A 57,671-nucleotide genomic window follows, 5' to 3' on the forward strand; every position below is an offset into this window, starting at 1 on the left:
CGCCGATGGTACTGCTATACCAAGTGGGAGAGTAGGTAGCCGCCTTCCTCAAAGCCCCCTTACATAACGTAAGGGGGCTTTTTTTTATGTCTGTAAATGATAGTATGATTTTCTTCTAATCTAAAGAAGTCATACTTATAAAATGAATATCGGTTTGGAAAGTATCTTTCAATTCATCAATCCTTAAATAGAACTTCGTTATAATTGGATGTTACCAAGTATTCATTTTTCAGCAAGACTAAATATTCAATAATTTCCTTTCTATAGTCAAATTCGGCCGATAGACAATCCTTGTAATTTTGGTCGTATACTTCAATAGCGATATACCAATTTCCTTTTCTTGTTTCATAGAGGTTGCCCATAACCGGATCCAATTCGGCAGTATGCAAAACCCCATCAATAGCAAGGGGTACCAAATTGACCGTTTTTGTTGGTATTTCTACTTCATAAAATGAAAATAGAAAGTCCTTGTCTTCAATGGTAAAGGGAACATCGAGCCAGACATCTACATCGTTTAAAGAATATTTTATATTGATATAATTGTAAAATTCATTCGCTTGCTTAGGGTCTTCAAAAATATACATTTGTCGTTTTGGAAGTTGTCTTTTAAACTTTTTACCTTTTGAAATCGTGTAATCCTCTATAGATGGAGCGATTCTTATTGGGATACACGAGTTGATTAAAAGCAAGGACATCACCACTAAATATTTTGACATATGCTCTTTTTGAGGGTATTTAGTCCAGTGGCGATTTTATAAAGGCCGTTAGACCTATCTTTTTTGAATCAAAAATTGAGCCAAGTACAGCAAAAAAAACCGCCTCATTTCAAGAACGAGACGGTTCCCTATACTGTTAGGATTTCTAAAACCCAAAATGAGCAATAAAAAATCCCCGCCTGAACGGACGAGCAGGTATTACGGCTTCAAACTACTTCAAATACAAGATGTTTTAGCTGTTTTTTAATTTAACCATAGCCATGCTATGCTAACATCAAGAAAACACCTGTTTTTATTGAATTTGAACCCTCATGACGTAGTCCAGATGCATAATATTTGGGTTAAACCCTTGGCAAATCACCATCGCCCTTTAATGGCAATGCCGATTCCCCCATCAAATATTTGTCGACATGGTGCGCCGCTTGTCTACCTTCTGAAATTGCCCAAACGATGAGGGACTGACCTCTTCGCTGGTCTCCTGCAACAAATATTCCAGGGACATTTGTTTTATAATCGATTTCAGAGGCTTTAATATTGGTTCTGTTGTCCATCTCCAAACCTAGTTGCTCGGCAATCGTGTTCTCAGAACCTGTAAAACCAAGTGCTAGCAATGCCAATTCACATTTCCATTCCCTTTCTGTGCCCTCAACCTCTTTTAATTGCGGTCTTTGTCCGGGTACGGTGACCCATTCTACTTCAGAAGTTATCAACCCTTTTAGGTTGCCTTTTTCATCGCCTATAAACTTTTTGGTCGATATACTAAAAAAACGCTCGGCCCCTTCCTTATGGGAGGAACTGGTCCTCAATCGCATCGGCCAGAATGGCCAAGGTTGGTCCTTGGGTCTATCGGGTGTGCCCATGGGCATAATCTCGAAATTGGAAACCGATTTGGCCCCCTGCCTAAACGAGGTCCCAATACAGTCTGAACCAGTGTCCCCACCACCAATAACGACGACATCCTTATCCGTTGCCAAAATCTCTTCACCCAAATCCTTGATGCCATCAACACGTCTGTTGTTTTGTCCCAAGAAGTCCATGGCCTGCACTACACCTTTTAAATCGGCTCCTTCAATGGGCAACCTTCTTCGTACGGTTGCGCCACCTGTTAGCACAATAGCGTCGAAATCATTTTTTAGGGAACCTGCTTTAATATCCTTACCAACATGCACGCCACATTTGAATTCGATTCCCTCTTCTTTCAATACCTCCAATCTTCGGTCTATTACATGCTTTTCCATTTTGAAATCTGGGATGCCATATCTCAGCAAACCACCCGGTTTTTCATCCCTTTCAAAAACAGTTACCTGATGACCTGCCCTGTTCAATTGCTGTGCAGCAGCCAAACCTGCGGGTCCGGAACCTACAACGGCCACTTTTTTACCTGTTCGCTCCAAAGGAGGCTTTGCTGTAATCCATCCTTTTTTAAATGCGGTCTCAGCAATGTTTTTTTCAATATTTTCAATGGTTACCGGATCTTCATTGATACCCAAAACGCATGCTTCTTCACAAGGTGCCGGGCACAATCTACCTGTAAACTCTGGGAAATTATTGGTGGAGTGTAGTATTTCACTCGCCTTTTCCCACTTACCACGATAAACTGCATCATTAAAATCTGGTATCAAATTTCCCAAAGGGCAACCGCTATGGCAAAACGGGATTCCACAATCCATACATCTGGCACCTTGGTCCTTAACATCTTTTTCCTCCATAGGCAGCGTAAACTCCCTATAGTTTTTGATACGCTCCTCCACAGGAGCATACGATTCTACCTTTCTATCGATTTCCAAAAATCCTGTTATCTTCCCCATTTCCCGATTTTATATTGTTTGTAAATTTTCTTTCTCCAAGCGGATCAATGCCTGTCTATATTCCTCTGGGAACACCTTGATGAATTTAGGTAGATAAGCTTCCCAATTTTCCAAAATACGTTGGGCCAATGGACTCATTGTGGAATTGTAATGGCTTGTAATCAAATCCTTCAATTGTTTGATGTCCTGGTCTTCTTCTACTTTTAAAAGATTGAGACCTTCCCCGCTACATCTGTTTCTAAATGTCTTTTTCTCGTCGAGTACGTATGCGATCCCGCCACTCATACCGGCACCAAAGTTTCTTCCAACTTCTCCCAAAATAACGGCAACTCCGCCGGTCATGTACTCACAACCATGGTCACCAATACCTTCCACAACAGCCTTTGCGCCGGAATTTCTAACGCAGAAACGCTCGCCCGCCTTACCATTGATATAGGCCCTACCGGCAGTAGCGCCATAAAGGGTCACATTCCCTGTGATGACATTTTCTTCCGGAACGATGGTGGAGCCTTCCGGAACCCGTACTACCAACTTCGCCCCCGAAAGCCCTTTTCCTAGATAATCGTTGGTGTTACCATTGACGATCATGGTCAAGCCTCTGGTGGCAAAGGCGCCAAAACTTTGACCTGCAGAACCTGTGAAGTTAAGCTTCAAAGTGTTGATCGGTAAACCTTCCGCACCATAAGTTTTGGATATTTCATTGCTAATAATTGCACCTACGGCCCTGTCCGTATTGCTAATGGGGTAATCCAAGGTCAATTTTTCCTTTCGGAACAAGGACGGATTTGCTTTTTCTATGATGTCGAATTCGATGGAATCGAATACATCGTGCTTTTGTTTTTCCGTATTATAGAATTTGGTTCCTTTTGGCACATCGACCTGATGCAATATAGGGGTCAGATCGATGCCATTGGCCTTGTAATGATCTATGGCCTTTTTTCGGTCTAGCTTATGCACCTGCCCTACCATTTCGTTAATGGTCCTAAAGCCAAGCTGCGCCATAATTTCCCGTAGTTCTTGGGCTATGAAATACATGTAGTTGACCACGTGTTCCGGTTTTCCTTCGAACTTTTTACGCAGTTCCGGATTCTGTGTTGCGATACCAACCGGGCAGGTATTCAAATGGCAAACGCGCATCATGATACAACCCGATGCGACCAAAGGTGCGGTGGCAAAGCCAAATTCCTCCGCCCCCAACAAACAGGCTACGGCAACATCGCGGCCTGTTTTCAACTGTCCGTCACATTCCAAGACAATTCTGTTCCTAAGGTCGTTTAGTACCAATGTCTGTTGTGCTTCGGCAATGCCAAGCTCCCATGGCAACCCGGCATGTTTCAAGGAAGTGAGGGGAGAGGCTCCCGTACCACCATCGAAACCGGATACCAAAATTACATCCGCTTTGGCTTTTGCAACCCCGGCGGCGACCGTTCCAACACCTACTTCCGATACCAATTTTACGTTGATCCTGGCCTTCCTGTTGGCCGATTTCAAATCATATATCAACTGAGACAAATCCTCAATGGAGTAAATATCGTGGTGCGGTGGTGGGGAGATCAGCCCTACATACGGTGTGGAATTTCGGGTTTTGGCAATGGCGGGATTTACCTTCGGCCCAGGTAATTGTCCGCCTTCCCCTGGTTTGGCCCCTTGGGCCATTTTAATCTGGATTTCCTTGGCATTGGTGAGATAGTTGGATGTTACCCCAAATCTGCCCGAAGCAACCTGCTTTATGGCACTGTTACGCCAATCCCCGGTGGCATTTTTGTAAAATCGCTCTTCATCTTCGCCTCCTTCACCGGAGTTACTTTTACCTCCAATTCGGTTCATCGCAATGGCCAAATTCTCATGGGCTTCCTTGCTTATGGAGCCGTAGGACATCGCCCCGGTCTTAAATCTTTTTACGATTTCCGTCCATGGTTCAACTTCGTCCAACGGAATTGGGTCATAGTTTGAAAACTCGAACAGTCCCCTGATCGTCATCAAGTTTTTGGCTTGCTCGTTCACCATTTGTGAGAACTCCTTATACGTTTCAGGTTCGTTGTTTCGGACGGATTTTTGGAGTTTGGCGATTGTCAAAGGGTTGAACATGTGTTTTTCGCCATTTCTCCTCCATCTGTATTCGCCTCCAATTTCCAGGTCCAAATTGGCATCGACTTCCTTGGTGGAGAATGCCTTCTGGTGGCGTTTTGCTACCTCTTTTTCTATTTGGTAAAGACCGATTCCCTGAATCCTTGTAGGCGTATTGGGGAAATATTTATCGACCACTTTTGTGTTGATACCTATACACTCGAAAAGTTGTGAGCCACGGTAGGAGTTCAAGGTAGAGATTCCTATTTTGTTCATGACCTTTAAGATACCTTTTCCAATGGCCTTGTTGTAATTCTTAATGGCCTCCTCAAAGGTAAATTCATGGATATCCTGTTCCTCGATTTGTTCCCCTATGATTTCGTTTACCAAGTATGGATTGATGGCACTCGCCCCAAACCCGAACAACAAGGCAAAGTGATGTACTTCCCTTGGTTCCGCTGATTCTATTATGATGCTAAGTTTTGAACGTTTGCCCAGTTTTTGTAGTCCGCTATTTATATAGGAACAAGCTAACAACGCCGGTATGGGCGCGTTCTCCTTGTTTACATTTCTATCGGATAAAATAATAATATTCGCCCCCTCGTCCGCAGCTTGCGAGGCTTGAGTCAATATGGACTGTAAGGCATCTTCCAAGCCATTATGTCCCTTTTCCACTGGATATAGCATGGAAATGGAAACCACCTTGTAATCCGGACTGGCGTCATAATTCTTGATCTTGTCCAAATCCTCTTTGGAAATAACCGGGTTCTGGATCTTTAACTTCCTGCAATGCAGTTCCGAAAATTCAAAGATATTATGGTCACTGCCTAAGGTTAGACTTATATCAGTAATCAGCTCTTCACGAATACCATCCAAAGGCGGATTGGTTACCTGGGCAAAGAGCTGCTGAAAATAATTGTAGATAAGTTGTGGCCTTTCTGACAACACGGCAATGGGAGTATCGGAACCCATGGACCCAATTGGTTCCTTACCCGTTTTTCCCATGGGAAGTATAATGGTGTTGATATCTTCCAAGGTGTATCCAAAAACCGATTTACGCTTTTCCAAAGAAGCTTCTCCCAAGAACAATGGGCAATCATTATAAGGTATATCCTTTAAATGGACCAGATTTTTGTCCAACCATTTTTTGTACGGATGTTTTTTGGCTATCTCCTCTTTGATTTCCTCGTCATTTACGATACGACCTTCCTCCATGTTCACCAAGAACATTTTTCCGGGCTCCAAACGGCCATGGAATTCCACATTTTCAGGTGCGATTTCAACGACGCCCGTTTCGGAAGACATCACCACATAATCGTCCTTTGTAACGGAGTATCTGGAAGGTCTAAGCCCATTTCTGTCAAGCAATGCGCCAATGTAGTTTCCATCCGTAAAGGGTATGGAGGCAGGGCCGTCCCATGGTTCCATCATACAGGAGTGGTATTCGTAGAATGCCTTTTTCGCTTCGGACATTTCCGTATTTTTTTCCCAAGCTTCTGGAACCAAAATCATCATGACCTCTGGTAATGAGCGTCCTGTCATCAGCAATAACTCAACGACCATATCCATAGTGGCGGAGTCCGATTTGCCCGGTAAAACGATAGGAAGTATGTTTTTAATTTCATCGCCGAACATTTCACTTTCCAGTAGCTCCTGTCTGGAGAACATCCTTGAAACGTTTCCTCTCAAGGTGTTTATCTCTCCATTGTGGCACATATACCTAAATGGTTGTGCCAAATCCCATGTTGGGAATGTGTTGGTAGAAAAGCGTTGGTGTACCAAGGCCAATCTTGTCACGACCCTTGGGTCCATGAGATCGGAATAATAAAGACTGATGTCCATGGGCATCAGAAGCCCCTTAAATATTATAATCTTGGTAGATAGGCTGGGTACGTAGAAAAACTTACTTTCGGAAAGTTTTGATTTTATAATGGCGTGTTCAGTGACCTTTCTGGCTATGAACAATTTCAAATTGAAATTGAAGTAGGATTGTTCCTTGTTCTCCTTTGCTATGAAAACTTGTTTTACAAAAGGTTCGGTTTCGGCAGCAATTCTTCCGGGTACTGAACGGTTTACCGGAACGTTTCTCCAGCCTAGTAATTTAAGCCCTTGTTTCTTTATGTTTTCCTCGAATACTTGAATGCAATACTCCCGCTGATTCTGTTTTTGTGGGAAAAACACGTTGCCAACAGCATACTCACCTTGTTCTGGAAGTTCAAAAGTGCAAACCTCCTTGAAGAAGACATGGGGTATATCTATCAATATACCTGCACCATCCCCTGTTTTGCCATCTGCACTTACAGCACCTCTATGCTCCAGCCGTTCCAGAATTTCAAGTGCCTTATGAATAATATCATTGGATTTTTTTCCTTTAAGGCTACAAATAAAACCGGCACCACAGTTGTCGTGCTCAAATTCTGGCAGATAAAGTCCTTGCTTCTTCAATCTCATAATTTATCGTATTTCTTCAAAAATATTATTTTATTTAAATTATAATCAGTGAATAAAAGGTAATCAAGTAAAATATTTAACGTTTTTAAATAAAGCTTAAAATATCTTTAAATCATAATTTTTGAGTAGGTCAAATTATCATATTGATAAATGTATGATAATATTAAGTAAGCCCATTGACTATATTGGGGGTCGTGGTCTTGAAATGAAGGTATATCACAATTTGACCCCTACTTATGTTATGGGTAACAGGTATGGGATTTGTTTTTTTTGCTAGCACCCTAATTTCTATAGGGTGTTACTAACTTGAAAAAGGTTTATTTTAAGATGGACCGTGAAATAACGATTTTTTGGATCTCAGATGTGCCCTCATAAATTTGTGTAATTTTGGCGTCACGCATTAGTCTCTCCACATGATAATCCTTAACAAATCCATTTCCTCCGTGAATCTGTACGGCTTCAACGGTGGTCTCCATGGCTACCTGTGAGGCATATAATTTGGCCATGGCACCCGAAAGGTCATAGTTCGCTCCATTGTCCTTTTCCTTTGCTGCTTGATAAACCAGCAATCTTGCCGCTTGTATTTGGGTATGCATATCCGCAAGTTTAAAGGCAATGGCTTGGTGATTGCTGATCTCTGTTCCAAACGCCTTTCTTTCCTTTGAATATTTCAAGGCCAATTCATACGCACCTGCGGCAATGCCTAAAGCTTGGGCGGCAATCCCTATTCTTCCCCCCGCCAAGGTTTTCATGGCAAATTTAAACCCGAATCCGTCCTCACCGATCCTATTTTCCTTTGGCACCTTTACATCATTAAAAAGTAAGGAATGTGTGTCGCTACCACGGATACCCAATTTGTTTTCCTTGGGGCCGATTTCAAAACCTTCCATTCCCTTTTCTACAATGAGCGCATTGATTCCCCGATGCTTTTTATCCTTATCCGTTTGGGCGATGACCAAATATACGCCTGCCGTTCCACCGTTGGTAATCCAATTCTTGGTACCGTTTAAAAGATAATGGTCTCCTTTATCAATGGCCGTGGTTTTCTGGGATGTGGCATCACTGCCCGCTTCGGGTTCGGATAAACAGAACGCCCCAATGATTTCCCCCGTTGCCAGTTTATGCAGATATTTTTCCTTTTGTTCCTCGGTCCCATAGGTTTCAAGACCCCAACAGACCAATGAATTGTTTACAGATACGATTACAGAGGAGGAGGCATCGACTTTGGATAGTTCCTCCATCACCAGTACATACGAGAGGGTATCCAATCCACTTCCTCCGTATTTTGGATCCACCATCATTCCCAAAAAGCCCAATTCTCCCATTTTTCTGACTTCCTCTTTCGGAAATTTTTGTTGCTCGTCCCTTTCGATAACTCCTGGAAGCAATTCGTTTTGTGCAAAATCACGCGCCGCTTGTTTAATCAGCTCCTGTTCTTCGGTAAGTTTAAAATCCATCGTACTTTTTTAAAAAGGTATATCAACAAATATAAGCCTATACCATTTAATTATTTAATCTGATATTGAATCAGTTCAATTCTTTGTTACGATATCTACCGACTTAATTCTACCGAGAGACATAATTTTGTTAAAAAATGCGATGTAATGGATTGACTTTCAAATGCCTTTAGGATAATCTATTTTTGGCTATGGTAGGATTGACAATTTTGGATATCTTTAGGGAATTTCAAAATTTATAATTCAGACTTATATTTGATACCTTACATAGGAGGAAACTAAAAACCAACAGCGCATGGAAACCATTATTATCATTGTTTTTTTAGCGGGATATCTCGCGATTACCCTGGAACATAATTTAAAAATCGATAAGCTGATTCCAGCTTTGGCCATGATGGCCATATTGTGGGCGCTCATCGCCTTGAACCATATGCCCGTTTTTGAAGTGAATGCGGAGCTAAGGGAATTGGAGCCGACACACTTGGATGAGATTTTGCTCCACCATTTAGGCAAGACGGCGGAAATTTTAGTTTTTCTTTTAGGAGCCATGACCATTGTTGAGATTATCGATTATTTTGACGGTTTTGCCACCATCAAAGGATACATTAGGACTAGGAGCAAAAGAAGGTTATTATGGTTGTTTTCTATTTTGGCCTTTATTCTATCTGCCATCATTGATAACCTTACCGCAACGATTGTACTGATTACCATTTTGCAAAAGGTCATCAACGATAGGAATACCAGACTTTGGTTTGCGGGTATGATAATCATCGCCGCCAATGCAGGGGGTGCGTGGTCCCCAATAGGTGATGTAACAACCACAATGTTATGGATAGCCAACAAGGTATCTGCTGGGCAGTTGGTAATACATGTATTGATTCCTTCCATAATTTGTATGGTAGTCCCCACACTTATCGCGGGAACAAATAGTGCTTTTAAAGGAAATATAGAAGGTAGTTTTGAAGAAGAGACGCCAAAATCGAAGTATGGTTCTACAATGTTGTATTTAGGTCTTGGAGCCATAGTTTTTGTACCCTTTTTCAAGACTATTACACATCTACCGCCATACGTTGGTATGATGCTTTCCTTGGCCGTGGTTGCGACGTTCGCAGAGATTTATAGTAACAAAAAATTTAGTATTACTTCTTTAGATGGGGAACACAGCGATACACAAGGACACCATAGCCCCGTGCATCACTCCTTATCAAAAATAGAATTGCCCAGTATTTTATTCTTCTTGGGAATCCTTTTGGCCGTTGCCGCCTTGGAATCCCTGGGAATGCTTTTCCATTATGCCGAAAGTTTGAATCAGGCTATTCCCAATACGGATATCGTGGTGATGTTGTTTGGTGTGGGATCTGCAGTAATTGATAATGTGCCTTTGGTTGCCGCTAGTATGGGAATGTTCGGGGAATCTATGGATAATCCTCTTTGGCATTTTATCGCATATTCTGCTGGTACAGGCGGAAGTATGTTAATAATTGGTTCTGCGGCAGGGGTTGTTGCCATGGGCATGGAAAAAATCGACTTTTTCTGGTATTTGAAAAAAATAGCATGGCTTGCTTTTGTTGGGTTTATCGCAGGTGCCGGAGTGTTCATTTTATTAAGAGATTTTGTCCTGCACGGATAATTTAATCTGCAATTCACCGTTATAATGGCAAATTTCATTTATAGAATACTATGTTGTTAATACAAGATTTGTCACAAGATCCGGCTATGGGCGAAGTGATTTCCGAAGAGAAAACACTTTCCGTAATGGACTTGGTTTTTAATGGCGGTACGGGTAGCGTCGTTATCATTACCGTATTGTTTTTGATGTTGGGCGTGGCCCTTTACATTTACTTTGAACGGCTTTTGGCCGTCAATGCCGCTTCCAAAATCGATAAGAATTTCATGAACCAAATACGGGATCATGTCACTTCCGGAAAATTGGAGGCTGCCAAAATTCTATGCGCCCAAACGGATTCTCCAGTGGCTAGATTGACCGAAAAAGGTATTTCCAGAATTGGAAAACCATTGGACGATATCAACACCGCAATTGAAAATGCGGGGACCCTTGAAGTCTATAAACTGGAAAAGAACGTGAGCGTTCTTGCTACCGTTGCCGGGGCGGCACCCATGATCGGATTCTTGGGAACTGTAATCGGTATGATCTTGGCTTTCCATGAAATGGCCAGTAGTGGTGGTCAAGCGGAAATGGGCTCTTTGGCTTCCGGTATCTACACCGCAATGACTACAACGGTTGCGGGTCTAATCGTGGGTATCATCGCCTATATGGGGTATAACCATTTGGTGAACAGAACGGATAAGGTTGTCCATAAAATGGAGGCCAATGCCGTAGAGTTTCTGGATCTTTTGAACGAACCACTTTAATATTTCAATATGAAATTAAAAGGAAGGAATAAAGTTAGTCCAGACTTTAGCATGTCGTCCATGACGGATATCGTATTTTTATTATTGATTTTCTTCATGTTAACGGCCAATTCACCAAATGCACTGGATTTATTGTTACCAAAGGCAAAAGGAAAGTCCACCAATACACAAAATGTATCCGTGAGTATTGATAAGAACTTACAGTACTTTGTCAACAACCAGAGAATTAACGGAGAGTACATTGAAATTGAATTAAAAAAAGCACTGGAAGGCCAAGAAAAGCCTACGATTATCCTAAGGGCAGAAGAGAGCGTTGCCATAAAAGAGGCGGTAAACGTAATGGATATTGCCAATAGGAATAATTACAAGGTCATTTTGGCGGTGCGGCCTAACTAATGGCATTTTTAGACACGAGACACAAGAAAAAATCCCTAACACTAACGACCTTGCTTTTGAGCATTCTGTTGTTGGTGCTCTTCTATATTGGTCTGACCTATATGGATCCACCGATTGAAACCGGAATATCCGTGAATTTTGGTACGACCGATTTTGGTAGCGGAAGGGTACAACCTAAGGAGCGCGTACGTTCGGAACCTTTGGAAACCCCTCCGGTAGAACCTACAAAACAAGAAGTATCGGAAGCTATTGAAAAGGTTCCGGAAAAAGTACAGGAAGAACAGGTCAAGGAGGCCCCATCAGAAAAAGTGCTTACCCAAGAGGATGAGGAATCTATCAGGATAAAGCAGGCCCAAGAGGCCAAGAGAAAGGCAGATGCCGCTGCAGCGGAACAAAAACGAAAGGCCGAGGCCGCCGAACAAAAAGCAAAGGCCGAAGCGGAACGAATTGCACAACAAAAACGGGAAGCCGAAGAACAAGCCAGGCAGGAACAGGAGGCCAAAAAACGTAAGTTGGACGAACTTATGGGCGGACTAAATAAATCTGACGGAACGGCTTCCGGGAGTGAGGGCGATGACAACAGGGCCGGTGATAAAGGCAGCCCAGACGGTGATCCTTATGCTACTAGTTACTATGGTAGCCCAGGTTCGGGTAGCGGAACAGGAGGGTACGGCTTAAACGGTAGGTCTTTGGTAAGTAAGGGAAAAGTACCTCAAGAATGCAATGAATCAGGTCGAGTGGTAGTGCAAATTTGGGTTGATAAGAATGGAAATGTAATTAGGGCAGAACCAGGTGTGAAGGGTACAACGAATACAGCAAAGTGTCTTTTGGAACCTGCCAGAAAAACGGCCTTTATGCACAAATGGAACCTTGATTCCAATGCCCCAAGTCAACAAGTCGGATTTGTAGTAGTGAACTTTAAATTAGGGGAGTGACCTATCAGCAGACCTTGGATTGGATGTTCGCACAACTTCCAATGTACCAGCAAAAGGGCAAGATTGCGTTCAACACAAAATTGGATGGAATCCTAGAATTTTCAGAATATCTAGGGAATCCACACAAAACCTTTAAAAGTATCCATGTAGCGGGAACCAATGGTAAAGGGTCGAGCAGCCATATGCTCGCGTCCATTCTACAGGAAGCAGGATACAAGGTGGGTCTTTATACATCGCCCCATCTTAAGGATTTCAGAGAACGTATCAGGATCAATGGAAAACCGGTCAAAAAAGGCTTCGTAACAAAATTTATTTCCGAAAATCGGGATTTTTTTGATAACCGACACCTATCCTTTTTTGAGATGACTGTAGGTATGGCATTTCGGTATTTTTCGGAACAACAGGTGGATATTGCCGTGGTTGAAGTAGGACTGGGAGGAAGATTGGATTCTACAAATATCATCACACCTGAAATTTCCTTGATAACGAATATCGGCTTTGACCATATGGACATGCTAGGGGATACTCTTCCTAAAATCGCTTTTGAGAAAGCAGGAATCATCAAGACAAATGTTCCTGTGGTCGTTAGTGAATATCACGATGAAACCGCACCTGTGTTTAGTCAAATAGCTAAAGAAAGGAATGCCAAATTGATATTTGCGGAAAAGGAAATTTCTGAAACGTACCAGACATCGTTAAAAGGAAAATATCAAACTAAGAACATCAAAGGTGTTTTGGCTGTCATTGCGGCGTTGCCAAATTTTAACGTTCAAAAGGAAAATATTGCGAAAGGATTACACAAGGTTATCGAAAATACGGGCCTGATGGGTCGCTGGCAACAATTGGGACAAGCGCCAAAGATTATATGCGATACGGCACATAACAAGGAAGGATTGCAGTTGGTATTGGATCAGCTAATGGAAGAGGTTTATGAAACATTGCACATAGTCCTAGGTTTTGTAAAGGAAAAGGATTTAAATTCGATACTCCCCATGTTTCCAGTCCATGCCGTCTATTACTTTTGCCAACCGAATATTTCCAGAGGTCTCTCTGCCAATTTACTAAAGGAAATGGCCGAAGACTATAATTTACATGGGGCTGTTTTTGATACCGTTTCAAAAGCATATAATGCAGCAAAACAAGCTGCTACAAAATCCGATTTTATTTTTGTGGGAGGCAGTACTTTTGTAGTGGCAGAAGTTGTTTAAATTTTTTATTTTTTTCTTTTGGAGTAAATAAAACTATTCTATATTTGCACTCCTTTTAGGGCTCTTAGCTCAGTTGGTTCAGAGCACCTGCCTTACAAGCAGGGGGTCACTGGTTCGAATCCAGTAGGGCCCACGGATTAAAAAAAAACCCGTACTTAATATTGTACGGGTTTTTTGTTTCTACTTGTAAAAAGAGTTACTTCTACTTGATTTTACTAGAAAATTATTTCCATTTCGGGGTTTTTCACTTTGAATTCCTGAATTATTTCTTTGTCCGCCGCTGTATTCCAAAGATAAATGCGTCTTAGGCTTGAAATTTTGGACAGGTCCTCCAAACATTTTTCCGAAACATTGGTCTCATATAGATTGATACTCTCCAAGTGCTTTAGAGTCGAAAGCGGTTTTATTCCTGTATCGGTGAGGGAGGTCTTTTCCAACTGAAGCCGGGTAAGATTGGGGAATTTTGATATGTAATTTACTTGGCTATCGGAAATATTACTTTTGGCGAACGATAGCCATGTAATATGATCGGACACTTCCAACAATGATTTTAATTTTTCTTCTGTTAGTTCTTGGTCGTTGTATTTGATATCCAATAGGTAATTTTCTTGTCCCAATTTTTTGACCGAAAAACCTTGATCAATGAGTTTATCAATTACAAGGGAATCCACCGGTTCTATTTTTACCATTTCGTACCAAGGTTTTGGGGTGGTATCGATTCCATAATTTTTAGACAATATCGATTTTATGGGACCTATGGCGTTTCCTTCCTCAACTTTCATTGTCAAATCAGCCCCATTGGTAATCCACCAATCCAATAATTGAATTTCGGTATAAGTAAGGGGCTCCCCTACGGGAGGCATATATTTTTGACTTTTTGGGGATAGGGTAACCCTTTTAAAAAGTTCACTTTCGGTAGGGATACGGGCTATTAAAGTTGGACCACTTTCACCGCCCTTGAACAGTGAATCCGGGTGTTCCATATTTAAGTGTCCCCTTTGGATCTCGGCATTGTGGCATGCCCAACATTTTTCCTGTAAAATAGGTGCTATCAAATATTCGTAAACCACTATGGAATCCCGGTTTGAAAAATCGGTTTTACCAAATTCCTTTTCGGCAAACTTGTTTTTGATAAAGGCAGGTGCATATTCCAAAAGGTAGTCCGGTCCGTGGGTCAACGTTCCCCCCAAGTGTCCCTCTATAAAAATCACCAATAGGACGAGGATATTTATGGTGTTCTGAATTCCAGGGGCATAGCGTTTCCAATTTTTTTTAAGCCAGCAGCCTATAAAACCCATAAACACCAAGGAGACTCCAAGCCAGCGATGAAAAAACAGATCGTCCTCCAGATATAATCCCGTATCGCCCAACCACCATCCGGAAATGATGGATGCCAAGCCGCCAAGGCTGCCCAATAACCAAGCATAGGCTATTAATTGACCTATTTTTCTTCCTCTGATATGTTGATACCATTCCAGTAAGATAGCCAGCAAAAGAAACCCGATCGGCAAGTGGACCAAAACAGGATGAAACCGACCCAAAAAATAGGTAAAGTCTGTAAACAGGAACAATGTCATTTTAAAGGTCGGGATTTAAACCCGATGGAGTTTGATGGGATACGTCTTTCCCGAAGCCCACTGCGGAACATAAAGGTTACCATCCGCATCGACCAAGACGTCATGGGGGTTTCTAAAAGTGCTACCGTCGTACTGAGGTTCTACCAGAATGTTGTTTACATATTCTGGAGCGCTTCCGCCAGGTAGGGAAACTACTTTATTGTTTGCATCCAGTACCGCCAACATACCGTCCCAAGTGTCCCATGTTTTGGTTACGATCACCGCGAAATAGAGATGATTATCATTAATGACAGGTCTACAAATGGAGCACCCTGGCAACTTAATGGTTTCCAAATGTTTGCCATCCAGAGAGAACCTTTTGAATTCCTGACTCGCCCTGGACGTAATCAAAAGCGTTGGGTTGGAGGCGTCCCTTGTATCAAGGGTAATTCCGTGGCAACAGTTAAATTCGCCCGGCCCATTACCGCTTCCCCCAAAATGGTTTAAGTACTCGCCTTTTTCGTTGTAATGGATGATGTAGTTTTCCCCATAGCCATCGGCCACGTAGAAATCCCCATTGGGTAAAATGGCCGTTTCCGTAGGTTTGAACTGTTCATCACTTTGATATCCTGAAACTTCCCTAGGTCGCTTCAGGGTCAATATAATCCTGCCATTCAAGGTTGTTTTATGGACTTTATGGGTTTCCGGATCTGTAATGAGTAGAAATTGGTCGCTTCCCTCTCCCATGATGGAAAGTCCGTGTGCCCCGGGAAATTCCCTGCCCCAAGATGTCAATACCTTACCAGCCGTGTCATAAACGATGATGTTATCATTGATTGCACCGGTAGTCGTCATCAATATTCTTCCCTGGCTGTCCATTACCATTTCATGGCAATCATTTACAGGTATTTTGGAAGGGTCTTGAACTCCCCATTCCTTATCCACTTTGTATATAAAATCACCATGTCCAACAATACCGTCCATATATTTTTTGGATTTTAGAATACCGAAAGTTTCCTTTGGTACGATCATGCTTGCCGTAGTAGCGGCAAGCGTATTTTTTATAAATATTCGTCTCTTATTTTTCATATACCGATATATTTTAGGCCAAAATTTCCTTTACAACCTCTCCATGTACATCCGTAAGGCGATATCTTCTTCCTTGGAATTTAAACGTTAGGCGTTCATGATCTATACCCAGTAAATGCATTACTGTAGCCTGAAAGTCATGGATGTGAACGGGCCGTTGTGTAATATTGAACCCAAATTCGTCCGTGGCACCTAGGGTCATTCCTCCCTTTATTCCAGCACCTGCCATAAAAATCGTAAAGCATTTACCATGATGGTCCCTGCCAAAATTCGTCGCCGTTAATTGGCCTTGGGAGTAATTGGTCCGGCCAAACTCTCCGCCCCAAATGACCAAGGTGTCTTCAAGCATCCCCCTTTGTTTAAGGTCTGTTATAAGGGCGGCCGTTGCTTGGTCCGTATCCTTGCACTGTCTCTTTAGGGCACTGGGCAAATTTCCGTGTTGGTCCCATCCTTGGTGATATAATTGTATGAATTTCACGTCTCTTTCGGCCAACCTTCTTGCCAATAAGGCGTTAGCTGCAAAAGTTCCTGGTACTTTACTGTCCTCGCCGTACATGTCATAGATATATTCAGGCTCGTCTGAAGTATCCATAATTTCAGGTACGGAGGTTTGCATTCTAAAGGCCATTTCATATTGTGCCATTCGTGCCATTATTTCCGGGTCCCCAATATCCTTTTGGTTCAATTGTTCCAACTTTTGTAGGTAATCCAATTGCTCCCTTCTTCCTTGGGAATCCACACCTGGTGGATTAGTTAAGTAAAGCACTGGATCTTTTCCTGCCCTAAATTGTACACCCTGGTGCTGTGAAGGCAGGAATCCATTACCCCATAATCTGGAATATAACGGTTGTCCCCCCGTTTTTCCTTTGGTCACGAGTACTACAAATTCTGGAAGGTTTTTGTTGTCTGTACCAAGACCATAACTAAGCCATGAACCCATGGAGGGCCTACCCGGTAATTGGGAACCTGTTTGCATAAAGGTAATGGCGGGATCGTGATTGATGGCTTCCGTATACATGGATTTGATAAAGCATAGATCATCCACTATCTTGGAAGTATGCGGCATTAAGTCTGTCATCCAAGCCCCACTGTCCCCAAATTGATTGAAAGTAGATAAGGTTCCCGCCAAGGGCAGGGAGGCCTGGCCGGAGGTCATCCCCGTTAATCGCTGTCCGCCATGCACGCTTTCAGGTAAATCCTGACCTTGCATCTTGTTCAACAGGGGTTTGTAATCAAACAGGTCCAACTGTGACGGGGCACCACTCTGAAAAAGATAAATGATTCGTTTGGCCTTTGGCGCAAAATGTGGTTGACCCAAAACCCCTCCGCCATTTGCGAAATCTCTTTGGACTGTTTTTGGGGTATTTCCAAAAAGCAATGAGGAGTCCATTAGGGAACCAAGGCTAAGTGCTCCCATGCCCAAAGATGTCTTGATCAAAAAATCCCTTCGTGTATAATTTTTATTATGGTTGTTGCACATAACTATTTGGATTATCTTTTGGTATATGCCTCATCATGGTTCAATAAAGTATTGGTCACCATGGTGAGGGCGGCGGTTTTTGTCATGTCCAGTGAATTATCGACAATTTTATCCCCAACGGACAAAAGTTTGGTGGCTTCAGTCGGATTTTTTTGAAACCTCTTTTTTTGCTGGTCGTAAAACTCTATTAACAATTGCAATTCTTCTTTTTTGGGCCTACGGCTTGTCGCAAGTCTAAAAGCATGGGTTATTTGTTTATCCAAAGTGTCCCCGGCTTCCTTTTGAATCCTTTCTGCCAAGACCCTGGATGCTTCAACAAACTGTTTGTCGTTTAACAGGACCAAGGCCTGTAACGGTGTGTTGGTATTTTCCCTGGATATGGTGCATACCTCTCTGGATGGGGCATCAAAAGCTATCATAGCCGGATGGGGCTGTGTGCGTCGAACAAATGTGTAGAGACTCCTCCGGTACAGGCTATCGCCTTTGGTTTCTTTGTATCGCATCAGTTCATGCGAAAAGCTTGTTTTTTCAATCCAGAGATCGGCGGGTTGATACGGTTTAACGCTTTTCCCGCCAACCGTTGTTGCCAATAGGCCACTGGCTGCCAATGCATTGTCCCGTATTAGCTCCGCAGGTAACCTGTAGGTATTGCTTCTTGCCAGGTATATGTTTTCAGGGTCATTTTGCCACAATTCCTCAGATACCTTGGAAGATTGCCTATAGGTATGTGACATCACCATTTTTTTTAGCAAGGCCCTTACATCCCAATCACTGTCCATAAACGAAATGGCCAACCAATCCAATAGTTCCGGATGACTGGGTAGCGATCCCTGTACACCAAAATCCGTAGGCGTGTCCACCAATCCTTTCCCAAAAAGTAGTTGCCAGTATCTATTGACCGTTACCCTGGCGGTCAAAGGGTGTTCTTTTGAAAATAGCCATTTTGAGAGGCCCAATCTATTTTTTGGCAAATCATCCGAAAATTCTGGTAAAATGGATAGGGTATTCGCTTCCACCTCTTGGGTTGGTTGGTCATAATTTCCACGATCATATAAAAAGGCTTTCCTTTTTGTGGGCATTTCTTCCATAACCATTACCTCCATGACAGGTTCCATGGCGGTTAACCAATCTGCCCGTAACGTTCGTAATTCCTTTTCCAGGTTTTGAACTGCATCGGTTTGCTGTATCCAATATTTTTTGTCTACTGGAGGTGTGTCGGTTTCGTTTTGTAACGAGGCCAATCTTTTTATTTCAATAGGGGATAGGCCTCTATTAAATAATCGGATTTCATCAATTTTACCAAGAAAAATCCCATTTTCGCCAGTAAAACCTCTGTAACTCTTTGCCACCCTTACCGGAGCGTGGTAAGCGGAATGGTCCCCACTTCGGATTGTCTTTATGCTTTTATACAAATTATCGAAAACTATTTCTGAATCTGCCTCTTCGCCATTGATAAACAGGTTCAGGTCTTTTGCTTTTGATGTTCCTGTATAGGTGAAGGCCACATGATTCCATTCGTTAATTTTGATGGAATCCTTGGACCTAACATGAATATAATTATGGGGTAGGGAGTGTATGAGTCTCGCGTTCAGTCGATTGGCCCCATCCAAGTAAAAATCCCAACCACGCCAAAAGTTGTTTTTGTCCCCGGATGTACCCATGATGGTCTGGGTTTTGGCCGAATCCCTTTTTGTGGTTTGGACCCATAGACTTCCCGAAAAGGAATCCATCCATTCAAAATTTGGAATATTGTGAAGATATAATTCGTCATATTCCCCATTGAAAAGAAAAGCATTGCCTTTTATACCTTCAACTACTTTTGGGGCCTCCCTCGTAGTAGCATTCTTATTTTGGTCGGCAATATGACCCTTATTGGAGTTGGAGAGCTTGTCCAAAGGATAGTAATCCAACTTTCTAGTTTCAATGAAGGAATCAGGTAGGGTTTTGATATATTCCTCAAGTTGGGCGAGTTCATTTTTTGTTAGGGCGAGCTCTTTTTCCTTTTTGGCAATTTCATTTTGGAGGTCGTTCAACTTGGCCTCCGTATTTTTATTGGGGAGAGCAAGCATAGGCCCATAATTACCATCGTCGCCGGTCATTCCCAATTCCTTTACATTATTAAAGAAAGCCGACATTTCAAAGTAGTCCTTTTGGCTTATGGGGTCGAACTTATGATCATGGCATCTTGCACAGGCTACGGTAAGTCCCATAAAAGCGGTGGAAACGGTTTCCGTGCGGTCAAAGACATAGTTTAGTCTAAATTCTTCCTCAATAGCTCCACCCTCAGCGGTCATTGGGTGATTTCTATTGAACGCCGTGGCCAGCTTCTGCTCTCTCGTTGGATTTGGGAAAAGATCTCCCGCCAATTGCCAAGTAACAAATTGGTCGTAGGGCATATTGTCCTTAAAAGCGTTTATGACCCAATCCCGCCATGGCCACATCAAGCGGGCACCATCGGCGTGTAGTCCATGGGAATCCGCATATCTGGCAAGGTCCAACCAATCCAAGGCCAACCGTTCTGCATGTGCATCGGTTTGAAGCAACCTATCCACTACTATTTCATAAGCATCATCACTTGGGTCTTTCAAAAAAGCATCGATTTCCTCAAGGGTGGGAGGAAGTCCCGTCAAATCCATGGTCACCCTTCGAATCAATTTTTCCTTTTCGGTCTCTGGTGAGGGAACAAATTTTTTATTTATAAGTTTTGCCTGCACAAAACGGTCTATTTCATTTTGGTACGGCCAATCCTCGTTTATCCGTGAAGGAACGGCCTGGCTCATTGGTTTGAGAAACGCCCAGTGATTCTTCCATTGGGCTCCTTGTTCTACCCATTTGATCAATAGGGCCTTCTCCCTTTTTGTAAGTGATAGGTTTGACTCCGGTGGAGGCATTTGAAGTTCCGGGTCGTCACTTAGGATTCGTTGAATACATTCGCTATCACCCGGATTTCCTCTTACGAATGCGGAATTTCCCGATTGAAGTATCTGAAATGCGGATTCCTCAATGTCCAATCGCAATCCTCCTTTGCGCGTATTTTCATCCGGACCGTGGCAAGCATAGCACCGATCTGACAAAATTGGTTTTACATGGTAATTGAAGTCAATATTTTCAGGTAGGTCCGTATATGCAACCTCCAATTCTTCCGGGAGATTGTACTTGCAGCCACTGAGCAACAAGGCAAGAACGAAGTATCCGAAATACTTGAAATCCATCTAAATAGGAATCGAGGTTACTCCTTTAAATGTACACTTTTTTTTGAAAAAAACATTGAACGAAGTTTGGTTTGGATTCTTAAGTATGGAATAAATTGATTTTTAAATTTTATCCAAATTGGATTTTATTCCTTTATCGAACTAAAATTTAGTAGTACCTTAGCCCTCCAAAATGGGATATTAGCTCAGTTGGTTTAGAGCGCTGCCTTGACAGGGCAGAGGTCACTGGTTCGAATCCAGTATATCCCACTCTCTTTTTGTATTTGGTTTGATATCCAGGACTAATTTAGAGAAGGTCCAGAATTCTTTCCATGACCATTCCCCTGGAACCTTTTATAAACAATAGGGCATTTTGAATCTTATCGGTTTGAAGGTGTTGTTTCAGTTGGTCGAACGATTTCATTTTTTTGAATTCACTCGTTACTTTGTAGAAATTTTCACCGATAAGAAAAATGTTTTCGAAACCTAGTTCCTTGGTCAAATCCGCTATTTTCTGATGTTCTTCATGGGCGCTTTCCCCAAGCTCGAACATATCGCCCAAAAACAGGACTTTAGTATTTCCTGCCATTTTTGCAAAATTTTCTATAGCGGCAGACATGCTTGAAGGGTTTGCATTATAGGCATCCAGGACAATCTTTAGACTATTTTTTTCAATGATTTGGGATCTATTGTTCGATGGAATATAACCTTCAAGCCCTTCTTTAATTTTCTCCAATGGTACATTGAAGTATTTTCCCATGATAATCGCGGCGCAACAGTTTGAGAAATTATATGCCCCAATAAGTTGGGTCCTGATAATGCTTTCCTCAACATTTACGACTACAAATGGATTCGATTCTACTAGTGAAATTGGATAGAATTTGGAGTCGAAGGTGCTAAACCCGTATTTTTTGATGTAGTATTTGAGCTTATCTTTTTGAATGGGGTCATCGGCATTCATGAAGATCCCCTTGTTATTGGCCATCAAGAAATCGTATAGTTCGCTTTTTCCTTTAATAACCCCTTCCACGCCGCCAAAACCTTCTAAATGCGCCTTGCCAAAGTTCGTTATATAGCCAAAATCCGGTGCCGCAATGGAACTTAGAAAGGCGATTTCCTTTTGATGGTTGGCACCCATCTCCACAATAGCAATCTCCGTGTCCTCCTTAATGGAGAGCAAGGTCAATGGCACTCCTATATGATTGTTGAGGTTGCCGGAAGTTGCAATGGTCCTGTATTTTTGGGAAAGCACGGAATTGATAAGTTCCTTTGTAGTGGTCTTGCCATTACTTCCAGTAAGGGCAATTACTGTTGCCTTGGAAAATTTTCTATGATAGGTACCTAGGTCCTGGAGTGTTTTTAGCACATCTGCAACTAAGATTCTTTGCTTACCTGAAAATTTCTCTTCATCGATAATGGCATAGGCCGCCCCTTTTTTTAAAGCTTCCCCTGCATATTCGTTCCCGTTGAAATTATCGCCCTTCAGTGCAAAAAATAGATCTCCTGGTTTGATTTTTCGGGTATCCGTACAAACGCTAGGGTAATTTAAAAAAAGGTTGTGCAGCTCTTTTATTTTCATGAAATCGAAGATAAAAAAAAAGCCCTTTTTTCAAAGGGCTTTATCTTATTTGGATACCAAAAATTATTTGGCTTTTTGTCCTCTAACAGTTTTGTTCTTTGTCTTGGATTTAGAACCTACTCTGGACATGGCACATCTAAATCCTATATAATCCGTTGCCATATACTGTGGTAGGTACCTTCTCTGTGCAGGATCTAACCAGTATGCCCTGTCTCTCCATGAACCACCTTTGTATACACGTACTTCATCGTTTATCAAAGACGTCCTATCATTTGACTGATCGTACTGTCTGATGAGGTTACCGGCTGAATCTCTTTCAACTTTATGTTTTGGAGAGTTGTACATGGATAGTTCTTCAGATTCCTCCTCATCGCTAAATCTGTCAAAGAATCTTGAAGATCCCGGGTCACCGTCCCTGTAACCTCTATTGTCACTGGAAGAGAAGTTTGTCCTCAAATAGGTTTCTTCTTCATCAACAGGAACCATTTTAATCTCACCAGGTAGGTTAACTGCAACTACTTTTCCATTTGGCAACGTGTCGTAAACAATCGAATCCTGTAGGATATTTACTTTCCCATCTTCGCCAATGGCTGTTTTCATGTAGATATTTCCCCTGTAGTAGTTGAAGTCGCTTATTTCATCGTCGACTATGGGTCGGTAAACATCGGCTACCCATTCAGCTACGTTACCGGCCATATCGTAAAGACCAAGGTCGTTGGGCTTGTAGGACATAACCTCTGCGGTAATATCGGCACCGTCATCGGACCATCCGGCGATTCCGCCATAATCTCCTTTTCCTTGCTTGAAGTTGGCCAATTGATCGCCACGTCCAACTCGCTGTCCGTTTCTGGTATAGTCACCTTCCCAAGGATATTTTTTTCTACCTCTGTAGTTATTGTACTCCCTTTGTCCTACTTGTGCCTGTGCGGCATATTCCCACTCCGTTTCCGTTGGGAGCCTATATTCTGGCATAATAATACCGCTACTTCTTTTTGCATAGGCAGGGACACTATCCTTCTTCATCTTCCCTTGTAGGGAGTCGATCTGACCATTGTAAACGGATTCCGGCCTGTTCAAATAAGCCTCCGTACTAAAAGTTCCGGCAACTTCTCCATTCAGAGCTTGATATTTTGCGTCTTTAGCCAAATATCCTTCCCTTTCAAGCATTATTTCGTTTACTCGGTCGGTTCTCCATTCCGCAAACTGGGTCGCTTGGATCCAGTTTACACCAACTACCGGATATTCTGCATAGGCAGGGTGTCTTAAATAGTTGTTGGTCATGGTTTCGTTAAAACCTAACCTGTTTCTCCAAACCAAGGTGTCCGGTAAGGCACCTTTGTAAATATTAGCATATTTGGGATTTTCAGGAGGATAAACGCTTTTTAGATAATCCAAATATTCAAGGTACATGACATTCGTGACCTCTGTCTCATCCATATAGAAGGATTGAACATGTTGAGAAGTAGGGGTATTGTTCCAATCATGCATTACGTCATCCTGTACTTTTCCCTTTGTAAAAGTTCCACCTTCAACAAACACTAGTCCAGGAGCGGTCTCTTGCTCTTTGAAGTCAGTATTGTATTGAAAACCACCTTCCTTTTCATTTATCTTCCAACCTGTAGCTCTGGACACATTTTTGGAGGATGTAGATTTGGAACAGCTGGTAACTGTAAAACCTCCCGCAATCACGGTGCATGAGAGTACAACTTTAATAAACTGTTTTTTCATAATTAGGACTTGAGTTCAATCTGTTTAAACTAATAGTTCGCTAGTCTAATTTGATTTGGATTTTAATTTAATTTTATCGCTTTTGCTGGTTAAAACGATGTTTTGATTATTATATTTTATCGTTTAAAATATTTTTGGTAAATCCAGCCTTAAAATATTTTTGATAGCAATTTTGTTCTATGAGGAATAACGCAGCAAAAAAGGATATAGTATATTCGAGGCTTAACTAAAAAGGTAGAATGCCATGGCTTCCGCGCGGGTATTAAAAAAAACCAAAAATATATACTAATGGTGCAAGATAACGTTGAAAACAGCGTTTACATATAAAATTATGTGGACCAAAGTCATCGAAACACTAAATTGGCCCACTTTATATCAACTATTGAATTAATGAAAAAACTTACATTTATTTTAATGCTCATGTTATTGGTGAAAGCCAATGCACAGGAAGGTCAGAGGGTTATAAGTACAGGTGTGCCCTTTTTAAGTATTGCTGCCGATGCTCGGGCTTCTGGTATGGGCGATGTTGGAGTTGCAACTTCTACGGATGCCTTTTCCCAACAATGGAACCCGGCTAAATTTGCTTTTGCAGAGCGCAAGATGGGGATAGGAATGGCGTATACTCCATATTTAGAAGCCATTGTCACGGATATTTCCCTTTTAAACGCTAGTTTTTATAATAAAATTTCAGAAAACAGTGCTTTTGCGATCAGTTTGAGATATTTTGGTTTAGGGGATGTTGAACTTAGACAATTTGCGTCGGATCCGGGTATTACTGTAAAGCCGAACGAATTCGCATTGGACGGATCCTATTCCCTAAAACTAAGCCCTACTTTTTCAATGGCGGTAGCTGGAAGGTTTATAAATTCTAATTTGCGATTACCTGTAAACAATTTCGTCGATTCTAATTCTGGAAGTACTTTTGCTGTGGACGTGGCTGGTTTCTACCGTTCCCGGGAAATTGCCTATAACAATTTTGATGGTCGCTGGAGGGCCGGTTTTAATATCTCAAACATTGGGGGTAAGATACAATATGAGGATGGCGGACAGGATAATTTTTTGCCCAGTAATCTAAAGTTAGGAGCTGGCTTTGATTTTATCCTAGATCAGGATAACGTTATCGGAATTACTTCAGAATTTAATAAGCTATTAATTCCCACTCCCCAAGATGAAAACGGTGATGGGGTAATCGATTCTGCGGACAAAGATATTTACCAAAATAGAAGCGGTTTTAGTGGAATTTTCAGCTCTTTTGGGGATGCCCCTGACGGTTTTAGCGAGGAGTTAAAAGAGATTACTTGGGCCTTGGGCGCTGAATATGTGTATCAGGACTCCTTCATGGTAAGGACGGGGTATTTTAATGAAAGCGAGGAGAAAGGGTCAAGGAAGTTTTTTACGCTTGGGGCTGGGTTCAAATTTAAATCTGCACAAATTGATTTGTCTTACTTATTTTCTACTGCACAGGTAAGGAATCCAATCGAAAATACACTGCGCTTTGGATTGACCTTTAGTCTGGGCGAAGAGTTTTATAACGATTGATTTTAGAACGTAATAAATAGAAACCCGCATTTTGCGGGTTTTTTGTTTTGTATCTTCGAACTGGTAAAACAAAAGATGGCAAAGAAGAAGAAAATCGGGTTTGATATCCTTATATATGACTCCTCTAAAGCTTTAAAGGAAAGTGACAGGACCTTGTTGGAAAAGTCCATGGAGGCCAGGGGCAACGCCTATGCCCCCTATTCCAATTTTCAGGTGGGCGCTGCCTTGGAACTGGAAAACGGTGAAATCGTAATAGGAAACAATCAGGAAAACGCATCTTATCCCTCCGGACTCTGTGCGGAGCGTGTGGCCGTTTTTTATGCCGGGGCGAAGTTTCCCAATGTGGCGATCAAAACATTGGCCATTTCCGTACAATCAAAAAACAGTGAGGTGTTGGAACCGGCCGCTCCCTGCGGTAATTGCAGGCAGTCCTTATTCGAATATGAACACCGACAAAAATCGCCCATAAGGATTTTGATGATGGGTGCCCAGGGAAAGGTCGTAGAATGTCCATCGATTGCCGCTATTTTACCCTTGGGCTTTGATAATTCCTATCTGTGATCAGGTAGGTTTTAAGAAGACCTTTTAAACACGGAAATTCCTTTTTTTGTTAAGGGTGTAATTTCTTCTCGCTTTTATTTCTATTATTTTTATCCATTCATTTATATGTGTATTTTTGTTCTCTTGTGATGTACTTCTTGAACATTGCTACGGAGTCCGATTAATTTGTAATAAATTTTAAAATCGATGGAAAAAATCACCAAGGAAACTTATTTGAAATGGTACGAGGACATGTCGTTTTGGCGCAAGTTCGAGGACAAACTTGCTGCCGTGTACATTCAGCAAAAGGTAAGAGGTTTTCTTCACTTGTATAACGGTCAGGAGGCAGTATTGGCGGGAGCCTTGCATGCCATGGATTTGACAAAGGACCGAATGATTACGGCGTATAGGAACCATGTTCAGCCCATTGGGATGGGAGTGGACCCACGAAAGGTGATGGCCGAATTATATGGGAAGGTGACCGGAACCTCCAAAGGTATGGGTGGATCCATGCACATATTTTCAAAGGAGCATCGTTTTCACGGAGGCCATGGTATCGTTGGTGGACAAATTCCACTAGGGGCAGGAATGGCGTTTGGTGATAAATACCACGGTAGTGATGCCGTAACCCTATGTTACATGGGAGATGGTGCCGTAAGGCAGGGGTCGCTTCACGAGACTTTCAACTTGGCCATGCTCTGGCAATTGCCCGTGGTTTTCGTTTGTGAGAATAATGGGTACGCCATGGGAACATCCGTGGCCAGAACCTCTTTTTCCACCGATATTTGGAAATTGGGATTGGGTTATGAAATGCCCTGCGGTCCGGTAGACGGAATGAATCCGGTAACCGTTGCCCAAGAGATGAGCAAGGCCATTGAACGGGCACGTTCTGGAGGTGGTCCAACTTTCCTAGAAATGAAAACGTATAGATATAGGGGTCACTCTATGTCAGACGCCCAACATTATAGAACCAAGGAGGAGGTAGAGGAATACAAGAAAATTGATCCGATCACCCAGGTCTTGGATATTATCAAGGAAAATAAATACGCAACAGACGAGGAAATCAAGAAAATCGACAAAAGGGTCAAGGATTTGGTTAAGGAATGCGAAGAGTTTGCGGAGAAATCAGAGTATCCGCCCGTACAACAATTGTACGATATGGTATACGAGCAAGAAGATTTTCCATTCGTTCAACATAAATTGTAATTAAATGGCAGAAGTAATTAATATGCCGCGATTAAGCGATACCATGGAAGAAGGTACCGTTGCAAAGTGGTTGAAAAACGTTGGGGATAAGGTAGAAGAAGGCGATATTTTGGCTGAAATCGAAACGGATAAGGCCACTATGGAGTTTGAATCATTTTACCAAGGTACACTGCTTCATATTGGTATTGAGGAAGGTGATGGAGCTCCTGTAGATACATTGTTGGCGATTATAGGGGAAGAAGGCGAGGACATTTCCGGACTTTTGAACGGTGGGGGAAGTCCAAAGAAAGAAGAAAATTCTTCGGGAGACAAAGACGAAGCAACAAGCGCTGAAACTTCGGATGATGCGCAGGATGAAGAAGGCGACACATCGGCCACTGAAATTCCTGAAGGAGTTGAAATCGTGAAGATGCCGCGCCTAAGCGATACCATGGAAGAAGGAACCGTAGCCAGTTGGTTGAAACAAGTGGGAGACGTGGTTGAGGAAGGTGATATTTTGGCCGAAATCGAGACGGACAAGGCAACCATGGAATTCGAGTCTTTCTATTCCGGAAAGTTACTTCATATTGGAATCCAGGAAGGGGAATCCGCGCCCGTTGATGCTGTTTTAGCCGTCATAGGGCCCGATGGTACCGATGTTGATGCGGTTTTGAACGCAAAGTCGGGCTCCAAAAAAAGTACAAAGACAGAAGTGAAAAAAGAAGAAGCATCAAAGGCTTCCGAAACAGAAGATACATCGAGTAAGGAATCTACTTCCGTAACTTCGGATGGCAATAGAATCTTTGCATCGCCCTTGGCAAAGAAAATAGCAGAGGATAAGGGAATTGACCTTTCCAAGGTGTCCGGTACGGGCGATAATGGGAGAATCATTAAAAAGGATATAGAAAACTACAAACCTGCGGAAGCACCAAAAGCTGCACCGGAAGTTTCAAAAACGGAAAAGGCCAGTGCGCCTGCTGTTTCCATGGCAATTCCTGCTGGTGAGGAAGGTGTGGAGGAAAGCAAGAATTCCAATATGCGAAAGGCCATCGCCAAGGCATTGGGGAATTCCAAGTTTACCGCACCCCATTTCTATTTGACCATTGAGGTGGATATGGATAACGCCATCGCTTCAAGGGCCCAGATAAATAGCCTGCCAGATACCAAGGTGTCTTTCAATGACATGGTATTAAAGGCCTGTGCCATGGCATTACGAAAACATCCTCAGGTTAATACTACATGGAACGGTGATACCACGAAGCAGTACAAACATATCCATATGGGTGTTGCCGTAGCTGTAGACGAAGGGTTGGTTGTGCCGGTAATCAAGCATGCGGACTTACTGGGTCTTACGCAGATCGGTGCAGCAGTGAAGGAGTTGGCCGGTAAAGCGAGAAACAAGAAAATTGCTCCTGCCGAAATGGAGGGAAGTACCTTTACCGTTTCCAACTTGGGAATGTTCGGGATACAGGAATTCACATCGATTATAAATCAACCCAATTCCGCCATACTTTCCGTTGGGGCCATCGTTGAAAAACCGGTGGTCAAAAATGGGGAAATCGTGATAGGGAATACCATGAAATTGACCTTGGCCTGCGACCATAGAACTGTTGATGGTGCCGTGGGAGCGCAATTTTTACAGACGCTTAGGTACTATGTGGAAAACCCTGTGACCATGTTGGCCTAATCGGCCCAGAACAATATAGTGTAAAAGCATCTCTTAACGGAGATGCTTTTTTTTATCTTTATCACTCAAACACATTTATATGATACGAACGCTGACAAGTTTTCTTTCCGTCCTGATTTTGGTTTCCTGTGGGTCCAAAAAGATAAACAATGAAACGGTATTGAACCCAGATGGTCCTGAGAGACTTAAAGGAAGAATGGTTTCGGAGGAAATTAAGACTTCCATGAACGATTCGGGAAAATTCAGTGGCAAGGAGGTTGTTTTTTCAACTTCGGAGGATATCGCCGTACTTATGGATTATTTGGCATCCGATGCATTAGAGGGAAGAGGATCGGGCACCAAAGGCATCGAAATGGCGGCCGACTTTATAGAAGACCGATTTTCATCCAGTGGCATCGCACCTTATTTTACGACATACAAGGATACCTTGGAAAACTTTGAAGGAGTAGCGTTCAACGTTGTGGGGATTTTGGAGGGGACCGATTCAGCTTTGAAGAACGAATATGTGGTGCTGGGCGCACATTATGACCATTTAGGGATTGTAAGTCCTGAGAATGGCGACGAGATTGCCAACGGTGCCAATGACAATGCATCTGGAACCGCAACGGTCATGGAACTCGCCCGATATTTTGGCAAGGAAAAATCGAATAAAAGAAGTCTCATTTTTGCATTGTTCAGTGCGGAAGAAAAAGGACTTTTAGGTTCAAGGCATTTGGCCAAAAAGCTGAAAGATCAAGGATTGGATATGTATGCCATGTTGAATTATGAAATGGTGGGCGTACCCATGGTGGACAAGGATCATTTGGTGTATCTCACGGGGTATGAATTATCGAACATGGCCGAGGTTAGTAACGCCTACGCCGGGGAAAAGGTAGTTGGGTTCTTGCCCCAGGCCAAGGAATTCAATCTCTTTAAAAGATCGGATAATTATGCCTTCCATCAAGAGTTCAATATTCCCTCCCAAACGTACAGTACGTTTGACTTTACGAACTTTCCCTACTATCACAAAGTGGACGACGAAACCTCCGAAATGGATTATGGACATATGGCCACTATCGTGAACAAAATGATACCCATTGTGGAAGGGATTGCCAATTCGCCGGTTAAGGAGATAAAATATAAGTAATGGCCAACGTCATCATAACAGGATCAAGCAGGGGTATAGGCTTTGAAATGGCCCAATTGTTTGCCAATGAAGGACATTCCGTTTTGGCCCTTTCAAGAAATGAGGAGCCCATACAAAGTCTTGAAAATAAAAATATTACAGGGTTTTCGTTCGATTTGTCCCGTGCTTCGGATTTTGTAAAAGTTGAAGAATTTATAAAAAAGGAATGGCAGAAAGTGGATGTCCTGATAAACAATGCAGGTGCCCTTTTGAACAAGCCTTTTGCCGAGACTTCTTTGGATGAATTTAAAAAGGTATATGATGTAAATGTCTTTGGGGTGGCGGCCATGATAAAATTGGTAGTGCCCTATATGTCAAAAAAGGGACATGTGATTACCGTCAGTTCCATGGGAGGAGTACAGGGAAGTATGAAGTTTCCAGGCTTATCGGCCTATAGTTCGAGTAAGGGTGCGGTTATTACACTTACTGAATTGCTTGCGGAGGAATACAAGGAAACAGGTCCCTCGTTCAATGTATTGGCCTTGGGCGCTGTCCAGACCGAAATGCTGGAGGAAGCCTTTCCGGGGTACAAAGCCCCGGTAACAGCATTGGAAATGGCAACATATATCAAGGAATTTGCGCTTACGGGCCACACCCTCTTCAATGGGAAGTTACTTCAGGTTTCAAATTCTACCCCCTAAATAGTGATGGCTTTAAGGCTATGTCCACTGGTGTTTTGTTAATTAAAATCAATTCCTCTCAATTCTTATTTTTTCGGGTATTTTTGTTTTAATGGAAGCTATTTTGGGTAAATATTTGCCGGAACGATCTGTACATCCCTGTCTGCAACTCATTAAGGATAATGGTGTGCATCTTAAAATTGTAAACGAAAGGGTTACCAGACATGGGGATTATAGGAGGCTTCCCGATGGTAAACACATCATTACCGTAAACGCTACCCTCAATAAATATCGGTTTTTAATTACCTTGGTTCATGAAATTGCGCATTTGGTCGCTTTTGAAAAATATGGCCGCAGGATTAAACCGCACGGGTTGGAGTGGAAAAGAACGTTTCAATATTTAATGTTACCTTTTTTACGACCGGAAATTTTTCCGTCCAAATTATTGCCCTTGTTGGCCATCCATTTTAAAAACCCCAAGGCAAGCAGTAGTACGGATGCAAGATTGTCAATGGCCTTACAGCAATTTGATGCGCAAGAAAATGACAAAACATACGTTTTTCAATTACCTTTTGGAAGTGTTTTCAGGATATATAATGGAAAGCTATTCAAGAAAGGCAATAAAAGAGTTAAGAGATTTGAATGCGTTGAGGTCAAGACGGGAAGGGTATACCTTTTTCAGCCCAATGCGGAGGTGGAACTTATAACCAGTTAACATGAACAAAAATTATTATGCCGTTTTAATGGCAGGAGGTGTGGGCTCAAGATTCTGGCCCATAAGTACAACGGATTATCCCAAGCAATTCCATGATATGTTGGGCACGGGTGAAACGCTCATTCAAAAGACCTTTCAAAGGCTGAATAAGTTCGTTCCAACCGAGAATATTCTAATTTTAACCAATGAACGCTACAACGATTTGGTTTTGGAACAGTTGCCCATGGTATCTCAAGAGCAGGTGGTTTTGGAACCTGCCATGCGAAATACCGCTCCGTGTATCCTTTACGCGGCCCTCAAGATTCAGAAAATGAACCCCAATGGGGTAATGATCGTGGCGCCTAGCGACCATTGGATCGAGGACGAAGAGGCTTTTGCCGCGGACGTTACGGCTTGCTTCGATAAATGTGAAAAGGAAAAAGTGCTTTGTACATTGGGTATAAAACCCACATTTCCCAATACCGGATTTGGATATATCGAGTTTGATAAATCCGATGATAACCAAATCAAAAAGGTAAATCAATTCAGGGAAAAGCCCGATTATAAAACGGCCAAGGAATTTTTGGTTCAGGGGAATTTTTTGTGGAATGCCGGTATTTTCATGTGGAGCGTTAGAACGATCGTAGATGCCTTTAAGGAGTATCAGTCAACCCAATTCCATTTATTCCATGATGGGCTTTCCTGTTTGAATACATCCGAAGAAAAAATTTTTATTGCCGAAAATTATCCGAAAGCTGAAAATATTTCCATTGACTATGCTATTTTGGAAAAGTCCGATGCCATTTTTGTTCTAGAAGCCACATTTGATTGGAACGACCTTGGCACGTGGGGTTCCTTGTTCGATAAATTGAACAAGGACAACATGGGCAACGCAGTCGTCAACGCCCAACTTTCGGCCGAGGATGCCACAGGGAATATGATCCGTACCCCTAAAGACAAGATAGTAGTTGTTGACGGGCTGAAGGATTACATCATAGTGGACAAGGAAGAAGTATTGTTAATTTATCCAAAAGCCAAGGAGCAGGATATTAAAAAGGTACTAAATTCGGTCAAGGAAAATTTTGGTGATAAGTACGCGTAACTATGCAGGATAAATTCGGTCAGGACAACGTTACTCCAACGGACAATACCCCGGATAGCGGGGACGAGGTAAAAAGGGACTTTCAGGGACTTTTGGGCAGTATAAAAAAGTTTCTTCTGGAATTGCTGGACATAAGGACCAACACGGACCAGGACGCCACTAGGGAAGCGATCATTGCAGATATTCCCTTTAAGGGACATACCTCATGGATCCTTGTTTGCTCCATCTTTATTGCCTCCATCGGGTTGAACGCAAACTCTACTGCGGTAGTTATTGGCGCTATGTTAATTTCTCCCCTAATGGGCCCAATTTTAGGTATTGGGCTTTCCGTAGGTATCAATGATATCGATACCCTAAAAAGGTCTTTAAAGAATTTTGGGGTGATGGTGGTTTTAAGCGTGCTGACCGCTTTTCTTTTTTTCAGGTTCTTTCCGCTGCGGGACGAGTCTTCTGAACTTTTGGCAAGAACGGCCCCGGATATACGGGACGTGTTGATCGCATTTTTTGGTGGATTGGCATTGGTAATCGCAAGGGCGAAAAAAGGAACCATTGCAAGTGTCATCTTTGGTGTGGCCATCGCGACAGCCTTGATGCCTCCATTATGCACCGTTGGCTTTGGATTGGCAATTGGTAATTGGGACTATGCTAGTGGGGCCATGTACCTATTCACCATAAACACCATCTTCATTGCACTGGCCACCTTTCTGGTGATTAAGTTGTTGCGTTTTCCAATGGTACGCTATGTCAACTCAAAACGAAGAAAATTCATCGCAAGGCTGGCCTCTGCTGTGGCCATTGCGGTCATGATTCCCGCGAGCATCACGTTTTGGAACGCGTTACAGGAATCTTTGTTCAGGAAACAGGCCACTATTTTTATCGATGAGAATGTGGTGCCCTATCAATTTTCAGGTCAGGGAAGGTTTTTGGAGAATTTCACGGATTTGGAATATAACAACGGGGAGAATTCTACAATAGAACTGGTTTTTATGGGCAATGAGGTCATTCCCGATAATATAATTGCTACCTGGCGTGCCCAATTAGCGGATAACCCCCGACTGAAGGACACCGATCTGCAGATTATACAAGGTGGGCAAAGCGAGGAGGTAAACCAGCTCAAATACATTAATGAACTGTACGAGACCCAGAAGAACCAGCTGAGCAGCAAGGACGAAAAAATTGCCTTTTTGGAAAGTGAATTGTCAAGATTAAGCAAAGGGGCAGTAGGTCAGATTCCGTTTAAAGAAATAAGTATGGAAGCCAAAACAAATTATGAGAATTTGGAACGCCTGGGATATTCTTATTTAATAGCAACGGATTTCCAAAAGACGGATACCATACCGGTTTTCGAAATTACTTGGAAAAAGGAAGCCAGGAGAAACCAAACGGTCAAGGATACCCAAAAGTTATTGAATTGGCTCAAGCTTCGTTTGAACAATGACAATATTCAGGTAAAGGAAGTAATGGAGGATTAATTTCGTTCCTCAATGTACATCTGCCGTACTTTTTTAAAAAGATCGGAAGAATAGACAAAATTGGTGACCGCCTCGTTCTCGGTCTTGAATATTTCGTTCTTTGTGCCTTCCCATTCCTTAAGACCATCTTTTAAGAATAGAATTTTTTCTCCAATCTGCATTACGGAATTCATGTCATGGGTATTGATTATCGTAGTAATGTTATATTCTTCCGTAATCTCCTTGATAAGATCATCGATGAGGATAGCCGTCTTTGGATCTAATCCAGAATTGGGTTCGTCACAAAATAGGTACTTGGGGTTCATAACGATGGCCCTGGCAATAGCGACACGTTTCTGCATTCCTCCGGAAATTTCTGCCGGAAATTTATTATGGGCATCCACCAAGTTTACCCGTTTCAAAACGGTATTTACCCGATCGTCCATTTCAGATGCCGATTGTTTTGTGAACATTTCCAAAGGAAATTTCACATTGCCGGCTACAGTCATACTATCGAACAGGGCACTTCCCTGGAAGACCATGCCCATTTCCTGCCTTAAATCGCGTTTCTCGTTTTCGGTGAGGTCTGAATATTTTTTTCCGTCGTAGACAATGCTTCCTTTTTCCGGAGAAAACAACCCCAAAAGGCATTTGAGGAATACCGTTTTTCCGGAGCCACTTTGACCTATAATCAAATTGGTCTTGCCATTTTCAAAGGTGGTGGAGATACCTTTTAAAATATGTGCGTCACCAAAGGATTTATGTATGTTGTTCACCTCGATCATTAGCCTAAAAGTAGTTGGGTTAGCAAATAGTTCAAAATGATTATGACCACGCTGGTCCAGACAAAGGACGTGGTACTGGCCTTTCCTACTTCCAGGGCCCCGCCTTTCATATAGTATCCATGAAAGGAAGGTATGGTGGCTATGATGAATGCAAAGATCAGTGTCTTAATGAACGCGTAGGCAATATGAAAGGGAATAAAATCGGTCTGAAGCCCGGTCACAAAGTCGGTACTCGTTAAAAATCCGCCAAACACCCCAGCGAGCCAACCTCCAAAAATTCCAACATACATGGAAATGGCAATCGCAAAAGGGTAAAAGAGCATCGCAATGATTTTTGGGAATACCAAATAGTTCAAGGAATTTACGCCCATGACTTCCAAGGCATCTATTTGTTCCGTGACCCGCATGGTTCCAATGCTCGAAGTGATGTAAGAACCCACTTTTCCCGCCATGATTATGGATACGAACGTAGGTGCAAATTCCAATATAACGGACTGCCTTGTGGCAAATCCAATGAGACTTCTTGGAATGATGGGATTCGTGAGATTCAGTGCGGTCTGTATGGCAACAACGGCGCCAATAAAAAAGGAAATGAAGATAATGATGCCAAGTGATCCGTACACTAGTTCATCTACTTCTTTTAAAATCAGGGATTTCATTATGCGCCATTTGGTGGGCTTCTTAAAAACCTCTACGACCATCATGGAATAGCTGCCAATCGACGCTAAATAATTCATCCCTTTAAAATAGATTTGTTACGGTAAAAATAACAATAATGGATTTGATTTAACTTCCAATTAATTTTTTCAGGGCTATTTTCTTTATTTTTACGCCTTAATATTTTAGGCATGACCTTTCGTTTCACAACTGTATTACCCAGTATTTTTACCATCCTATTGATTTGTTTCCAAGGCTATTCCCAACGTAAGAACAAGGTTGAGGAGCCTGATGCATTGAGAACCAAGCCTAAATTGGTCGTTGGGATTATTGTGGACCAGATGCGGTACGACTATCTGACCCGCTTTTATAATCAATATGAAGAAGGGGGATTTAAAAGAATGGTGGAAGAGGGTTTCAACTGTAAGAACAACCATTTTAACTATGCCCCAACCAGTACGGGACCTGGGCATACATCGGTTTATACCGGCACCACTCCGGCTACGCATGGTATTATTGGCAATGAATGGTACGACAAAGAAAATGATGTGGATGTGTATTGTGCATCGGACGATAGGTATGTATCCGTGGGTACCACTTCAGATGCCGGCCAAATGTCCCCGCATAGAATGACCGTTACGACCATAACGGATGAACTCAGATTACATACGCAAATGAGGGGAAAGACCATCGCCATCGCCCTTAAGGATAGAGGAGCCGTACTCCCTGGCGGACATACCGCCAATGCCGCGTATTGGTTTCATGGCAAAAATGAGGGTAAGTGGATTACGAGCAGCTACTATATGGATGCCCTTCCAAAATGGGTGGAAGATTTTAATAGTTCTGGAGTCGCCCAATCCTATAAAAAAGGATGGAACACCTTGAAGGATATAATTACCTATGTAGAAAGTGGCGTGGACGACAATGCTTTTGAAGGACTATTTGATGGTGAAACCTCGTCGTCATTCCCTCACAACCCTCAAGACCTGTTGGACAAAAACAATAATTTTGAGATCATAAAGGCAACTCCCTACGGCAATAGCATCACGACCGATTTTGCCATTGAGGCCCTAGTACGTGAACAATTGGGCCAGGACGAGATTACTGATTTTTTGGCGGTCAGCTATTCAAGCACGGATTATGTCGGACACATGTTTGGGGTGAACTCCAAGGAAGTGGAGGATACCTATATCCGTTTGGATTTGGATTTGGCCCGACTCTTCAAGGCTTTGGATAAAAATGTGGGCGAAGGGGAGTACACCGTCTTTTTGACGGCAGACCACGCTGCAATCGACGTGCCATCATATCTAATATCGACAAGAATTCCCGCCGGTTATGTGGACAATAGCACTACAAAGGAAAAGTTTACGGAGTTTTTAAGATATACCTATGGAACCGAGGAAATCGTAAAGAATTTTTCAAATTATCAAATTTTTCTGGATCATAAGATTGTAAAAAATCTGGATTTGGAAATCAAGGATGTGCAGGAAGCTATAGCCAAGGAGTTTTTAAGCTATGATTACGTGGATCGCGTGTATACCGGCTATCAAATGTGGCAAAATAATTATTCCTCCGGTATTCCCTATATTCTGCAAAATGGGTACAACCAAAAAAGATCAGGGGATGTACTTCTTGTCCTAAAACCGGGAACCATTACCTATCCTAAAACGGGTTCCACCCATGGATCGCCCCAAATTTATGATACCCACGTACCTTTACTGTTCTTTGGAAAGGGGATACAAAAGGGAAGTACTGTGGAGCGAACCGAAATTCCAGATATCGCCCCTACAATTTCATCTTTGTTGGGAATCGCTTTTCCCAGTGGAACAACAGGAAAGCCCCTTTCAGAGGTATTGGAATAAATAAGGTCATGAACGATAATCCCATAGGTATTTTTGACTCCGGTATTGGGGGTACTTCCATTTGGAAGGAAATACAAACCCTTATGCCTTATGAACATTGTATCTATTTGGCAGATAGTAAAAACGCTCCTTACGGTGAAAAACCGAACGAGGAAATCCTACAACTGAGTATTAAGAATACCGAGTATTTGATTCAACGGGGATGCAAGTTGATCGTTGTCGCCTGTAATACCGCTACAACAAACGCCATAGATTATCTCAGGAACTCGTACGATATTCCATTTATAGGCATTGAACCGGCCATCAAACCTGCGGCCTTAAACTCCAAGTCCAAGAAAGTTGGAATTTTGGCCACTAAGGGAACCTTGTCCAGTGCCTTGTTCCATAGCACAAGCCAAAATCATGCAGCTGGGATCGAGGTTATTGAAAGACAAGGAAAGGGATTGGTAGAATTGATCGAAAAAGGTGATATGGAAAGTGATTCCTTAAAACAGCTTTTATATCAGTTTGTACAACCTATGTTGGAAAAGGGCATTGATTACCTGGTACTTGGCTGTACCCATTATCCATATTTAATACCGATTTTAAGGGAAATATTGCCCCCTGGCGTACAGATAATCGATTCTGGCGAGGCCGTGGCAAGGCAGACCAAAGCAATCCTGGCCAAACAACATCTTCAAAATAGTTTGAATGCTTTTGGCAGGTATCAATTTTATACAAATGGAAATTTGGAAGTGCTGGAAAGGTTTGTCTTAAACGCTGCTCCTAACGTAACGGCCCAATACTTGGACTTTTAATTGTTAGAATCTCCTAAATTTATTGCTTCGTTATTTTTTCTCGTATAGGTACGATAGGTGAAATCGTATTCATGGTTCTCATCTTTTGGATGGTATTCCTCGGCCACCAACTCCCAAACAGTAGCGTAGATAGGCGGGAAGAAGGTATCTGCGTTAAAAGTACCATGAACCCTTGTGAGTTCGATACCATCGGCATATTTTTCTCCAAGTCTATATATTTCTCCGCCACCAATAATATATGCTTTTTCTTCGTTGACTAGGTCCAGGGCTTCTTCCAAGGAATGCACAACGATGCAATCGGGAAAAGACACCTTGTAGTTTTTGTCACGGGTAATGATAATATGCAACCTATTGGGCAAGGGCTTCGGAAAGCTTTCAAATGTTTTTCTACCCATGATAATCTTATGTCCGGAGGTCAATCGTTTGAACCTCTTGAAATCATCGGGAAGATGCCAAAGCAAATCATTATCCCTTCCGAGGGAATCATCCTCACCTGCGGCAGCAATCATTATTATATTTTTTTCGGCCTTCATGTAGCTATGCTTGAACAAAAAACGAGCCATATAAATTGCTATGGCTATCTTTATAATTCAAAGTTACGGATTTGTACAGATAGATAGCTGCTGTTTTGAAAAGCGAACAAATGTGTTCCAAAAAAGAAACGATTAATGGATAAAATAAAAAAGGAGTTTCCCCTGCTAAGAAAGTGTACCTATTTAAATACGGCCGTTTTTGGGCCATTGTATGATTCCTTGATCGATTGGAGACAGGAACATGATTTGGATGCTTTACTACATGGTAGTGAACTATGGGAACAGACACTTAAAACCTTATCCGATACGCGTGAAAAAATTGGGCAATTTTTTAATTGCGACCGGGAAGGGGTCGCTTTGGTATATAATTATTCCTTGGGAATGAACTTATTATTGGAGGGGTTACAGGCGAAAAGGAATGTTCTGCTTTTGGAGAACGACTATCCTTCCGTGAACTGGCCCTTTGAGAGTAGGGAGTTTGCTATTACAACTTTGGGAATTACCTCCGATTTTGAGGAAAGAATATCCGAGGCTGTCAAAAAAAAGCATATCGATGTATTTGCCTTTAGCATTGTGCAATGGCTGGACGGATTTTTAATCGATTTGGAGTTCATCAAAAAACTAAAACGTGACAACCCAAACCTTTTGATTATTGCCGATGGTACACAGTTTTGTGGAGCCATGTCCTTTGATTTTAAAGCTTCGGGAATCGATGTTTTGGGGGTTAGCGGCTATAAATGGCTCCTGTCCGGTTATGGAAATGGGTTTATGCTCTTTGCCGACAATCTGGAGAACGAGATCAAGGTACCTACTACAGGGTTTAATGCAGCGCATGGAAATTTCGACAATAAGGAAACCATGGCCCTCGCAAAAAAGTTTGAGCCTGGTCATTTGTCCAGTTTGAACTTTGGAAGTCTAAAATTCTCCTTGGATTTTTTGGACTCCATTGGAATGGAACAGATTACTCAGCATAATCAAAATATGTCCAAAAAATTAAAAGAAGCTTTAAATGGCATGGGCTTATTACAGAAACATATAGTCGACAGGGAAGCCCATAGTACCATATTTAATATAAAGGCAGGTCAAAAAGTGTTTAAGACCTTGTCTGACAATGACATATTGTGCGCTATGCGGGGAGACGGAATTAGGGTGAGCTTTAACTTCTATAATGGAATGGATGACTTTGAACATCTTATAAAAGTCTTAAAAACATCCTATTGATAATTACCTACTTGCAACATTTGAAAGACATTATTTTTGGACAGTCGTTAATTTCAGCTAAATTTTTGCCAATTTCATAAAAATGACATTAACCGTTGACAATGAGGAGTTTAATGCCGTAGCTTTGCCCTAAATTTAAAAACTAAAATCATGGCAATCGCAAAACAATATCTAAAGACAAAACCGGTTTGTAAGGTAACTTTTACAGTTCCTGCAGAGGATGCTAAGAAAGTGGCCGTAGTAGGTGACTTTAACGATTGGAGCCCTAAGGGAAGCACATTGAAAAAATTAAAAAACGGAACTTTTAAGGGAACTTTTGACCTTCCAAAGGAAAGTACGTTCGAATTTAAATACTTGGTAGACGGCACTTATGTAAACGAAACTGAGGCGGACCGTTACCAGTGGAACGATTATGCCGGTTCTGAAAATGCGGTATTGGAGTTGTAAATAATTTTAAACTAGATAATTAAGGGAACTTTTTAAGTTCCCTTTTTTTGTTATAAAGGCATGGCCTGCTGCAACCCATGTACGGGAAGGGTAAACGTAAACTTGGCACCGTCATTGGGAGTGCTGTCGACTTTGATGGTGGAATTGTGGAGTTCCACAATTTTTCTAACAATGGCCAATCCCAGTCCGGCCCCTTCATTTTTCTTCCCGGATTTTGTTTGTCTGTACCGTTCAAAAATTAGGGCTTGGTTCTCGGTTTGTATTCCTGGACCACTATCCTTGATGTGAATTTCCACATGCTCATTTTTCTTTAAAATACCAATGGTAATCGTTCCATCGTCTGGCGTAAATTTCAGGGCATTGTCCATGAGATTCTGAATGGCCCGTTCCACGAGTGAGATATCGGCAAAAACCAATGGAAGGTTATCATCCATGTTTAAATCCAGATGTATATTCTTTTTTTGTGCTAAAATCGCATAGTTGCTGTAAATGTCGTTGGCCAGTTCACTTATTAGAAAAGGTTCCTTTTTTGGTTCGATTTGATTGGCTTCCAGTTTGGAATATTCAAAAAGCTGTGTAATCAATTTGGCCAATCGTTTGCTACCGTTTTCTATAGTGTTCAGGTAATGGTCTTTTTGTTCCTGTGTAAGTTCTTTGCCCTTCATCTGTAGGGTTTCAATATATCCCTGTATAATGGCAAGGGGAGTTCTGAGGTCATGGGAAATATTGGCGATTAGCTCCCTTCGTAAACTTTCAATGGATTGCAATTTGTTCATGTCCTCAAGGATGGTATCGGCCATTTCGTTGAAGGTAGTGGTGACCGTAGCAAGGTCCGATTTTTCCGCATCCTTTATTCTATATTGAAGGTCGCCTTGTTGAAACCGTCTTGTGGCATGGACCAGTTCCCGCAAGTTTTTGGTAAGGTACCATACTGAGAGTATGGCCAAAAGCGAAGTGAACAATAGGGTCAACATCAAGTTGCCAAGCCCCATTTTTAGGATATAGCTTCCAAACAACAATTCCCTAGTGTTTAAAAAATCCCTGCCCGCCAGTAAAATATAAATATATCCTTCCATATTTTCTTTTTGGAATTTGGCTGCTGAAAAAACCTGTTTTTTGGACGGGTCCTTTGGGTCCTCTCCCAAAAAGTATCCTTGGCCTTTGTTTTCAATAAACGTATTTATAGGTTCTAAGGAAATCTTCCTGTTGTTGGTCTCAGGGGCCTCATGGTCCAATACTATGGAATATTGAACCACTCCTCCAGGGTTTAACAAATACACTTCAATAGCTCTGTTTACGGCCATCATATCGTGCATGATATCACCAAACAAGGCTTTGTTGATTTCCCCGTTTCCTTGGAACGGACTTTCATTGGTGAATTTTTCGTCGATGAGATCTTGGGCCAAGTTGGCATGCAACCGTTGCGTGGTTTCCGCATAATATTTTTCCGATAGGTATACTGAAGAAATCGTATATGCAATTCCGGCCACCACCAATATGGCCAAAAAGGAGAGGATTAGTTTCCGAATCAAGGAAATGGAAAGAAGGGAATTTTTCATCTATATTTTATTATAAACCTATGGTTTAAGTGTTTAATATCTTGTTATTTACCTACCTTTAACTGACCAATGTCCGTAATAGGCCTTCATAAGTCTTCGTTGAATTTGTACCCGATACCCCATGTTGTCAATATGTATTTTGGATTGCCCATATCAGGCTCTATTTTAGAACGTAACCTATTGATATGGGAGTTGACCGTATGTTCATACCCATCAAAATCATAGCCCCAGACAAGGTTTAAGAGTTTTTTACGGTCGTAGCTTTTTCCGGGGTTGGAGGATAATAGTACCAATAGCTCAAACTCCTTTGGGGAAAGGTCCACCCGCTGTCCGTCCAAGGTTATTTTTCTTGTTTCTATGTTTATGGATAATTGGCCAAAATGGTTCACTTTTTCTATACTTTCATCGGTAGTGTGGGAGGTCATTTTTTGTCTTCTGAAAATGGCCTTGACACGGGCAATGAATTCCCGTACACTAAAGGGTTTGGTCAGATAATCGTCCGCGCCAATTTCCAGGCCCAGTACCTTGTCAATCTCTTCGGATTTGGAAGTGAGCATGATGATGGGTGTTTCAATATTCTTGGCCCTTAGCTTTTGGCATATTTCCACGCCGTCCATTCCAGGCAGCATAATGTCCAGGATGATTAGGCTGAAATCCTTTTCCAAGGCATTGATGAATCCTTCATCTCCCCGTTGTGAGGATACTACCTCACAGTTTAAATCTTTTAAATGTATTTCCAGAAGATGGACGATTTCGATATCATCCTCTATAATCAGAACTCTTTTCATAACAGCGAAATAAAGGAATAGTTATCACGAAACCTTCACAAGCATTGGGAATGCACTCTATTGTAGGTAATTGGGTCGGTATAAGCCTTTTTTACTTTCATTTTTTCGAAAAAATTTCACGAGTGAGGGAAAAACAGTATTTAAAAATTGATTTTTCCGTGACTTTTCTGTTACAGCTAACGGGTTCCTTTGCCAAGAATCTAAAAAACAATTGATTATGAAAACACTAAAAACACTATTATTTCTATCCCTTATCATGGTTATGGTTGGCTGTAAGAATGATGAGGATGAACCCATTGCAACAACGGTTACGGCCGGTACCTTATCGGGCGGACCTTTTTCATTTACCGTGGATGGAATCCCGGACATGGTCACCAATATCACATTGGACGCCACCAATCTTTTCGGAAGTTTACAAACTTTTGTGATTACGGATGATAGTAAGAATATCCTGGGCCTTCCGCCCAATATGGCGGCTTTGGAAGGGGTCGATTTTGATGGGGCGGGTGTCGGATCGTGCTATATTTATCATTTGGCCTACGAAGAAGGGCTGTCAGGCTTGGAGCCAGGTATGAATTTGGACAATCTTAACGGTGATTTTGCACTGTCAAACTTTTTAATGGTGAGTAGAAGTGGGTTGGATGCCGGAACCCTTGTAGGTGGGCCCTTCGAATTTTTGGTCGATGGTATCCCGGATATGGTTACGGAGTTATCCTTGGACGACTCACAGTTGAACGGGGATATGCAAACGTATGTAATTACCGATGATATGGGTGGAATTTTAGGATTGCCCCCAACGTTGGAGGCCGTATTGGGCGTTGATTTTGATGGTGCTGGCGAAGGTACTTGTTTTATATACCATTTGACCTACAGCGGAACTTTGATGGGCCTGGAAGCGGGTATGAATATCAACGATTTTCAGGGTGAATTCGATTTATCCAATTCCATAGAGGTAAATAGGGTGGGTCTGGATGCCGGACTACTTTCAGGCGGACCCTATGAATTTGTGGTCGATGGAAAAACCGACAATGTAACTTCCCTTTCTTTTGACGGGTCGAATGTAAACGGTGAACTTTCCTCTTTTGTGATTACCGATGCAGATTTGAACATCTTGGAATTGCCCCCAACGTTGGAGGCGGTAAAAGGAGTCGATTTTGATGGTGCAGGGGTAGGAGTGTGCCTCATTTGGCATATAAGCTATCAAGAAGGGCTCATGGGGCTTGAAGCAGGCGGCAATGCTGCGGCCTTGAACGGTGTTTTCGCACTTTCAAACTCGATTGAGGTAAATCGATTGGCTTTGAATGCAGGAAAATTGGAAGGCGGTCCATACGAGTTTACGGTAGATGGCTCGCCCGATATGGCAACCGGACTTTCATTGGATGCCTCCGGTCTTAATGGAAGCAATCAAAGGTTTATCATTACCGATGCCGATTTGAACATTTTAGGGCTGCCCCCAACCTTGGAGGCCGCTAAAGGGGTCGATTTTGACGCCGCCGGGGAAGGAATTTGCCTCATTTGGCATATCACCTATGAAGACGATATCATGGGATTGGAAGCAGGAGCCAATGCCGGAAACCTGCAAGGCAACTTTGCCCTTTCCAATTCCATCATGGTCACCAGAAATGCACTGAATGCCGGTGCCTTGGAAGGAGGTCCCTTTATGTTCACGGTGGACGGAACACCGGATATGGTCTCTGGGATTACCTTGGATGAAACCGATTTAAACGGTATGAAACAAACCTACGTCATTACGGATGATAGCGGTAAGATATTAGGCTTGCCCCCAACCTTGGAAGCCGTTGAAGGGGTCGATTTTGATGGTGCTGGCGTAGGTATCTGCTTTATTTGGCACCTAACATATAGTGATGGACTAATGGGCTTGGAGCCTGGCATGAACACGGCCGATTTGGATGGTTATTTCGACTTTTCCAATTCCATCCAAGTTACCAGAATGGCAATGGCCGATTGAAAAAGAAAATTTTAAAAAATTGATGGTATCATACCATCCAACGGCCAAAAAGCCCGAACCTTTAAAGGTTCGGGCTTTGTTTTGTTTCCAATGGCAAAAAACATTCGATTATTTCTTTTTGAATTAAATGTTGTTTTCTAAACTGCTACAACGCCCTTGATATGTGGATGTGGGTCATAATCCAATAGTGTGAAATCCTCGAACTTAAAATCGAAAATATCCGTTACGTTGGGGTTTAGGACCATTTTTGGTAAAGGGCGAGGTTGCCTACTCAATTGTAATTCCACTTGTTCCATGTGGTTGTTATAAATATGGGCATCACCAAACGTATGAATGAATTCTCCGGGTTCATAACCGCAGACCTGCGCCATCATCATGGTAAAAAGGGCATAGGAAGCAATGTTGAAGGGTACGCCCAAAAATATATCGGCGCTGCGTTGGTAAAGTTGGCAGGATAATTTTCCGTCCGCCACATAAAACTGAAAAAACGCGTGACAAGGGGGAAGGGCCGCTTTTCCATTGGCTACGTTTTCTGAAAACGATTTGGAGGTATCTGGCAACACACTTGGATTCCACGCGGATACCAACATACGTCGGCTATTTGGATTGTTTTTTAAGGTTTCCACGACCTCCTTTATCTGGTCGATTTCGTCGCCGTTCCAGTTTCGCCACTGATGTCCGTAAACCGGACCTAAGTCCCCGTTTTCATTGGCCCATTCGTTCCAGATACGAACCCCATTTTCCTGTAAATAGGCAATATTGGTGTCACCGTTCAAAAACCATAACAGCTCATAAATGATGGACTTTAGATGTAATTTCTTGGTAGTGACCATAGGGAATCCCTCACTCAGGTCAAACCGCATCTGATAGCCAAAAACGCTCAATGTTCCCGTACCGGTACGATCACCCTTTTGGTTCCCTTCGTTCAAAACATGCTTTAGTAAGTCGTGGTATTGTTTCATAAGCCCCCTAACCCCCAAAGGGGGGATTCCCTTTGGTTTATTTTTGTAAAAATAAGGAATGCCCATTGGTCTTTATCCAAATCACTCTAGGCTTTTATTAAAATTTATTAACGGCAAATTGTGGTTCCCCCTTTGGGGGTTAGGGGGCTTCACCCCAAAATCATTCCGGCAATAGTGGCCGATAGTAGTGAAGCTAAGGACCCACCCAAAACTGCCTTCATTCCAAACTCCGACAAGGTTTTGCGCTGTCCCGGGGCCAAGGAGCCAATTCCCCCAATTTGAATACCGATGGAAGCAAAGTTCGCAAAGCCACAAAGCATATAGGTAGCCATAATGATGGATTTTTGGTAGGACAGGCTTGGGGTAATGGCTACATTTTTTAACTCTGCCAATTGGGTATAGGCCACAAATTCGCTGGAAGCCAATTTGATGCCCAACAATTGGCCCATCAACGCGATGTCCTCGTTCGCCACGCCAATGAGCCACATCAATGGCGCGAAAATGGTTCCAAGAATGGCTTCCATGGAAAGTTTTTCAAATGACGAATGCTCCGCTACAAATTGATTTATGTTGGTTAAATCGCCAACATACCCAAAAATACCATTCAACATGGCAATAAAGGCTACAAAGACCAAAAGCATGGCGCCCACGTTCACTGCCAGTTTTAGTCCCTCGGTAGTACCGTTGGCTATGGCATCGAGCAAATTGGTCCCAATTTTCTCTGTAGAAACCTTTATGTTCGTATCCACCTCCTCGGTTTGTGGGCAAAGTATTTTTGAAACGACGATGGCCCCTGGAGCCGCCATGACGGATGCAGCGATCAGGTGCCTGGCGAATTCTAATCTGAGGGCTTCGTCATTTCCTCCCAAAAATCCTATGTAGGCCGCAAGTACCCCCCCGGCAACCGTGGCCATACCGCCGATCATTACCAATAGGATTTCAGATTTGGTCATGCGCTCCAAATAGGCTTTGATCATCAATGGTGCTTCGGTCTGCCCTAAAAATATATTCCCTGCTACCGAAAGGCTCTCGGGACCCGAGATTCCTAGGGATTTTGTCAACAGCCATGCTAAGCCCTTCACGATTTTCTGAATGATTCCCAAGTAAAAAAGTACGGATGTCAAAGCCGAAAAAAAGATGATCGTTGGTAGAATCTGAAAGGCGAATACGTACCCGATATTAGGGTTGTCAAGATTCATGAGATTTCCCAATAAAAACTGACTTCCGGCAACGGTAAAGTTTAAGATCTCGTTGAATATTTTCCCGAGTACAGTAAAAATGGCCCGGATAAACGGAACTTTTAATATACCAATGGCCAATGCCAATTGGATGGCAAGTCCTATGCCCACGGTCTTCCAATTGATGGCTTTTCGGTTGGAACTGAACAAAAACGCCAGACCGATCAATACCAGCATGCCCAGGATGCCGCGCCACAAACTGTGGAAAGAAAAACCTTCGTTGGGAATTGCTGAATTTAATTGTTTCTCCACAATGTCATTTAGGACAGTACTATCAACGGAATTTAGTAACGTCTCCGATGTATCCGGGGTTTGGGAAAACAATAGTACTGGAAAAAGGAAAAAAAGGAGAAGTTGAAGGCGGGGATTTTTTTTCATGCGCTAGGGCTTGTCCAATCAATTTCTTTTGGATATTTCATCCCGTAACTTTGCCGCTTTCTCGTAATCTTCATTGGCCACGGCCTTTTTGAGCTCTTGTTCCAGTTCGTCTATGGTCAATTCCGTATAGCCATCCGTAGCACCAGAATCTATTTCCACGGTTTCGCCCTCCTGCAGAATCTCATCTACAACGATACTATCGTCGCTCTCCTTTTTTTCGGTCTCCTTGGAGGAGAATTTCAAGAAGATACCCGCCTTATCCAAAATGGTCTTGTACGTAAAAATGGGGGCATTGAACCGAAGTGCCAAGGCAATGGCATCACTAGTCCTGGCATCTATAATCTCCTCAATTCCATCACGCTCACAGATAATACTGGAATAGAAAACCCCGTCCACCAGTTTATGGATGATTACCTGTTTGATGACGATGTCAAAACGGTCCGCAAAATTTTTAAAAAGGTCATGTGTCAAGGGCCTTGGCGGCTTAATTTCCTTTTCAAGGGCAATGGCTATGGACTGCGCTTCAAAAGCTCCAATGACAATGGGCAATTTACGGTCTCCCTCTACTTCGTTCAATATAAGGGCATAAGCGCCGTTTTGCGTTTGGCTGTAAGAAATCCCCTTTATTTTCAATCGTACTAAACTCATAAATCGTATAAACTAAAAAAGCTGTTCAAACACTTGGGACCCCAACTATTCGAACAGCCCTTTGTGGGGCACAAATTAACAAAAATTAGCTGTTTTGAGCTTTAAATTCCTTTAATTTTTCGATTAACGCAGGTACCACTTCAAACGCATCGCCCACGATTCCGTAATCCGCGGCCTTGAAAAATGGTGCCTCTGGATCGTTGTTGATGACCACTTTTGTTTTTGAGGCACTTACGCCCGCCAAGTGCTGTATGGCACCTGAAATTCCTATCGCAATGTACAGATTGCTCGCAACAGGTTTACCTGTTTGACCTACATGCTCGCCATGCGGTCTCCATCCAAGGTCCGATACCGGTTTGGAACACGCTGTGGCAGCACCTAAAACATCGGCCAATTCCTCGATCATTCCCCAGTTTTCTGGTCCTTTTAGCCCCCTTCCTGCGGATACGACGATATCCGCATCGGCGATGGTCGCCTTCCCTACCACCTTATCGATGTTCGTAGACTTGGTATTAAATTCCGAATCCAAGGATACATTAAAATCTTCCACCGATGCATCGGTAGGGATCTCCACCGTTCCAAAGGCATTGTTGGACACCCCAACGATTTTTATATCGGTATCGATAACCGTGTGCGCAAATCCCTTGTTGCTAAAAGCCGTTCTCTTCACCTGAAACGGGGAGAGGCTTTCTGGAGCCGCTACCACATTTGGGGCATACCCTGCTTTGAGTGTGGCCGCCAAAAGCGGGGCCATATATTTTGCATCTGAACTGGAGCTTACAAAGACCACCGTAGCGTTCTCAGCTTCTATAGCTTTGGAAACTACTTCTGCCGCGGCCTTTGCATTAAAAGGTTTTAGGGCTTCGTTCTGAACGTTTAACACCTTGGAAATACCATAGGTTCCCAAACTCTCATTTTCCGTACAATTGATGGAAACCGCCGTGGCCGTGGTACCCATTTGTTTGGCCACTTCAGCAGCATAGGAAGCGACTTCAAAAGCGTTCTTTTTAAATTTTCCGTTCTCTGATTCTGTATATACTATAACTGACATTTCTTTTATTTTTTTGTTTACCGCTTAGAAAAGCTTTTAAATTACCTTGGCTTCGTTGTGAAGTAAATCAACAAGCTCATCAACGGTTTCGGCGAGTTTTATTTCGCCTTTTGGCGCAGGCTTATCAAATTTTACATCTTCGGTGGCCTTGATACCTTCAATAGGTTCTACGACGTTCAATTTCTTTTGTCTGGCCATCATGATGCCACGCATGTTGGGTATTTTAAGATCACTTTCCTCTACCAGGCCTTTTTGTCCGCCCACAACTAAGGGTAGCGAAGTACTTAAGGTTTCCTTTCCTCCATCGATCTCGCGGATAGCCGTTACATTATCGCCATCGATATCAAGTTTGATGCAGGTATTGACAAAATTCATGTCCAGAAGGGAAGCAAGTATCCCAGGTACCATTCCTCCATTATAATCGATGGATTCCCTACCGCCGATTACCAAATCGTATCCGCCGTTCTTTACGACCTCGGCGAGTTGCTGGGCCACAAAGAATCCGTCTGTGGGCGTTGCGTTTACCCGTATGGCCTCATCGGCGCCAATGGCAAGGGCTTTTCGCATGGTAGGTTCAACACTTGCGTCCCCAACGGTGGCCACATGTACGGTGGCACCTTGTTGTTCCTTGAACCACATGGCCCTGGTAAGTCCAAACTCATCGTTTGGATTGATAACGAACTGCACCCCGTTGGTGTCAAATTTGGTGTCGCCATCCGTAAAGTTTATCTTGGAAGTAGTATCCGGTACATTACTTATACAAACTAGTACTTTCATTGAATAAATTCTTTTTTGTGTTGGAGACGAAGATAACCAATATTTTCCAAATTTACTATGCATGCATAGTAAATTTTATCACTTTTTTTAAAACGGCCATCCCATTAATTGATATATATTTTCCTATTTTTGCTTGCTTTCAATTGAAAGGTTAAAGACTATTATTTCTTAATGACATGAAAACATTACAGTTTAGAGAAGCTATTGCGGAGGCGATGTCCGAGGAGATGCGTAGGGACGAGTCCATCTATCTAATGGGCGAGGAGGTTGCCGAGTATAATGGGGCCTACAAAGCTTCCAAAGGTATGTTGGACGAATTTGGCCCTAAAAGGGTAATAGATACGCCTATTGCGGAATTGGGCTTTGCCGGGGTGGCGGTAGGTTCCACCATGACTGGCAACAGGCCCATCGTGGAATTCATGACCTTTAACTTTTCATTGGTTGGAATCGACCAAATCATAAACAACGCTGCCAAAATTAGGCAAATGTCCGGCGGACAGTTTCCATGTCCAATCGTTTTTAGGGGACCTACGGCCTCCGCAGGTCAATTGGCGGCAACGCATTCCCAGGCCTTTGAGAGTTGGTACGCCAACTGTCCTGGGTTGAAGGTGATCGTTCCTTCAAATCCGGCTGATGCAAAAGGATTATTGAAATCTGCAATCAGGGACGACGACCCCGTTATTTTTATGGAATCCGAGCAGATGTATGGCGATAAGGGCGAAGTGCCCGAGGGCGAATACACCATTCCTATTGGCGTGGCCGATATCAAAAGAGAAGGTAGCGACGTAACAATCGTTTCCTTTGGAAAAATTATCAAGGAGGCCTACAAAGCGGCCGATGAACTTGAAAAAGAGGGCATCAGCTGCGAAATAATCGACCTAAGGACCGTAAAACCTTTGGATTACGATGCTGTGGTAAAATCCGTAAAGAAAACGAACCGTTTGGTCGTCTTGGAGGAAGCTTGGCCTTTTGGTAATGTAGCCACGGAAATCACCTATCATATTCAGGCAAATGCCTTTGATTATTTGGATGCCCCCATCATAAAAATAAATACGGCGGATACCCCTGCACCATATTCTCCGGTATTGTTGGAGGAATGGCTGCCCAACCACGAAGATGTCATTAAGGCAGTTAAAAAAGTGTTATATAAATAATAGGAAGTTTTTGTAAAGTATCTTAGCTTCTTCGACCTATGTTGAAGAAGCTTTTTTATTGGTACGCTATTTGTACAGGGGCCTAATGGAACATCATATACATGCATAGATTCTTTTTCCATTTTTTTCTTCTTTTTACCCTAGGTGTTCTAGGCCAGACAAAGGTTGGAGGTATCGTTTCGGATGAAAGCGGTCAGCCTGTGGCCTTTGCAAATGTCCTCTTCCAAGGTTCTACCGAAGGTACTATAACCAATGATAACGGTCGGTTCTATTTGGAGTCGGACAATACGTATGATGTGTTGGTGGTTTCGTTCATCGGGTATGAGAACAAGGAGATTTCGCTCACTTCCAAGATAAACTTCAACATGGAAATTGTCCTTTCCGAAGCTGCCGAGCAACTCAACGAGGTAGTTTTGATATCGGGAAAGCAATCCAAAAAAAATAATCCCGCCGTGGATATACTACGAAAGATCTGGGCCAAAAAGCGGGAAAACGGTATTCGCAAATTCGACCAGTATGCCTTTGACAAATACGAAAAGGTGGAGTTTGATTTGAACACCATTGATAGCGCCTTGATGAAAAGAAAGATTTTCAAGGGGCTGGAATTCGTGTTTCAGGATTTGGATACCTCCCGCATCACGGGTAAAACCTATCTGCCCATCTTTTTGAACGAAACGTTTTCAAAGGTGTACGGCGATAATATAATCAACGAAGAAAAAGAGGACGTGTTGGGCAATAAAAATTCCGGCTTTGAGAATAATCAAGCTATCATTGCCTTCGTTCAGGACCTTTACCAGAGCTATGATATCTATGACAACTATCTCAAGTTTTTTGACAAGAGTTTTACGAGTCCGCTGTCAAGAACGGGAATAGACACCTATAACTATGCGTTGCGCGATAGTGCCTTTATCGATACAAAGTGGTGCTACAATATAGTATACTATCCCAGACGTAAAAACGAGCTAACGTTTAAGGGCGATTTTTGGGTGAACGACTCTACCTGGGCTATCAAGAACATTAATCTGGAAGTTACCAAAAGTGCCAACATCAACTGGGTCAAGGAAATATATATTGAGCAGGATTTTGAGGTGGTGAACGATTCCCTTTTTCTTTTGAAACGGGATTATATGCTGAGCGATTTCAGCTTTCAAAAAAAGGAGGAATCTAGGGGTGTTTATGGCAAACGGACCACGGTCTATGACAATTACGTGTTCAACGACAAAAGGCCGAAGGATTTTTACCGAAAGGACCAAAATCCTTTGGATATCAACTTGATCGTTAGGGACGATGAATTCTGGCAGAAAAACCGATTGGAATCCCTAAATAAGGATGAAGCGGGAATCTACACCTTGCTGGATACGCTAAAAACGGTTCCAAAATTCAAATCCTACTATAATTTGGTGAGCATACTTGGGTCCGGATATGTGGAGATCGATACATGGGACTTGGATATTGGTAATGTGTACGATGTGTTTGGGTTCAATCCGGCGGAAGGACCAAGGTTGCGGTTGGGAGCAAGGACCTATAGGGGCCAGAACGACCTATGGCGCTTGGAGGGCTACATGGCCTATGGATTTACGGACCAAAAGGTGAAACATGGATTGAGCGGTAAGTTTCTGATCGACCCAAAGACCCGTTTGATAGTTTCCGGTGGAAACAGGCGCGATATTGAGCAATTGGGTGTTAGCCTCACGGCGACCCGTGATGTGCTTGGCCGTAGCATCGCTTCTTCTTCGTTGTTGACGGTGGGGGCAAATAACAGACTGACGAATATTAATTTGAGCGCCCTTAATTTTGAAATGGAACCCATTACCAATTTTAGGATCTCCTTGGGCGGAACCTTCAGGACCCTGAGCTCTGCCCTGCCCAACGATTTTAGTCTGGATTATATAGACCCAGATGCCCCCAGTGGTGTATCATCCGAAATACGGCAGTTCGACTTCAATACCCTGTTGATCTATACACCCGGGAAAAAAACGATAGGCTATGGCGTGGAAAGGCGCGATGTAAACGATACCTATAGTACGCTATTGCTCAATTATACAAAAGGAACGGAGGGTGTCCTGGGCAGTGATTTTAACTATCAGAAATTACAATTTTCCTATAGCCAACCTTGGCAATTGGGTGGTTTTGGAAGATTGATGAGCACTGTGGAATTGGGCAAGACCTTTGGGGAAGTTCCTTTAGGCTTGTTGAGCGTGGTACCCGGAAACCAGACCTTTTTCTCAAATTATGGAACTTTCCCCAATCTCGATTTTTATGAATTTGTTACCGATACCTATGCATCGGTGCATTTGGAGCACAATTTTAATGGAAGACTCTTCTCCAGGATACCGTTTTTACGTAAATTGAACCTCAGGGAGATTGTGGGACTCAGGGGTGTTTGGGGAAGCCTATCGGACGAAAATATTGCCCTAAGTGCTCCGGCGAACGTTAATACGCCGCTAAGAGCGCCTTCGGAGAAAATATATTATGAATACTCCTTGGGAATAGGGAATATCTTTCGGATTTTCAGGATCGACTTTAATTTTAGGGGCAACTACTTGGACAATCCAGATGCCAGACCCTTTGGTATTACCGGAAGCTTCGGATTTAGTTTTTGATTTTCAGGGCAATTATCGGAAGTAGGCTTCGTTACTAAAACAAACAGAATTTATTTTATACACGAACATGGCCAATAAAAAAGACGTAACATTTGATGTTTTGATAGAGATTCCCAAAGGGAGCAGGAACAAATATGAGTATGATTTTACCTTACACAAAATACGGTTCGATAGGACCTTGTTTTCTTCCATGATGTACCCGGGGGATTACGGGTTTGTGCCGGAAACCCTTGCTTTGGACAGGGACCCACTGGATGTTTTGGTTTTGGGCACGGAACCAACGTTCCCTATGGTGGTCATGGAAGTTAAGCCCATAGGTGTATTTCACATGACCGATGAAAAAGGACCGGACGAGAAAATCATTTGTGTTCCCGTGTCGGATCCTATTTGGAGCAAGAGGGATGACATTAGCGATTTGAATCCGCATAGGCTCAAGGAAATAGAACACTTCTTTCAGGTGTACAAGGATCTGGAAAAAAAGAAAGTGGACACTGGTGGCTGGGGCAATCATGAAGAAGCCATTAAAATCTATCATGAGTGTGTTACAAGGTATCAGGAGAGCGAGCATAAGGATAAGCGCACCTTTATGATATAGCTATTTTAAGGAATGTAAAGCCCCCTTTATTATTATAAAAGGGGGCTTTTTTTATTATATTCTATTTTACTACTTTAGCAGCCACAAAAAAATAACTAATCAAATGGATTTAATCGTAAAGTTTTTACCTGCTTTTGGCCTCTTGGCGCTGGCATATGTTTTTATTAAGAGCTCCTGGGTTTCCAAGCAAGATGTAGGTAGTGAAAAGATGGCGAGAATAGCCAAAAACATTGCGGATGGAGCAATGTCCTTCTTAAAGGCCGAATACAAAATCTTGGCCGTTTTTGTAGCTGCCGTGGCAGTTTTATTGTTTTTTAAGGGGACCAATGAAGTTGGCTCCAACGGTATGGTGGCCGTATCCTTTGTTGTAGGTGCTATATGCTCCGCCTTGGCCGGATTCATTGGAATGAAGGTCGCTACCAAGGCCAATGTTAGGACTACGCAGGCCGCTAGGACTTCCTTAGGAAAGGCCTTGGAGGTTGCTTTTGCAGGCGGTGCCGTTATGGGACTTGGTGTTGTAGGATTGGGAGTATTAGGTTTGAGCAGTCTTTTTATGATATATAGTGGTCAAGGTTGGTCCTTGGGTGAAGTTTTGAATGTATTGTCAGGTTTCTCTTTGGGAGCATCTTCCATTGCGCTTTTTGCCCGTGTTGGTGGCGGTATCTATACCAAGGCAGCGGATGTAGGTGCGGATTTGGTTGGTAAGGTAGAAGCGGGTATTCCAGAGGATCACCCTTTGAATCCAGCTACCATTGCGGATAACGTAGGTGATAACGTTGGGGACGTTGCCGGTATGGGCGCGGATTTGTTCGAGTCCTATGTGGGTTCTATCATCGGTACCATGGTATTGGGAGCCGCTTTTGTTCAGATTCCCGCTTTTGCAGGTTCATTCGATGGTCTTGGTGCTGTGTACCTTCCATTGGTACTGGCAGCTGTCGGTATCATTATGTCCATCATTGGAACCCTCTTCGTTAAGGTAAAGGATGGCGGAAATCCACAGACCGCATTGAACATTGGGGAATTTGGATCCGCTGGTCTGATGTTGGTCGCCTGTTATTTTATAATTACCAATATGTTACCGGAAAGCTGGACTTTTGGGGGTGTAGAGTATGGTTCAATAGGTGTTTTCATAGCCGTATTGGCCGGACTCGTGGCCGGACTTGCCGTAGGTAAGGTTACCGAATATTACACGGGAACAGGTACAAAACCTGTTAATAGCATTGTAAGACAGTCCGAAACTGGAGCTGCTACGAACATTATCTCTGGATTAGGTGTGGGTATGATGTCCACTATGTTCCCTATTCTTTTGATTGCCGCTGCTATTTTGGTTTCCTATCATTTTGCGGGATTATACGGTATTGCGATTGCTGCCGTAGGGATGTTGGCCAATACGGGAATCCAATTGGCCGTGGATGCCTACGGACCCATTTCCGATAACGCAGGTGGTATTGCTGAAATGGCCGAATTGCCTAGCGAGGTTAGGGAACGTACCGATAAATTGGATGCGGTAGGAAACACTACGGCAGCCATTGGAAAGGGATTCGCAATTGCTTCTGCAGCCTTGACGGCCTTGGCCCTTTTTGCTGCTTTTATGCAAACGGCTAATGTAACTGCTATTGATGTTTCAAAACCGACCGTAATGGCCGGTCTACTGGTTGGTGGTATGTTACCATTCGTATTTTCTGCATTATCTATGAATGCGGTGGGGCGTGCGGCCATGGCCATGATCGAAGAGGTTCGTAGACAGTTTAGGGATATCCCCCAATTAAAGGCGGCCTTGGAGGTTATGAGAGCGGTGGATTCCGATATGTCCAAAGCTACCGAAGCCCAGAGAGCTACTTTTGATGCAGCCGATGGTGTTGCGGAATATGATAAGTGTGTGGCCATTTCTACACAGGCCTCCATTAAGGAAATGGTATTGCCAGGTCTTTTGGCCATTGCAGTTCCTGTTGCAGTTGGTTTTATAGGTGGTGCCGAAATGTTGGGCGGACTTTTGGCAGGTGTAACTACTTGTGGAGTTTTGATGGCCATCTTCCAGTCCAATGCCGGTGGTGCTTGGGATAACGCTAAAAAAACCATAGAAAGTGACGGACGTAAAGGTACGGACGCCCATAAAGCGGCGGTTGTAGGTGATACGGTAGGAGATCCTTTCAAGGATACTTCAGGTCCTTCCTTGAATATTCTTTTGAAGTTAATGTCCGTTGTGGCTTTGGTAATTGCGCCAAGTATTGCAATGAGCGGCGATAGCATGACGGCTTATAACGAAGAGAAAATCGCTACCGAAGTTGTTGCAAAGCAAGTTGAAAAACAAGTTGAGGTAAAAATGGAAAAAACTGGAGATACCATGGTAAAGGCTACTGTGGTGACTACTTTAACCGAAAATGGTCAAAAGTCCATAAGCGAGCAAGTTTTTGAAGGAACTGAGGAGGAAGTGAAAGCCAAAATCGAGGCCTTCAACAAATCTAGTGAAGGTGTTAAAGTCCAAATCGAAAAAGTAGTCGAAGATGTTAAGGAAGAAGTTCAGTAAGACCTTTTTATTTAATTATTTCTAAAATAGTATCGGTCCTGCCATTATTGGCGGGACCGTTTTATTTTTTGTATGCCGAAGTATTACTGAAGTTTAAAATGAATGGGAATACTAAAAGAGACCTTTACAGGAGTTCCTCTTTGTTTTCCTGGGGTCATTTTAGGAAGTTTTGAAAGAATGCGAATAGCTTCTTCCTCCAAAATTTTATGGGGTCCTCTTTTTTGTATGGTTCCAATAGATCCATCGCTTTTGATTTCAAACTGGGTACTGACCCTACCCTGAATCCCCATTTCTTGGGCCATTTCTGGATAACGGAAGTTTTTTTGGATATGCTTTTGCATCATTTCGTTAAAACATTCCCGTTTGTCCTTGGCATTTTCGCAACCTGGGAAAACGGGCACATCTTCTATCGTTATCCAGTTTACATTGACCTCTTCCTCTATTTCTTCAACCACTAAATCTTCAGGTTCAATTATTTCGGTTTCGGTATCAGCTTCTGTAGATAATATTTCAGTTTCATCAATTTCAACATCGTTGTCTTCCACTTTTATTTCAGGGGGAAGCACTTGTTTAATTTTGGGTCTTTCAATCTTAAATATTTCTAGCGGTTCTTCATCTATTTCAATTGGAGCAACATTCATGCTTACATCATAGATGGAGTTAGGTTCATACGTTTTCCATTCCAAGGCAACAAATGCCAGCCCTAGTAGGAGCATGAGTCCTAAAACAAAGAAAAGGCCACTTTTTTTGATGAGGTCTTTTTTCGGGTTCTTTTTTGGTTTCATCTTTTAAATAATTGTGGCTTCCATGGTGCAAGCCTGATTATACATGCGTTTTGTTATGAACTAAAGCTATGCTAAAGGACTCGGTCTTAAAATGGCCAATGAGTGAAGGGTCTGTTTGAATGAGTGAAAATCTACTAGCGGTATTTTTACGGTAAAATTTTTCATGCCCAATGGAAAATGAATGTATTTTTGAGCATATGGGATTTCTTAAAAAGGATAAACTTCAGATTATCGCATTTAATGGATATGGGACTTCTCATAGATTCTATGTCCGTGGTAGGGCGCTGGAAGATGAGAATATCGACCTGGGGCATAAAG

The 57,671-nt window shown here is 42.6% G+C and carries 45 protein-coding genes and 2 tRNA genes (1 of these 47 running past the window's edge); 26 read left to right on the forward strand and 21 right to left on the reverse strand.

Translation table 11 applies throughout. From position 1 onward, the window contains the following. Positions 1–176: 176 nt before the first annotated feature. The 4 genes from FEK29_RS16690 to FEK29_RS16705 form a co-directional block, all read right to left on the reverse strand. A complete protein-coding gene (locus tag FEK29_RS16690) occupies positions 177–716 on the reverse strand; it encodes a hypothetical protein (protein WP_138259579.1) in 540 nt (179 codons plus the stop codon). Positions 717–1,057: 341 nt separating this feature from the next. Further along, a complete protein-coding gene (locus FEK29_RS16695; RefSeq protein ID WP_138259580.1) occupies positions 1,058–2,524 on the reverse strand; it encodes a glutamate synthase subunit beta in 1,467 nt (488 codons plus the stop codon). Positions 2,525–2,533: 9 nt separating this feature from the next. Beyond that, the gene (gene gltB / locus FEK29_RS16700) at positions 2,534–7,042 is read right to left on the reverse strand and encodes a glutamate synthase large subunit (RefSeq protein ID WP_138259581.1); all 4,509 of its coding nucleotides are present in this window, start codon (positions 7,040–7,042) and stop codon (positions 2,534–2,536) included. A 317-nt stretch (positions 7,043–7,359) separates the two neighbouring features. Beyond that, positions 7,360–8,499 (reverse strand): acyl-CoA dehydrogenase, encoded by a 1,140-nt coding sequence (locus FEK29_RS16705; protein WP_138259582.1) that lies wholly within the window; start codon positions 8,497–8,499, stop codon positions 7,360–7,362. A 295-nt stretch (positions 8,500–8,794) separates the two neighbouring features. Between FEK29_RS16705 and nhaD the strand changes: the two genes are divergently transcribed. The 6 genes from nhaD (at position 8,795) to FEK29_RS16735 (ending at position 13,544) form a co-directional block, all read left to right on the forward strand. Beyond that, a complete protein-coding gene (gene nhaD / locus FEK29_RS16710; protein ID WP_138259583.1) occupies positions 8,795–10,129 on the forward strand; it encodes a sodium:proton antiporter NhaD in 1,335 nt (444 codons plus the stop codon). A gap of 50 nt (positions 10,130–10,179) precedes the next feature. Further along, entirely contained in the window at positions 10,180–10,872 is a 693-nt protein-coding gene (locus tag FEK29_RS16715) for a MotA/TolQ/ExbB proton channel family protein (RefSeq protein WP_138259584.1), read from the forward strand. 9 nt (positions 10,873–10,881) lie between these two features. Then, positions 10,882–11,268, forward strand: coding sequence for an ExbD/TolR family protein (locus tag FEK29_RS16720; protein ID WP_094997637.1), 387 nt, complete (start codon positions 10,882–10,884; stop codon positions 11,266–11,268). After that, positions 11,268–12,203, forward strand: coding sequence for a cell envelope integrity protein TolA (locus FEK29_RS16725; protein ID WP_138259585.1), 936 nt, complete (start codon positions 11,268–11,270; stop codon positions 12,201–12,203). The genes FEK29_RS16720 and FEK29_RS16725 overlap by 1 nt, the downstream gene beginning before the upstream one ends. After that, complete coding sequence (locus FEK29_RS16730) at positions 12,200–13,411, forward strand: bifunctional folylpolyglutamate synthase/dihydrofolate synthase (RefSeq protein ID WP_138259586.1); 1,212 nt, start codon at positions 12,200–12,202, stop codon at positions 13,409–13,411. Before FEK29_RS16725 ends, FEK29_RS16730 begins: the two co-directional genes overlap by 4 nt. Before the next feature lie 58 nt (positions 13,412–13,469). Beyond that, a tRNA-Val gene (locus tag FEK29_RS16735) sits at positions 13,470–13,544 on the forward strand. Between the two features lie 82 nt (positions 13,545–13,626). Here the strand turns inward: FEK29_RS16735 and FEK29_RS16740 are convergent. Genes FEK29_RS16740 through FEK29_RS16755 form a run of 4 tightly spaced genes read right to left on the reverse strand, consistent with a single transcriptional unit; the run spans position 13,627 to position 20,748 of the window. Further along, on the reverse strand, positions 13,627–14,988 hold the full coding sequence (locus FEK29_RS16740; protein WP_138259587.1) for a c-type cytochrome domain-containing protein: 1,362 nt from the start codon (positions 14,986–14,988) through the stop codon (positions 13,627–13,629). Positions 14,989–15,003: 15 nt separating this feature from the next. Continuing rightward, positions 15,004–16,056 carry a 6-bladed beta-propeller gene (locus FEK29_RS16745; protein ID WP_138259588.1) on the reverse strand — a complete coding sequence of 351 codons (1,053 nt, stop codon included), beginning with the start codon at positions 16,054–16,056 and terminating at the stop codon, positions 15,004–15,006. 13 nt (positions 16,057–16,069) lie between these two features. Further along, positions 16,070–17,536: a DUF1501 domain-containing protein gene (locus tag FEK29_RS16750; RefSeq protein ID WP_162850223.1), complete on the reverse strand. Its 1,467-nt coding sequence runs from the start codon at positions 17,534–17,536 to the stop codon at positions 16,070–16,072. Between the two features lie 11 nt (positions 17,537–17,547). Beyond that, complete coding sequence (locus FEK29_RS16755) at positions 17,548–20,748, reverse strand: DUF1553 domain-containing protein (RefSeq protein ID WP_138259589.1); 3,201 nt, start codon at positions 20,746–20,748, stop codon at positions 17,548–17,550. 174 nt (positions 20,749–20,922) lie between these two features. Between FEK29_RS16755 and FEK29_RS16760 the strand changes: the two genes are divergently transcribed. Beyond that, positions 20,923–20,997 (forward strand) — tRNA-Val (locus tag FEK29_RS16760). Positions 20,998–21,034: 37 nt separating this feature from the next. Here FEK29_RS16760 and FEK29_RS16765 read toward each other — a convergent pair. Together FEK29_RS16765 and gldJ are read right to left on the reverse strand one after the other, a co-directional pair. Then, the gene (locus FEK29_RS16765) at positions 21,035–22,306 is read right to left on the reverse strand and encodes a UDP-N-acetylmuramoyl-tripeptide--D-alanyl-D-alanine ligase (RefSeq protein WP_138259590.1); all 1,272 of its coding nucleotides are present in this window, start codon (positions 22,304–22,306) and stop codon (positions 21,035–21,037) included. Positions 22,307–22,369: 63 nt separating this feature from the next. Further along, positions 22,370–24,034: a gliding motility lipoprotein GldJ gene (gene gldJ / locus FEK29_RS16770; protein ID WP_138259591.1), complete on the reverse strand. Its 1,665-nt coding sequence runs from the start codon at positions 24,032–24,034 to the stop codon at positions 22,370–22,372. Between the two features lie 390 nt (positions 24,035–24,424). On the opposite strand from gldJ, the gene porV reads away from it, so the two are divergent. From porV to FEK29_RS16815, 9 genes are all read left to right on the forward strand, one after another. Continuing rightward, entirely contained in the window at positions 24,425–25,573 is a 1,149-nt protein-coding gene (porV, locus tag FEK29_RS16775; protein ID WP_138259592.1) for a type IX secretion system outer membrane channel protein PorV, read from the forward strand. Positions 25,574–25,648: 75 nt separating this feature from the next. Then, on the forward strand, positions 25,649–26,134 hold the full coding sequence (gene cdd, locus FEK29_RS16780; RefSeq protein ID WP_138259593.1) for a cytidine deaminase: 486 nt from the start codon (positions 25,649–25,651) through the stop codon (positions 26,132–26,134). Between the two features lie 186 nt (positions 26,135–26,320). Then, positions 26,321–27,319 (forward strand): pyruvate dehydrogenase (acetyl-transferring) E1 component subunit alpha, encoded by a 999-nt coding sequence (pdhA, locus tag FEK29_RS16785; protein WP_138259594.1) that lies wholly within the window; start codon positions 26,321–26,323, stop codon positions 27,317–27,319. A 4-nt stretch (positions 27,320–27,323) separates the two neighbouring features. Continuing rightward, positions 27,324–28,985, forward strand: a complete 1,662-nt coding sequence (locus FEK29_RS16790; RefSeq protein ID WP_138259595.1) for a pyruvate dehydrogenase complex dihydrolipoamide acetyltransferase — start codon at positions 27,324–27,326, stop codon at positions 28,983–28,985. A gap of 79 nt (positions 28,986–29,064) precedes the next feature. After that, on the forward strand, positions 29,065–30,111 hold the full coding sequence (locus tag FEK29_RS16795) for a M28 family metallopeptidase (protein WP_138259596.1): 1,047 nt from the start codon (positions 29,065–29,067) through the stop codon (positions 30,109–30,111). Further along, a complete protein-coding gene (locus FEK29_RS16800; RefSeq protein WP_138259597.1) occupies positions 30,111–30,791 on the forward strand; it encodes an SDR family NAD(P)-dependent oxidoreductase in 681 nt (226 codons plus the stop codon). The genes FEK29_RS16795 and FEK29_RS16800 overlap by 1 nt, the downstream gene beginning before the upstream one ends. A 91-nt stretch (positions 30,792–30,882) precedes the next feature. Continuing rightward, positions 30,883–31,485 (forward strand): SprT-like domain-containing protein, encoded by a 603-nt coding sequence (locus FEK29_RS16805; RefSeq protein ID WP_138259598.1) that lies wholly within the window; start codon positions 30,883–30,885, stop codon positions 31,483–31,485. Between the two features lies 1 nt (position 31,486). Further along, positions 31,487–32,566, forward strand: coding sequence for a mannose-1-phosphate guanylyltransferase (locus FEK29_RS16810; RefSeq protein ID WP_138259599.1), 1,080 nt, complete (start codon positions 31,487–31,489; stop codon positions 32,564–32,566). Between the two features lie 2 nt (positions 32,567–32,568). Continuing rightward, positions 32,569–34,038: a DUF389 domain-containing protein gene (locus FEK29_RS16815; RefSeq protein WP_138259600.1), complete on the forward strand. Its 1,470-nt coding sequence runs from the start codon at positions 32,569–32,571 to the stop codon at positions 34,036–34,038. On the opposite strand, the gene FEK29_RS16820 is transcribed toward FEK29_RS16815, so the two are convergent. Further along, positions 34,035–34,802 carry an ABC transporter ATP-binding protein gene (locus FEK29_RS16820; RefSeq protein WP_138259601.1) on the reverse strand — a complete coding sequence of 256 codons (768 nt, stop codon included), beginning with the start codon at positions 34,800–34,802 and terminating at the stop codon, positions 34,035–34,037. The two genes, FEK29_RS16815 and FEK29_RS16820, sit on opposite strands and share 4 nt — an antisense overlap. Continuing rightward, on the reverse strand, positions 34,802–35,539 hold the full coding sequence (locus FEK29_RS16825; RefSeq protein WP_138259602.1) for an MlaE family ABC transporter permease: 738 nt from the start codon (positions 35,537–35,539) through the stop codon (positions 34,802–34,804). The genes FEK29_RS16820 and FEK29_RS16825 overlap by 1 nt, the downstream gene beginning before the upstream one ends. Positions 35,540–35,650: 111 nt before the next feature. On the opposite strand from FEK29_RS16825, the gene pafA reads away from it, so the two are divergent. Both pafA and murI read left to right on the forward strand, forming a co-directional pair. Continuing rightward, complete coding sequence (gene pafA / locus FEK29_RS16830) at positions 35,651–37,321, forward strand: alkaline phosphatase PafA (protein ID WP_138259603.1); 1,671 nt, start codon at positions 35,651–35,653, stop codon at positions 37,319–37,321. Positions 37,322–37,329: 8 nt separating this feature from the next. After that, the gene (gene murI / locus FEK29_RS16835; RefSeq protein WP_138259604.1) at positions 37,330–38,118 is read left to right on the forward strand and encodes a glutamate racemase; all 789 of its coding nucleotides are present in this window, start codon (positions 37,330–37,332) and stop codon (positions 38,116–38,118) included. On the opposite strand, the gene FEK29_RS16840 is transcribed toward murI, so the two are convergent. Then, the gene (locus FEK29_RS16840; protein ID WP_240042776.1) at positions 38,115–38,651 is read right to left on the reverse strand and encodes a dihydrofolate reductase; all 537 of its coding nucleotides are present in this window, start codon (positions 38,649–38,651) and stop codon (positions 38,115–38,117) included. The two genes, murI and FEK29_RS16840, sit on opposite strands and share 4 nt — an antisense overlap. Positions 38,652–38,786: 135 nt before the next feature. Here FEK29_RS16840 and FEK29_RS16845 point away from each other — a divergent pair, with 135 nt between their 5' ends. Together FEK29_RS16845 and FEK29_RS16850 are read left to right on the forward strand one after the other, a co-directional pair. Continuing rightward, positions 38,787–39,872 carry an aminotransferase class V-fold PLP-dependent enzyme gene (locus FEK29_RS16845; protein ID WP_138259605.1) on the forward strand — a complete coding sequence of 362 codons (1,086 nt, stop codon included), beginning with the start codon at positions 38,787–38,789 and terminating at the stop codon, positions 39,870–39,872. A 150-nt stretch (positions 39,873–40,022) separates the two neighbouring features. Next, entirely contained in the window at positions 40,023–40,319 is a 297-nt protein-coding gene (locus FEK29_RS16850) for an isoamylase early set domain-containing protein (RefSeq protein WP_138259606.1), read from the forward strand. A 50-nt stretch (positions 40,320–40,369) separates the two neighbouring features. Here FEK29_RS16850 and FEK29_RS16855 read toward each other — a convergent pair whose 3' ends face one another. Further along, positions 40,370–41,878 (reverse strand): sensor histidine kinase, encoded by a 1,509-nt coding sequence (locus tag FEK29_RS16855; RefSeq protein ID WP_138259607.1) that lies wholly within the window; start codon positions 41,876–41,878, stop codon positions 40,370–40,372. An 86-nt stretch (positions 41,879–41,964) separates the two neighbouring features. Then, complete coding sequence (locus FEK29_RS16860) at positions 41,965–42,666, reverse strand: response regulator transcription factor (RefSeq protein WP_138259608.1); 702 nt, start codon at positions 42,664–42,666, stop codon at positions 41,965–41,967. Positions 42,667–42,883: 217 nt separating this feature from the next. Between FEK29_RS16860 and FEK29_RS16865 the strand changes: the two genes are divergently transcribed. Then, the gene (locus FEK29_RS16865) at positions 42,884–44,635 is read left to right on the forward strand and encodes a hypothetical protein (protein WP_240042777.1); all 1,752 of its coding nucleotides are present in this window, start codon (positions 42,884–42,886) and stop codon (positions 44,633–44,635) included. 137 nt (positions 44,636–44,772) lie between these two features. Here the strand turns inward: FEK29_RS16865 and FEK29_RS16870 are convergent, their stop codons facing one another. From FEK29_RS16870 to FEK29_RS16890, 5 genes are all read right to left on the reverse strand, one after another. Beyond that, positions 44,773–45,597: a thymidylate synthase gene (locus tag FEK29_RS16870; protein ID WP_138259609.1), complete on the reverse strand. Its 825-nt coding sequence runs from the start codon at positions 45,595–45,597 to the stop codon at positions 44,773–44,775. Positions 45,598–45,746: 149 nt separating this feature from the next. Continuing rightward, on the reverse strand, positions 45,747–47,213 hold the full coding sequence (locus FEK29_RS16875) for a NupC/NupG family nucleoside CNT transporter (RefSeq protein WP_138259610.1): 1,467 nt from the start codon (positions 47,211–47,213) through the stop codon (positions 45,747–45,749). 18 nt (positions 47,214–47,231) lie between these two features. After that, positions 47,232–47,861 carry a bifunctional nuclease family protein gene (locus FEK29_RS16880; protein ID WP_138259611.1) on the reverse strand — a complete coding sequence of 210 codons (630 nt, stop codon included), beginning with the start codon at positions 47,859–47,861 and terminating at the stop codon, positions 47,232–47,234. 85 nt (positions 47,862–47,946) lie between these two features. Beyond that, a complete protein-coding gene (locus tag FEK29_RS16885) occupies positions 47,947–48,912 on the reverse strand; it encodes an electron transfer flavoprotein subunit alpha/FixB family protein (protein ID WP_138259612.1) in 966 nt (321 codons plus the stop codon). Between the two features lie 36 nt (positions 48,913–48,948). Then, positions 48,949–49,689 (reverse strand): electron transfer flavoprotein subunit beta/FixA family protein, encoded by a 741-nt coding sequence (locus FEK29_RS16890; RefSeq protein ID WP_138259613.1) that lies wholly within the window; start codon positions 49,687–49,689, stop codon positions 48,949–48,951. Positions 49,690–49,865: 176 nt separating this feature from the next. On the opposite strand from FEK29_RS16890, the gene FEK29_RS16895 reads away from it, so the two are divergent. From FEK29_RS16895 to FEK29_RS16910, 4 genes are all read left to right on the forward strand, one after another. After that, complete coding sequence (locus FEK29_RS16895) at positions 49,866–50,843, forward strand: pyruvate dehydrogenase complex E1 component subunit beta (protein WP_138259614.1); 978 nt, start codon at positions 49,866–49,868, stop codon at positions 50,841–50,843. 101 nt (positions 50,844–50,944) lie between these two features. Further along, the gene (locus tag FEK29_RS16900; protein WP_138259615.1) at positions 50,945–53,446 is read left to right on the forward strand and encodes a DUF5686 and carboxypeptidase-like regulatory domain-containing protein; all 2,502 of its coding nucleotides are present in this window, start codon (positions 50,945–50,947) and stop codon (positions 53,444–53,446) included. 67 nt (positions 53,447–53,513) lie between these two features. Further along, positions 53,514–54,041, forward strand: a complete 528-nt coding sequence (locus tag FEK29_RS16905; protein ID WP_138259616.1) for an inorganic diphosphatase — start codon at positions 53,514–53,516, stop codon at positions 54,039–54,041. A gap of 103 nt (positions 54,042–54,144) precedes the next feature. Continuing rightward, entirely contained in the window at positions 54,145–56,568 is a 2,424-nt protein-coding gene (locus FEK29_RS16910; protein WP_138259617.1) for a sodium-translocating pyrophosphatase, read from the forward strand. Between the two features lie 83 nt (positions 56,569–56,651). Here the strand turns inward: FEK29_RS16910 and FEK29_RS16915 are convergent, their stop codons facing one another. Continuing rightward, positions 56,652–57,353: an energy transducer TonB gene (locus FEK29_RS16915; RefSeq protein ID WP_138259618.1), complete on the reverse strand. Its 702-nt coding sequence runs from the start codon at positions 57,351–57,353 to the stop codon at positions 56,652–56,654. 170 nt (positions 57,354–57,523) lie between these two features. On the opposite strand from FEK29_RS16915, the gene FEK29_RS16920 reads away from it, so the two are divergent. Then, positions 57,524–57,671, forward strand: the start of a protein-coding gene (locus FEK29_RS16920; protein ID WP_240042778.1) for an App1 family protein. It continues 878 nt past the right edge of the window; only the first 148 of its 1,026 coding nucleotides appear in the window; it begins with the start codon at positions 57,524–57,526; the stop codon falls past the right edge of the window.

The organism is Maribacter aurantiacus, assembly GCF_005780245.1.
Classification (GTDB): Bacteria; Bacteroidota; Bacteroidia; order Flavobacteriales; family Flavobacteriaceae; genus Maribacter; species Maribacter flavus.

What these genes read in the sequence shown, in the direction of transcription:
- FEK29_RS16690 (WP_138259579.1), bottom strand. Translation starts at nt 716, where the DNA reads ATGTCAAAATATTTAGTGGTGATGTCCTTGCTTTTAATCAACTCGTGT.
- FEK29_RS16695 (WP_138259580.1), bottom strand. Translation starts at nt 2,524, where the DNA reads ATGGGGAAGATAACAGGATTTTTGGAAATCGATAGAAAGGTAGAATCG.
- gltB (WP_138259581.1), bottom strand. Translation starts at nt 7,042, where the DNA reads ATGAGATTGAAGAAGCAAGGACTTTATCTGCCAGAATTTGAGCACGAC.
- FEK29_RS16705 (WP_138259582.1), bottom strand. Translation starts at nt 8,499, where the DNA reads ATGGATTTTAAACTTACCGAAGAACAGGAGCTGATTAAACAAGCGGCG.
- nhaD (WP_138259583.1), top strand. Translation starts at nt 8,795, where the DNA reads ATGGAAACCATTATTATCATTGTTTTTTTAGCGGGATATCTCGCGATT.
- FEK29_RS16715 (WP_138259584.1), top strand. Translation starts at nt 10,180, where the DNA reads ATGTTGTTAATACAAGATTTGTCACAAGATCCGGCTATGGGCGAAGTG.
- FEK29_RS16720 (WP_094997637.1), top strand. Translation starts at nt 10,882, where the DNA reads ATGAAATTAAAAGGAAGGAATAAAGTTAGTCCAGACTTTAGCATGTCG.
- FEK29_RS16725 (WP_138259585.1), top strand. Translation starts at nt 11,268, where the DNA reads ATGGCATTTTTAGACACGAGACACAAGAAAAAATCCCTAACACTAACG.
- FEK29_RS16740 (WP_138259587.1), bottom strand. Translation starts at nt 14,988, where the DNA reads ATGACATTGTTCCTGTTTACAGACTTTACCTATTTTTTGGGTCGGTTT.
- FEK29_RS16745 (WP_138259588.1), bottom strand. Translation starts at nt 16,056, where the DNA reads ATGAAAAATAAGAGACGAATATTTATAAAAAATACGCTTGCCGCTACT.
- FEK29_RS16750 (WP_162850223.1), bottom strand. Translation starts at nt 17,536, where the DNA reads ATGTGCAACAACCATAATAAAAATTATACACGAAGGGATTTTTTGATC.
- FEK29_RS16755 (WP_138259589.1), bottom strand. Translation starts at nt 20,748, where the DNA reads ATGGATTTCAAGTATTTCGGATACTTCGTTCTTGCCTTGTTGCTCAGT.
- FEK29_RS16765 (WP_138259590.1), bottom strand. Translation starts at nt 22,306, where the DNA reads ATGAAAATAAAAGAGCTGCACAACCTTTTTTTAAATTACCCTAGCGTT.
- gldJ (WP_138259591.1), bottom strand. Translation starts at nt 24,034, where the DNA reads ATGAAAAAACAGTTTATTAAAGTTGTACTCTCATGCACCGTGATTGCG.
- porV (WP_138259592.1), top strand. Translation starts at nt 24,425, where the DNA reads ATGAAAAAACTTACATTTATTTTAATGCTCATGTTATTGGTGAAAGCC.
- cdd (WP_138259593.1), top strand. Translation starts at nt 25,649, where the DNA reads ATGGCAAAGAAGAAGAAAATCGGGTTTGATATCCTTATATATGACTCC.
- pdhA (WP_138259594.1), top strand. Translation starts at nt 26,321, where the DNA reads ATGGAAAAAATCACCAAGGAAACTTATTTGAAATGGTACGAGGACATG.
- FEK29_RS16790 (WP_138259595.1), top strand. Translation starts at nt 27,324, where the DNA reads ATGGCAGAAGTAATTAATATGCCGCGATTAAGCGATACCATGGAAGAA.
- FEK29_RS16795 (WP_138259596.1), top strand. Translation starts at nt 29,065, where the DNA reads ATGATACGAACGCTGACAAGTTTTCTTTCCGTCCTGATTTTGGTTTCC.
- FEK29_RS16800 (WP_138259597.1), top strand. Translation starts at nt 30,111, where the DNA reads ATGGCCAACGTCATCATAACAGGATCAAGCAGGGGTATAGGCTTTGAA.
- FEK29_RS16805 (WP_138259598.1), top strand. Translation starts at nt 30,883, where the DNA reads ATGGAAGCTATTTTGGGTAAATATTTGCCGGAACGATCTGTACATCCC.
- FEK29_RS16810 (WP_138259599.1), top strand. Translation starts at nt 31,487, where the DNA reads ATGAACAAAAATTATTATGCCGTTTTAATGGCAGGAGGTGTGGGCTCA.
- FEK29_RS16815 (WP_138259600.1), top strand. Translation starts at nt 32,569, where the DNA reads ATGCAGGATAAATTCGGTCAGGACAACGTTACTCCAACGGACAATACC.
- FEK29_RS16820 (WP_138259601.1), bottom strand. Translation starts at nt 34,802, where the DNA reads ATGATCGAGGTGAACAACATACATAAATCCTTTGGTGACGCACATATT.
- FEK29_RS16825 (WP_138259602.1), bottom strand. Translation starts at nt 35,539, where the DNA reads ATGAATTATTTAGCGTCGATTGGCAGCTATTCCATGATGGTCGTAGAG.
- pafA (WP_138259603.1), top strand. Translation starts at nt 35,651, where the DNA reads ATGACCTTTCGTTTCACAACTGTATTACCCAGTATTTTTACCATCCTA.
- murI (WP_138259604.1), top strand. Translation starts at nt 37,330, where the DNA reads ATGAACGATAATCCCATAGGTATTTTTGACTCCGGTATTGGGGGTACT.
- FEK29_RS16840 (WP_240042776.1), bottom strand. Translation starts at nt 38,651, where the DNA reads ATGAAGGCCGAAAAAAATATAATAATGATTGCTGCCGCAGGTGAGGAT.
- FEK29_RS16845 (WP_138259605.1), top strand. Translation starts at nt 38,787, where the DNA reads ATGGATAAAATAAAAAAGGAGTTTCCCCTGCTAAGAAAGTGTACCTAT.
- FEK29_RS16850 (WP_138259606.1), top strand. Translation starts at nt 40,023, where the DNA reads ATGGCAATCGCAAAACAATATCTAAAGACAAAACCGGTTTGTAAGGTA.
- FEK29_RS16855 (WP_138259607.1), bottom strand. Translation starts at nt 41,878, where the DNA reads ATGAAAAATTCCCTTCTTTCCATTTCCTTGATTCGGAAACTAATCCTC.
- FEK29_RS16860 (WP_138259608.1), bottom strand. Translation starts at nt 42,666, where the DNA reads ATGAAAAGAGTTCTGATTATAGAGGATGATATCGAAATCGTCCATCTT.
- FEK29_RS16865 (WP_240042777.1), top strand. Translation starts at nt 42,884, where the DNA reads ATGAAAACACTAAAAACACTATTATTTCTATCCCTTATCATGGTTATG.
- FEK29_RS16870 (WP_138259609.1), bottom strand. Translation starts at nt 45,597, where the DNA reads ATGAAACAATACCACGACTTACTAAAGCATGTTTTGAACGAAGGGAAC.
- FEK29_RS16875 (WP_138259610.1), bottom strand. Translation starts at nt 47,213, where the DNA reads ATGAAAAAAAATCCCCGCCTTCAACTTCTCCTTTTTTTCCTTTTTCCA.
- FEK29_RS16880 (WP_138259611.1), bottom strand. Translation starts at nt 47,861, where the DNA reads ATGAGTTTAGTACGATTGAAAATAAAGGGGATTTCTTACAGCCAAACG.
- FEK29_RS16885 (WP_138259612.1), bottom strand. Translation starts at nt 48,912, where the DNA reads ATGTCAGTTATAGTATATACAGAATCAGAGAACGGAAAATTTAAAAAG.
- FEK29_RS16890 (WP_138259613.1), bottom strand. Translation starts at nt 49,689, where the DNA reads ATGAAAGTACTAGTTTGTATAAGTAATGTACCGGATACTACTTCCAAG.
- FEK29_RS16895 (WP_138259614.1), top strand. Translation starts at nt 49,866, where the DNA reads ATGAAAACATTACAGTTTAGAGAAGCTATTGCGGAGGCGATGTCCGAG.
- FEK29_RS16900 (WP_138259615.1), top strand. Translation starts at nt 50,945, where the DNA reads ATGCATAGATTCTTTTTCCATTTTTTTCTTCTTTTTACCCTAGGTGTT.
- FEK29_RS16905 (WP_138259616.1), top strand. Translation starts at nt 53,514, where the DNA reads ATGGCCAATAAAAAAGACGTAACATTTGATGTTTTGATAGAGATTCCC.
- FEK29_RS16910 (WP_138259617.1), top strand. Translation starts at nt 54,145, where the DNA reads ATGGATTTAATCGTAAAGTTTTTACCTGCTTTTGGCCTCTTGGCGCTG.
- FEK29_RS16915 (WP_138259618.1), bottom strand. Translation starts at nt 57,353, where the DNA reads ATGAAACCAAAAAAGAACCCGAAAAAAGACCTCATCAAAAAAAGTGGC.